The 57,671-nt window shown below is 39.2% G+C and carries 53 protein-coding genes (1 of these 53 running past the window's edge); 18 read left to right on the top strand and 35 right to left on the bottom strand.

Going from position 1 to position 57,671, the window contains the following annotated elements; translation table 11 throughout:
• Nucleotides 1-434 precede the first annotated feature (434 nt).
• Nucleotides 435-1,127 (top strand): hypothetical protein, encoded by a 693-nt coding sequence (locus JZO85_RS15735; RefSeq protein WP_207109474.1) that lies wholly within the window; start codon nucleotides 435-437, stop codon nucleotides 1,125-1,127.
• 246 nt (nucleotides 1,128-1,373) lie between these two features.
• On the opposite strand, the gene JZO85_RS15740 is transcribed toward JZO85_RS15735, so the two are convergent.
• From JZO85_RS15740 to JZO85_RS15755, 4 genes are all read right to left on the bottom strand, one after another.
• Nucleotides 1,374-2,507: a glycerate kinase gene (locus JZO85_RS15740; RefSeq protein WP_207109475.1), complete on the bottom strand. Its 1,134-nt coding sequence runs from the start codon at nucleotides 2,505-2,507 to the stop codon at nucleotides 1,374-1,376.
• Between the two features lie 58 nt (nucleotides 2,508-2,565).
• On the bottom strand, nucleotides 2,566-5,157 hold the full coding sequence (mngB, locus tag JZO85_RS15745) for a mannosylglycerate hydrolase (protein WP_207109476.1): 2,592 nt from the start codon (nucleotides 5,155-5,157) through the stop codon (nucleotides 2,566-2,568).
• A 19-nt stretch (nucleotides 5,158-5,176) separates the two neighbouring features.
• Complete coding sequence (gene mngA / locus JZO85_RS15750) at nucleotides 5,177-7,090, bottom strand: PTS 2-O-a-mannosyl-D-glycerate transporter subunit IIABC (protein ID WP_207109477.1); 1,914 nt, start codon at nucleotides 7,088-7,090, stop codon at nucleotides 5,177-5,179.
• Nucleotides 7,091-7,215: 125 nt separating this feature from the next.
• On the bottom strand, nucleotides 7,216-7,935 hold the full coding sequence (locus JZO85_RS15755) for a MurR/RpiR family transcriptional regulator (protein ID WP_207109478.1): 720 nt from the start codon (nucleotides 7,933-7,935) through the stop codon (nucleotides 7,216-7,218).
• Nucleotides 7,936-8,340: 405 nt separating this feature from the next.
• Between JZO85_RS15755 and JZO85_RS15760 the strand changes: the two genes are divergently transcribed.
• From JZO85_RS15760 to JZO85_RS15775, 4 genes are all read left to right on the top strand, one after another.
• Nucleotides 8,341-8,547 carry a hypothetical protein gene (locus JZO85_RS15760; RefSeq protein ID WP_207109525.1) on the top strand — a complete coding sequence of 69 codons (207 nt, stop codon included), beginning with the start codon at nucleotides 8,341-8,343 and terminating at the stop codon, nucleotides 8,545-8,547.
• Nucleotides 8,548-8,647: 100 nt separating this feature from the next.
• A complete protein-coding gene (locus JZO85_RS23345; protein WP_347401803.1) occupies nucleotides 8,648-8,857 on the top strand; it encodes a DUF2922 domain-containing protein in 210 nt (69 codons plus the stop codon).
• 123 nt (nucleotides 8,858-8,980) lie between these two features.
• Nucleotides 8,981-9,373, top strand: a complete 393-nt coding sequence (locus JZO85_RS15770; protein ID WP_207109479.1) for a hypothetical protein — start codon at nucleotides 8,981-8,983, stop codon at nucleotides 9,371-9,373.
• A 24-nt stretch (nucleotides 9,374-9,397) separates the two neighbouring features.
• Nucleotides 9,398-9,988 (top strand): DUF2922 domain-containing protein, encoded by a 591-nt coding sequence (locus JZO85_RS15775; protein WP_207109480.1) that lies wholly within the window; start codon nucleotides 9,398-9,400, stop codon nucleotides 9,986-9,988.
• A gap of 189 nt (nucleotides 9,989-10,177) precedes the next feature.
• Here JZO85_RS15775 and JZO85_RS15780 read toward each other — a convergent pair whose 3' ends face one another.
• The 7 genes from JZO85_RS15780 to JZO85_RS15810 form a co-directional block, all read right to left on the bottom strand.
• Nucleotides 10,178-10,594: a PTS sugar transporter subunit IIA gene (locus tag JZO85_RS15780; RefSeq protein ID WP_207109481.1), complete on the bottom strand. Its 417-nt coding sequence runs from the start codon at nucleotides 10,592-10,594 to the stop codon at nucleotides 10,178-10,180.
• Between the two features lie 21 nt (nucleotides 10,595-10,615).
• The gene (locus JZO85_RS15785; protein ID WP_207109482.1) at nucleotides 10,616-11,440 is read right to left on the bottom strand and encodes a PTS system mannose/fructose/sorbose family transporter subunit IID; all 825 of its coding nucleotides are present in this window, start codon (nucleotides 11,438-11,440) and stop codon (nucleotides 10,616-10,618) included.
• Complete coding sequence (locus tag JZO85_RS15790; protein ID WP_207109483.1) at nucleotides 11,433-12,203, bottom strand: PTS mannose/fructose/sorbose/N-acetylgalactosamine transporter subunit IIC; 771 nt, start codon at nucleotides 12,201-12,203, stop codon at nucleotides 11,433-11,435. The genes JZO85_RS15785 and JZO85_RS15790 overlap by 8 nt, the downstream gene beginning before the upstream one ends.
• A gap of 21 nt (nucleotides 12,204-12,224) precedes the next feature.
• Nucleotides 12,225-12,677: a PTS sugar transporter subunit IIB gene (locus tag JZO85_RS15795; RefSeq protein ID WP_207109484.1), complete on the bottom strand. Its 453-nt coding sequence runs from the start codon at nucleotides 12,675-12,677 to the stop codon at nucleotides 12,225-12,227.
• Nucleotides 12,678-12,796: 119 nt separating this feature from the next.
• On the bottom strand, nucleotides 12,797-15,082 hold the full coding sequence (locus JZO85_RS15800; protein ID WP_207109485.1) for a pyruvate formate lyase family protein: 2,286 nt from the start codon (nucleotides 15,080-15,082) through the stop codon (nucleotides 12,797-12,799).
• Nucleotide 15,083: 1 nt separating this feature from the next.
• On the bottom strand, nucleotides 15,084-15,833 hold the full coding sequence (locus JZO85_RS15805) for an N-acetylmannosamine-6-phosphate 2-epimerase (RefSeq protein WP_207109486.1): 750 nt from the start codon (nucleotides 15,831-15,833) through the stop codon (nucleotides 15,084-15,086).
• A gap of 12 nt (nucleotides 15,834-15,845) precedes the next feature.
• Nucleotides 15,846-16,604 carry a DeoR family transcriptional regulator gene (locus tag JZO85_RS15810; protein ID WP_207109487.1) on the bottom strand — a complete coding sequence of 253 codons (759 nt, stop codon included), beginning with the start codon at nucleotides 16,602-16,604 and terminating at the stop codon, nucleotides 15,846-15,848.
• Nucleotides 16,605-16,903: 299 nt separating this feature from the next.
• On the opposite strand from JZO85_RS15810, the gene JZO85_RS15815 reads away from it, so the two are divergent.
• Nucleotides 16,904-17,683 carry a glycyl-radical enzyme activating protein gene (locus JZO85_RS15815; RefSeq protein WP_207109488.1) on the top strand — a complete coding sequence of 260 codons (780 nt, stop codon included), beginning with the start codon at nucleotides 16,904-16,906 and terminating at the stop codon, nucleotides 17,681-17,683.
• Between the two features lie 139 nt (nucleotides 17,684-17,822).
• Here JZO85_RS15815 and treC read toward each other — a convergent pair whose 3' ends face one another.
• Nucleotides 17,823-19,445 carry an alpha,alpha-phosphotrehalase gene (gene treC / locus JZO85_RS15820; protein WP_207109489.1) on the bottom strand — a complete coding sequence of 541 codons (1,623 nt, stop codon included), beginning with the start codon at nucleotides 19,443-19,445 and terminating at the stop codon, nucleotides 17,823-17,825.
• Between the two features lie 15 nt (nucleotides 19,446-19,460).
• Nucleotides 19,461-21,410, bottom strand: a complete 1,950-nt coding sequence (gene treP / locus JZO85_RS15825) for a PTS system trehalose-specific EIIBC component (RefSeq protein WP_207109490.1) — start codon at nucleotides 21,408-21,410, stop codon at nucleotides 19,461-19,463.
• A 327-nt stretch (nucleotides 21,411-21,737) separates the two neighbouring features.
• Between treP and treR the strand changes: the two genes are divergently transcribed.
• The gene (treR, locus tag JZO85_RS15830) at nucleotides 21,738-22,460 is read left to right on the top strand and encodes a trehalose operon repressor (RefSeq protein WP_207109491.1); all 723 of its coding nucleotides are present in this window, start codon (nucleotides 21,738-21,740) and stop codon (nucleotides 22,458-22,460) included.
• A 256-nt stretch (nucleotides 22,461-22,716) separates the two neighbouring features.
• Here the strand turns inward: treR and JZO85_RS15835 are convergent, their stop codons facing one another.
• On the bottom strand, nucleotides 22,717-24,204 hold the full coding sequence (locus JZO85_RS15835) for a hypothetical protein (protein WP_207109492.1): 1,488 nt from the start codon (nucleotides 24,202-24,204) through the stop codon (nucleotides 22,717-22,719).
• Nucleotides 24,188-24,772, bottom strand: a complete 585-nt coding sequence (locus tag JZO85_RS15840; RefSeq protein WP_207109493.1) for an RNA polymerase sigma factor — start codon at nucleotides 24,770-24,772, stop codon at nucleotides 24,188-24,190. The genes JZO85_RS15835 and JZO85_RS15840 overlap by 17 nt, the downstream gene beginning before the upstream one ends.
• A 1,292-nt stretch (nucleotides 24,773-26,064) precedes the next feature.
• On the opposite strand from JZO85_RS15840, the gene JZO85_RS15845 reads away from it, so the two are divergent.
• The 7 genes from JZO85_RS15845 to JZO85_RS15875 all read left to right on the top strand — a co-directional run bounded on the left by JZO85_RS15845 (nucleotide 26,065) and on the right by JZO85_RS15875 (nucleotide 29,704).
• Entirely contained in the window at nucleotides 26,065-26,424 is a 360-nt protein-coding gene (locus tag JZO85_RS15845) for a YxeA family protein (RefSeq protein ID WP_207109494.1), read from the top strand.
• 141 nt (nucleotides 26,425-26,565) lie between these two features.
• Nucleotides 26,566-26,907, top strand: coding sequence for a hypothetical protein (locus JZO85_RS15850; RefSeq protein ID WP_207109495.1), 342 nt, complete (start codon nucleotides 26,566-26,568; stop codon nucleotides 26,905-26,907).
• 96 nt (nucleotides 26,908-27,003) lie between these two features.
• The gene (locus JZO85_RS15855) at nucleotides 27,004-27,177 is read left to right on the top strand and encodes a hypothetical protein (RefSeq protein WP_207109496.1); all 174 of its coding nucleotides are present in this window, start codon (nucleotides 27,004-27,006) and stop codon (nucleotides 27,175-27,177) included.
• Nucleotides 27,178-27,303: 126 nt separating this feature from the next.
• Nucleotides 27,304-27,522 carry a hypothetical protein gene (locus tag JZO85_RS15860; protein WP_207109497.1) on the top strand — a complete coding sequence of 73 codons (219 nt, stop codon included), beginning with the start codon at nucleotides 27,304-27,306 and terminating at the stop codon, nucleotides 27,520-27,522.
• A gap of 194 nt (nucleotides 27,523-27,716) precedes the next feature.
• On the top strand, nucleotides 27,717-27,974 hold the full coding sequence (locus JZO85_RS15865) for a hypothetical protein (RefSeq protein ID WP_207109498.1): 258 nt from the start codon (nucleotides 27,717-27,719) through the stop codon (nucleotides 27,972-27,974).
• Nucleotides 27,975-28,076: 102 nt separating this feature from the next.
• Nucleotides 28,077-28,382: a hypothetical protein gene (locus tag JZO85_RS15870; RefSeq protein ID WP_207109499.1), complete on the top strand. Its 306-nt coding sequence runs from the start codon at nucleotides 28,077-28,079 to the stop codon at nucleotides 28,380-28,382.
• A 746-nt stretch (nucleotides 28,383-29,128) separates the two neighbouring features.
• Entirely contained in the window at nucleotides 29,129-29,704 is a 576-nt protein-coding gene (locus JZO85_RS15875; protein WP_207109500.1) for a LysM peptidoglycan-binding domain-containing protein, read from the top strand.
• Nucleotides 29,705-29,890: 186 nt separating this feature from the next.
• On the opposite strand, the gene JZO85_RS15880 is transcribed toward JZO85_RS15875, so the two are convergent.
• The 7 genes from JZO85_RS15880 to JZO85_RS15910 form a co-directional block, all read right to left on the bottom strand.
• Complete coding sequence (locus JZO85_RS15880; protein WP_207109501.1) at nucleotides 29,891-30,670, bottom strand: histidine phosphatase family protein; 780 nt, start codon at nucleotides 30,668-30,670, stop codon at nucleotides 29,891-29,893.
• Nucleotides 30,671-30,672: 2 nt separating this feature from the next.
• Nucleotides 30,673-32,097 (bottom strand): family 1 glycosylhydrolase, encoded by a 1,425-nt coding sequence (locus tag JZO85_RS15885; protein ID WP_207109502.1) that lies wholly within the window; start codon nucleotides 32,095-32,097, stop codon nucleotides 30,673-30,675.
• 12 nt (nucleotides 32,098-32,109) lie between these two features.
• Nucleotides 32,110-33,969, bottom strand: a complete 1,860-nt coding sequence (locus JZO85_RS15890; protein ID WP_207109503.1) for a beta-glucoside-specific PTS transporter subunit IIABC — start codon at nucleotides 33,967-33,969, stop codon at nucleotides 32,110-32,112.
• Complete coding sequence (locus JZO85_RS15895; RefSeq protein ID WP_207109504.1) at nucleotides 33,966-34,817, bottom strand: PRD domain-containing protein; 852 nt, start codon at nucleotides 34,815-34,817, stop codon at nucleotides 33,966-33,968. The genes JZO85_RS15890 and JZO85_RS15895 overlap by 4 nt, the downstream gene beginning before the upstream one ends.
• Nucleotides 34,818-35,627: 810 nt before the next feature.
• Nucleotides 35,628-36,971, bottom strand: coding sequence for a C39 family peptidase (locus tag JZO85_RS15900; protein WP_207109505.1), 1,344 nt, complete (start codon nucleotides 36,969-36,971; stop codon nucleotides 35,628-35,630).
• 22 nt (nucleotides 36,972-36,993) lie between these two features.
• Nucleotides 36,994-37,218 (bottom strand): hypothetical protein, encoded by a 225-nt coding sequence (locus JZO85_RS15905; protein ID WP_207109506.1) that lies wholly within the window; start codon nucleotides 37,216-37,218, stop codon nucleotides 36,994-36,996.
• Between the two features lie 220 nt (nucleotides 37,219-37,438).
• Entirely contained in the window at nucleotides 37,439-37,747 is a 309-nt protein-coding gene (locus JZO85_RS15910) for a hypothetical protein (RefSeq protein WP_207109507.1), read from the bottom strand.
• A gap of 382 nt (nucleotides 37,748-38,129) precedes the next feature.
• On the opposite strand from JZO85_RS15910, the gene JZO85_RS15915 reads away from it, so the two are divergent.
• Entirely contained in the window at nucleotides 38,130-38,426 is a 297-nt protein-coding gene (locus JZO85_RS15915) for a hypothetical protein (protein WP_207109508.1), read from the top strand.
• Nucleotides 38,427-39,024: 598 nt separating this feature from the next.
• Here JZO85_RS15915 and JZO85_RS15920 read toward each other — a convergent pair.
• From JZO85_RS15920 to JZO85_RS15955, 8 genes are all read right to left on the bottom strand, one after another.
• The gene (locus JZO85_RS15920; protein ID WP_207109509.1) at nucleotides 39,025-39,684 is read right to left on the bottom strand and encodes a helix-turn-helix domain-containing protein; all 660 of its coding nucleotides are present in this window, start codon (nucleotides 39,682-39,684) and stop codon (nucleotides 39,025-39,027) included.
• Nucleotides 39,685-40,169: 485 nt separating this feature from the next.
• Nucleotides 40,170-40,946, bottom strand: a complete 777-nt coding sequence (locus tag JZO85_RS15925) for a histidine phosphatase family protein (RefSeq protein WP_207109510.1) — start codon at nucleotides 40,944-40,946, stop codon at nucleotides 40,170-40,172.
• Nucleotides 40,947-40,949: 3 nt separating this feature from the next.
• On the bottom strand, nucleotides 40,950-42,377 hold the full coding sequence (locus tag JZO85_RS15930) for a glycoside hydrolase family 1 protein (protein ID WP_207109511.1): 1,428 nt from the start codon (nucleotides 42,375-42,377) through the stop codon (nucleotides 40,950-40,952).
• An 11-nt stretch (nucleotides 42,378-42,388) separates the two neighbouring features.
• Nucleotides 42,389-44,227 (bottom strand): beta-glucoside-specific PTS transporter subunit IIABC, encoded by a 1,839-nt coding sequence (locus JZO85_RS15935; protein WP_207109512.1) that lies wholly within the window; start codon nucleotides 44,225-44,227, stop codon nucleotides 42,389-42,391.
• Nucleotides 44,228-44,232: 5 nt separating this feature from the next.
• Nucleotides 44,233-45,081, bottom strand: coding sequence for a PRD domain-containing protein (locus JZO85_RS15940; RefSeq protein ID WP_242550388.1), 849 nt, complete (start codon nucleotides 45,079-45,081; stop codon nucleotides 44,233-44,235).
• 216 nt (nucleotides 45,082-45,297) lie between these two features.
• A complete protein-coding gene (locus tag JZO85_RS15945) occupies nucleotides 45,298-45,657 on the bottom strand; it encodes an MmcQ/YjbR family DNA-binding protein (RefSeq protein ID WP_207109513.1) in 360 nt (119 codons plus the stop codon).
• 43 nt (nucleotides 45,658-45,700) lie between these two features.
• A complete protein-coding gene (locus tag JZO85_RS15950; RefSeq protein ID WP_207109514.1) occupies nucleotides 45,701-46,543 on the bottom strand; it encodes a PhzF family phenazine biosynthesis protein in 843 nt (280 codons plus the stop codon).
• Between the two features lie 27 nt (nucleotides 46,544-46,570).
• Nucleotides 46,571-47,356, bottom strand: coding sequence for a LysR family transcriptional regulator (locus JZO85_RS15955; protein WP_207109515.1), 786 nt, complete (start codon nucleotides 47,354-47,356; stop codon nucleotides 46,571-46,573).
• Nucleotides 47,357-47,477: 121 nt separating this feature from the next.
• Here JZO85_RS15955 and JZO85_RS15960 point away from each other — a divergent pair, with 121 nt between their 5' ends.
• Entirely contained in the window at nucleotides 47,478-47,984 is a 507-nt protein-coding gene (locus JZO85_RS15960; RefSeq protein ID WP_242550391.1) for a DUF4865 family protein, read from the top strand.
• 155 nt (nucleotides 47,985-48,139) lie between these two features.
• On the opposite strand, the gene JZO85_RS15965 is transcribed toward JZO85_RS15960, so the two are convergent.
• Genes JZO85_RS15965 through JZO85_RS15975 form a run of 3 tightly spaced genes read right to left on the bottom strand, consistent with a single transcriptional unit; the run spans nucleotide 48,140 to nucleotide 52,928 of the window.
• Complete coding sequence (locus JZO85_RS15965; RefSeq protein ID WP_207109517.1) at nucleotides 48,140-49,606, bottom strand: glycoside hydrolase family 1 protein; 1,467 nt, start codon at nucleotides 49,604-49,606, stop codon at nucleotides 48,140-48,142.
• Nucleotides 49,606-51,054, bottom strand: coding sequence for a glycoside hydrolase family 1 protein (locus tag JZO85_RS15970; RefSeq protein ID WP_207109518.1), 1,449 nt, complete (start codon nucleotides 51,052-51,054; stop codon nucleotides 49,606-49,608). Before JZO85_RS15970 ends, JZO85_RS15965 begins: the two co-directional genes overlap by 1 nt.
• A 5-nt stretch (nucleotides 51,055-51,059) precedes the next feature.
• Entirely contained in the window at nucleotides 51,060-52,928 is a 1,869-nt protein-coding gene (locus JZO85_RS15975; RefSeq protein WP_207109519.1) for a beta-glucoside-specific PTS transporter subunit IIABC, read from the bottom strand.
• A gap of 120 nt (nucleotides 52,929-53,048) precedes the next feature.
• On the opposite strand from JZO85_RS15975, the gene JZO85_RS15980 reads away from it, so the two are divergent.
• Nucleotides 53,049-53,867, top strand: coding sequence for a MurR/RpiR family transcriptional regulator (locus JZO85_RS15980; protein ID WP_207109520.1), 819 nt, complete (start codon nucleotides 53,049-53,051; stop codon nucleotides 53,865-53,867).
• 252 nt (nucleotides 53,868-54,119) lie between these two features.
• Here the strand turns inward: JZO85_RS15980 and JZO85_RS15985 are convergent, their stop codons facing one another.
• Complete coding sequence (locus JZO85_RS15985) at nucleotides 54,120-56,561, bottom strand: glycyl radical protein (protein ID WP_207109521.1); 2,442 nt, start codon at nucleotides 56,559-56,561, stop codon at nucleotides 54,120-54,122.
• Nucleotides 56,562-56,701: 140 nt separating this feature from the next.
• Nucleotides 56,702-57,445, bottom strand: a complete 744-nt coding sequence (locus tag JZO85_RS15990) for a DeoR/GlpR family DNA-binding transcription regulator (RefSeq protein ID WP_207109522.1) — start codon at nucleotides 57,443-57,445, stop codon at nucleotides 56,702-56,704.
• 145 nt (nucleotides 57,446-57,590) lie between these two features.
• On the opposite strand from JZO85_RS15990, the gene JZO85_RS15995 reads away from it, so the two are divergent.
• Nucleotides 57,591-57,671, top strand: the start of a protein-coding gene (locus tag JZO85_RS15995) for a glycyl-radical enzyme activating protein (protein ID WP_207109528.1). Its footprint extends 696 nt past the window's final position; 81 of the gene's 777 nt are visible here — the first part of the coding sequence; its start codon is at nucleotides 57,591-57,593; its stop codon lies off the right edge, out of view.

Below are 57,671 nucleotides of genomic sequence, written 5' to 3' on the forward strand. Positions count from 1 at the left end.
CTTATTTTTAAATAAAACAGGAGAAATGAATATTTCTTATTTCTCAGAAAACACCTTATATTTTTCACATATGTATGGATATTCATTTTTATAACTTTCAAACACCAAAGGATGTTGATTCCTCTGGTTTTTTTTGATTTAAACAACAGATATACGTCGATTTACACTCTCGTAATCCATCGGAATTTGTATTTTTTGCTCTGTTAAAAATAAAACCATATTTATCTATCAATAACAACGCCCTATACCCATAGAGCTGATGCGAACACTTTAAACAGCACTAATAAAACGGCGTGAAATCTACATTTCTTCTTTTTTCTCATGGTTAATTCAGTAATAACCCAATTTTTTAATGTTTTTTTATTAATTTTTATAAAGAATATGGGTTTTTGTTTTCTGTATACTGAAGGTATCAAGTTAAAGGAGTGTTGCACATGTCAAATGAAGCGGTAAATGGGAGATTGTTGTATAACAAAAAAATGTCTGAGGAGTGGTTAATTTTATTAGAGGATGCGCCTAATTTTAATCGTTATGATCTTAAAAAGCTTACTATCTTATTAGCAGCGCCTTGTGAGTTGGGAACGGTGATCTATCGGGACGAGCAACGGTCTTATTCCCCACATAGTCCTTTAAAAACACTGGAAAATTTCTTTCGGACGCATCGGTTTTTCGATTACTCATTGACGCGTCGTTGTTTTGCGGCGATCGATGGTTTTTCTTCTTATAAAGTCCCTTTTCTGAACTGGCACTATGTTTTATTGCCGCTGGAGCAGCCGGAATCTTGTACGTGGCTGAATCCATTGGATATTTACAAATTGAGTACGATTCGTGGGGTTTGTTTCGCGGAAATGACTAACGGCTTAGTCATAGAGATTCCTTCTCAGATGCGCAGCTTGGTCAGTCAAGCGGAGAAAGCTGTCTATGCGCTTTGCTACTTGCGTCGTGATTACTCGCTAACCTCGAATTATAACGGCGTCCCGCTGGATTATATTCAGCTGCCGAATACCCCTTTCGCCCAAAATTTGCGTAATCGTTCCCTGCTTCAGCATTGGGCTTCGGAGCGTGGTATGTTTCAACAGCGTTATTTCCACGAAGCATTATTGAGGTCTCAAGAGAATCTTATGTAGCAGAAGAATGTTAGCGCTTTAAAAGCAATGGCATAAAGTATTGCTGCATATTCCAAACGCTAGTCACACGAAAGCCCTGCTCGGTCATAAGCAGGGCTTTTCTTATCGCTAGATGCAGCAACTACTTCGCATGTATTCCTGTTTAAGCAGTTACAACTTTATGCTTCATTTAACTGAAAAAACTTGGATCGGGAGTCTTCACCGGTCCAAGTTCAATTGACCTGTCCTCAACAGACAAGAACTATACTATTCTTCCTTGTTTTTCTGCAAGAGAAAGAGCAGTTGTTTCGCTCTCATTGACGCTAGTTCAAGATTCTGCTTGGCGTTTGCCAACGCTTCTTTTAAAGTGGATAGTTGAGCAACGATCGGGATGATTACCGAAAGCCCTACTTTTTCAAACTCAAGCGGCTCTCCGCTGACTTCACCAACAAACGCAATAACGGGAACACCATGCTGCTTGGCTAATTTTGCTATGCCGACAGGGACTTTTCCTTGTAAGCTTTGGGCGTCCATGCGCCCTTCTCCGGTGATTACAAGATCGGATTGCTTTATTCTTTTCTCCAGATCAGTGTATTGAATAAGCAAATCTATCCCAGAAACGATTTGCGCGTCGAATATCGTTCTTAAGGCTAAGGCGATTCCGCCAGCGGCACCATCTCCGGGTTGTGATTCTGAGTTGGCTAACAATAATTGACTAAATTTATGAATGTCTCTCTCGAATTCTACTAATTCATCTGCACGTAACCCCTTTTGCTCACCAAACATATACACTGCACCTGTTTCACCAGTGATTACGCTTTGAACATCTGAGGCGATAATGATTTCCAATTCATTCAGTTCGTTTGGCAGGTGATCCGTTGAAATCCTAGCTATTTGTTGAAAATTTTCTGGGATTGGAGATACAGGTTGCTCTTCGTTGTCAAAAAATTCCACACCCAAACCTGCTAGCATGCCTATTCCACAATCGATTGTACCCGTGCCCCCTAAGCCGACAATCACACGTCTGGCGCCTTGTTTACAAGCCGTTATTAGTTGTTCGCCTAGTCCAAAAGAGCTGGTCTTTCTTGGATGTGAGGAGATCGTTCCGTCCAAGAACTGGATACCGCACGTTTGCGCAGATTCGATGATCACGGTCTTTTCATCTGCTAGCCAGCCGTATTGAGCGTCTATTTCTGCTCCTTTAAGGTCATGGCACAGCGCACTTTTGATCTGCCCATTTCTACTTGAGACGAAGGCTTCAACCGTTCCTTCCCCGCCGTCTGCGATCGCGATCGGTTCTACGGAAATTTTCTCATCTTCAAAGGTATTTTTTATAATCTGATTCGCTTCCTTACTAGTTAACGAACCCTTCATTGAGTCGATAGCTGAAATAATTTTCATTTTTTCACCTTTATCTATAAAGAATCTGGGCAGCTGAATCATCGCCCAGATTCCCTTTTTATTGTTCTAAATCAATAGTTATGACTTCATTTGCTGACAATTCATTTTTATCGCTGTGTATTGGCTCTTCCTTCAAATCATAGAAACTGCTGGACTTCGCACCTTCTAATTGCAACACTTCATTACCTTCAAGCGGATTAAAGAATCGGCCTAATATCTTTTCACTATTTTCCGCTTTTTTCACTGTGCTCAAAATGAGATGCTCATTTTTCTGTGTGAATAAAGAGTAACGGTTAGGCGAAGCTACCTCTGCTTTGTTCAGCTTCATTGCGTTATAGCCCATTTGATTATACGCTACGAAGGGCGTCAGATATTCCTTCGCATGTTTAGCAGGATTGCCTTGAGCTATCGGGCCATTGGAAATGACTAACCCAAATTCTAGTTGGATCTCTCTCAACATTTGTGAGTCTGGTGTTGGAAGCTTAATTCCGGAAGGTCTGCCTGGTCGACGGACCAAGTTCTCTTTCCCTAAGACACCAATGCTTCTAAACAATGTAATAGCGATACAATCATTTTTTTCTCCAATGATCTCATATTCTCTGGAGCTGTTCGTTAAAATAGCGGCTGTTCGTTGTTTATTTGAGAGTGAGACATTCGTTAGAAATGGGAAGATCGTATCTGGTCGCTCATCCCAGTCTTCTTTCTCCCAAACGTCCATCGCTTGGTCATGTACACCCCGACGAATGGTTCCAAATTGATTATCGGCAAAGGAAAATTGAGATTCTATCCCTGTCGGAAAAATTAGCCGGGTTCGATGATCCTTACATTGATTATCTACTCGTAAAGTAAGGCGAATACTATCGCTTGCTTTTGGCAGCTCTACCTCTAGATTGACGCTTACTTTTCCAGTGCTCTTTCCTTGTTTTCGTTCTTCCAAATGCTTTGGCAAACACCATTCATAAGCTATGTTTACTGTTCCTGCGTAGTTGTTTTGACTATGTTCAACCGTTGCCTTCACTTCATCTTTTGACAAAATTGGCCGATCATTTTCTAATGGTGAAAAATCATACTCATCTCCATCATCTGCCACATCCTCTAAATAGAGTATCTCAGAAAATTCTTCATTGGAGTCTTTATCCAATAACGTGATCGTGCCATTTGGATTGCCCCACAGCTTGAATCGATCATTTTCGATACAAGCGCTGGATACTGCTTTTTTCATCGAAGCTGACTCAGCACATTGCTCAATATACAGGGTCTCATACCCCATTGCTGGCAATTCCTTCTCGAAGGAAATCGTAAACTTCACAAAGGGCTCATAGTTCCCATAGTGTACTATTTGACGGTCAATCAAGCCGGGATCTATGATTTCTTCATTGAGAATATCAAAATCCACTGATTTCCCATCAGAATCAAGCAAATGGAAGGACGCTTTTTTTGTAATGATCGTTGTCGTTAGGGTCTCTTTTCTCTCATAAGGCAATAGATTAAAGACTACTAGCTTCTCCGTACCTTCTTTATCAGGCGTTCCCTCTGATAGTTTGCGTTGATAAAATTCAATCAACCGATCTGTTCGTTCTTCTGCGTTTACAAATCTAGCCAATATTTCAAAATGCGCTTTATCCGAGCAGCAGCAGCCGATACTATCATGAGCATGATTCTTCATGATTTCCTTCCAGATACCTTCGATTAAACCATGATGGTATTCATGACCAAGCGAGTAGGCGATCGATGCCAGTGGTTCTAAAATATTCGTGAGCTTATTTTCGATTCTCGCATTCGCTGCTTTAATATCCATTCTTGTAGAAAAAATACTGCGATGAACACGGCTATACTTGCCGTCGATAAATTCACCCTTGATTCGCGGTAAATCCAGCTTTTTCTCTAAAATATCAAAGACGTTCTCATAACGGCTCAAGAAAAATTTGCGCTCAGGATACAGCTCCTCTAAACTTTCGATTACTTGAAAGATATTTTTCTGGATAGGCATTTGATCGTGCCCGTTAGGAATAATTTCTTCATCCGTAGTGGCTCCGCGGTCTAAAACACCAAAGTATTTATCCATTCGTTCTTTTAATGGTTCTTTTTCTGTAGGAAGGTATTTCCCAATAGCATAACCAAGGGGAAATAATTGAGTGAGTACTTTTGATCCAGCGCTTCCTTCCCAATAAAATTCTGTTCGATCTGTTCCATGACGTTCCGAAACTCCTCGCCAAAAAATCACTCGTTCAATATCAAATCCATTTAAGATTTGCGGCATTTGGGCACTTTGTCCAAAGGAATCCGGCAAATAACCGATCATCATAGGATTCCCTAGTTTCCTGCTATCTTTCAAGCCGTACAGCAGATTTCTGACGATCGATTCGCCTCCCACGACCAGCTCATCGGTTTGTGAATACCAAGGTCCCACGATTAATCGACCTTCTTGAACAAGTCTTTTGACCCGCTCTTCCTTCTCTGGGCAGACTGCGAAGTAATCTTCTAGTAATGCCGTCTGTCCATCTAAAACATAATAAGGATAGTCAGGATTGTTCTCTAGCATATCTAAAATCTCGGACATGTTATTTACTAATAAAATCCTTGATTCTTCTGTTGTAAAATACCACTCACGATCCCAATGCATATGAGGTACGATGTGTACGTTTTTCATAAAATCTGTCAGCCTCTTCCTACTCGCTTACCGTTGCTTTGCGTAATTTTTGTTGTCTTGTTGCAATCAATAAAATTGTTGAGATAGCCGCTCCGATGATCGCAGCCCCAAACCAAATGAGTGCGCCTGTCACACCACTGTAGCTTCCTTCCAATAGAAACATGGAGAAAATACCTGCTCCAGGAACATTTAATCCAAGTCCGGTATAGGCAACGATAGCCCCAGTGACGATTGAGCCGCCAATGAATGAACCGATCACTCGAATTGGATCGCCCATAGCAAAAGGAATCGCACCTTCCGTAATGCCAGCTAATCCTAGCAGCCATGTTTGGTTTCCAATTTCTCTCTCTTGTTCGGTAAACAGGTTTTTCTTCAGCAAACACGCTGCTGAAAGTGAAAACGCAGAGACCATTTTTACTGATGCAAAGGTACAATAAGGAATGAAGTTTCCATTAGACATAGCCGCTATACAAAACGCGTAAGCTGCTTTGTTGACTGGTCCGCCTAAATCAAATGACACCATCGCACCCAGCACTGCACCTAATAGCAACGCGTTGCTTCCTTGCAAGGTATCCAACCAGCCGATCAGACCATCATTTAGCGCCGCGACTGGCTTTCCGATTAGAAACAGCATCACTACTCCTACAACTAGTGAACCGACTACAGGATAGATCCAGAATGTTACAAATCCGGAGAAAACACCGTTGGCATTGATATTCTTCTTCATCCAATTCATCAAGAAACCCGCGAATAGACCGGCCAACATTCCTCCGAGGAATCCGCTGTTGATCGTCATAGCAGCCAAGCCGCCAGCAAACCCTGGCGTAAGACCGGGCTTATCCGCGATTGAGTAGGCCATATAGCCGGACAATACCGGAATCATCAAACTTCCTAGTAGTCCACCGCCTAGGCCTTTTAATAGAAACAACCAACTGCCTTCTACTGCTGCCAAATCCTGCAGGCCGAATAGTTGAGTAATCAATACCGCAACCGTTGAGATCATCCCGCCGGCAATAATAATCGGGATAATATATGAAATACCTGTAAGGATGGAATCCTTGATCTGCTGCTTGATCGATTTCGCAGATTCATCTACCTCTGTGAAATCTTCCCCCTGCTCCGAGCTAGGCATAAAATTCTCCGCCTTTTTCAGCAGGCGATTGATGATTTCTTCAGGATGCTTGATTGGTTCTGCGACAGTCGTGTCGATTTTAGGAATATTGGCAAACCGTTCCATCCCCTTTAGAGAGACATCGTGAGCCAGAATTATCCCGACTGCTTCATTCACCTCTTTGGGTGTGATTCGATCTTCAATTCCTTTTGCGCCCTGCTTTTCGATTCGTGCTTTATAGCCCAGCTGGTTTGCTGTTTTAGTAATCGACTCCGCTGCCATATAGGTATGAGCAATTCCCGCAGCGCATGCGGTGATTCCAAGAATCAATCCTTTTTCTGCTTCAATTGACGGACTTTGCTCTTCTTTTTCATCTAATAGCGCGATTATTTCCGCTCTTTCCCCGGCGTTCTTAAAACGTTCCAAGTATGCACTATCTGATAATCGACCAGCCAATTTCGCCAGAATGTCCAGATGAGTACTCCCAGCCTCAGATTCGGGAATTGCTAACATGAAGATCAATGACACTTGGTTGTTTGGGTCTAAGCTCGGATAATCCTTCAACGGTTTTCTCAATCTGACAACCGCAAAAGAGGCTTCTAGTACAGCAGAAGATTTTCCGTGGGGAATAGCCAATCCATTTTCAAATCCGGTAACTGAGATTTTTTCCCGATCATAAATAGCCGCTAAAAACGACTTGAGATCAGAGACCTTTCCCTGTTCATACAGCTTTTGTGTCATAAATTCAAAAACTTCTTCACGCGTCTCAAAGTTTTGATCTAAAAAAATAAGTGCTTGTGATGTGGCGTTTGCTAAGTTCATTTGAATTCCTCCTTTTCTTATTAGAAATCTAGCATATTCCCAAAACCTGGTTCGCATTTCTAATAAAAATAAACCCCTTTCATAACTTTGATAGAGGTCTTTGTGTAATATTACACGGATTAGTTCTAAATTTCGGCATACGCCTCCATGAGACTGTTCATAATAACTAGTATCGGCGTCTTATCCGTAATGTTGTAATGATTTCTAAATACTTCAGGAGAATAGCAAAACAAACTAATATCAGCCAATTTCGCAAGGGAATTCGCGCTTAATCCCGTTAAGGAAACGATTGGATGTCCATGCTCCTTGGCAAGCTTGGCTAATTCTAATATTTGATCTTTTTCACCTGACAGGCTGATAAAGAAGAAGATTTCATTCGTCGAGTGCTCAATTTTATGCCGCAGCTCATTTGCGTAGGTATAAAAAAAGGCCTTATCTTCTATCGCATAAAAATTGTCGACAACGATTTTTGTGGCATAGGCTGTCTGACCGATCGCAAAGAAATTAATGCGGCTTGCGCTGCTGAATAACTGAGCAACCTGTCTCTCACGTTCTGAATCAATCAATTCAAAATTTCTTAACAGCAGCTCTTTTTGCTGGTGGACAATTTCAATTGGTTCGTTGATTTCATGCTTTAGCTCATTTTTTAGTTCTGAATATCCTGAATATCCTAGTTTGTGACACAATCGGGTGATCGTATTTGGCGCTGTGAAAAATTTTGAAGCCAAATCAACAATTTTCATTTTAGAAACCACCGATTTATGCTCGCCAATATACCGAACGATCTCATCCTCCAAATCTGTAAAACGATATTCTTGATTAATTACTCGTTGCTGAAACTCCATAGCTTACCCCATCCTCGATTTTTTCCTATTGCACAAGCCCTAACTAGGGTCTTTAACGCGACTGTAAAATTGATATTTTAAGTGTAACACATAACGTTTGCTCATAATAAAACTAAAAAAAAGCAACGCTTTGATGAAAAATACAAAACGATCATTGCTTATCCTTTCCCTATAAATACCTTCTCACTCTCACCACATGAATATTACATTTCCATCTGAAATTTGCAGTCGTTTCTTCTGCTTCACTTTTCAAAAGCCTATTCTAGCAGGATTTCGTCAAAAATAATCCTGTAAAAAGCCGCAAATTTGGCGGTCAAATGCAAATTTCAGGGGTTTGACCAAGTTTTGGTTTCTGGCTTATCGTTAAGTCACCGGCCGGTACGATAATGAAAGTGGAGGCAAATGATGATTCAAAAAATCGGGACAAAATTAAAGGTTCAGATCCATACGGCGAATGATGAGAAATTACAGAACATTCATTTCCAGCATGTCGTCGATGCACCAGCCGAAAGTGCTGTGCTGACCTTAGGCGAGATCGTGACCGCCTTATCCTCAGAAGGCAGCACTTTGGATGGTGTCGTGTTAACTAGTCAATCACGTGTTACAAAGTAATTCTTGAGGACTGTCCAACGAGTGGGGAAAAATCAACACTCTTAGTCTCTCTCACCTGCATCGTTGGATCGTCCCTTCAAAAAAAGGAGGCGTACAGATAGTGAAGCTAGTCGCAAATTTTACATCTAATGGGGGAAGCAGCCAAACCTTGACGCTTGCCGACCCAAATAGGAGCTATACACCTGCTCAGCTCAAAGGGCTCTTGGAACAAATCGGACCCTTAGATCTCTTCAGCAAAGATGGAAATACTCTCTACGACACAGTGGAAAGTGCCATGTTTGTAGAAACCAAAGAAACAATCCTTTTCTAATCATTGAATTCTGAGGCGGTAGTCATCTGCCGTCTCAGGCAGTACATAGATTTAGCCTTCAGAGGAGATGCGCACTCCTCTGGAACAGCTTTGATTTATAAAAAAATTTAGGAGGAAACATCCATGAACGAACGACCATTTACATCAAAACAGCTATTCAGTCTGAAAAAGAACACCCTTGAAAAACGCATCAAATCCTATTACAAACTTTCTGGAGATACTGACAGCACCGTCCAATATCTGATGGCACTGCAGGTCCGCGATCGCTTAGGCGACAGCGAGTTTCACCTGATCTTAAAGGAAGTCGTACAGCACCTGTTTTCACAGCGAAAAGTGACCAAGATCATGAAAAAATTCTTTTTCCACTTCAAGCACTACTTCTTATCAAAGGAATGGAAATACTTAAATCTGCGGGTCTTCCCTGTCCGTCAATACGCCGAAAAAGCGATCACCGCCGTACGTAATCGCTTATCCGTCAGCCCGCTGTTTGGCAGCCAAGAAGTCCAATTCGAGTAATCAATAATGAAAGGAGCTCACACCATGAAAATTATTACAACCAAAAAACTGGTTTCCACCTTTAAAAAAAGCGATGGCAAAAAGCAACATCTGACCATCAAAGACCCTGCCGTCGATAAATCCGCCGCCGAAGTCCGCGAAGCTTTGGAGCTGCTGACGACATTGGATATTTTTGAAGAAGAAAACGGCGTTAAACCATTCGCGGAGGTCGATACCTGTAAATACGTAGAGACCATTAAATACATTCAATTTGATAAGGACAACCCCGTCGAAGCGGTAGAACCGACGACTCTGTCTAAGCCAATCAAAGTCCCTGCACCTGTCACCCGCCCAAAACCGAATTACGAAAAATTCGTTGATTTAGTATGCCCTGCAGCCTTGGAGAACCTGTCGGACATCCATTTTACCGTAGAAAAAGAAGCCGCCGAAGCGACTCCTGAGCCTGTTGTTCTTCAAAACATTGATCGTCTTGACTCAAATGCGCCCACTATGCGCCAACCAATCGAGACATCACCTGCAGCAGCTCCAGAAGTGCCGCCAATTTTCGAAAAACCGAAAAGGAAAAAGCGGCTGATTCATAAAATGAAGGAGCTGTTGTTGGGCGGATTTCCCTGAATAAGTGGTTGATAGAACTGTACATGGGGTTCATGATTTAGTTAGTACTTTTACGGAGCTGATTCAGTGTACCGTCTTTTAAGCCTGCACAAAATAACTGCCTATTGCTCAGCAATAGACAGTCATAAAATTCTTCATTCATTGGTTCGTTGCTGGAAGGTAAGTCCTATTTCTGATTGATCATGGGTCCTACTCTTCCGTAAACTTCTTGACAATATTGATAACGCCTTCACTTCCCGCTATAACTCCCTGTGAGACTAAGTTTTCAAGCGGGAAAATGGCTCTGCCGGTTAGAACCTCTAGCAGCATCGGCAGATTTACGCCTGAGATGGCTTGGACATCATACCCTTCTGCAAGCAATAGCGCGACTGCGTTTGAAGGGGAGCCGCCGAATAAATCAACAAATACCAATGTTGGGTGATCATTGTCAAATTTTCTCAGTTTCTGCTTGAGTGCACTGACCAAGGCGTCTAATGACATTTCAGGGGTAAAAACTAAAGTTTCAAAATTTTCTTGTTCACCAATGATCATCTCGGCAGATTTTTTGATTCCTGTCGCGAATTCACCGTGGGTCATAACTAGAACATTGCTCATATTGGTTTCCATAAAAATCTCCCTTTTTTCAGTCTAAAAGATATGCAGCAGTGAGCCAGCAGCACCTAGTACAATCAAAATAAGCAATAGCTTGATCACTGATACATTCTTTTTGTCGTGCAGATACCATATGACCATCACCAATATGAATGGCAGCAGGCCTGGCATTAAACCATCTACAATATCCTGTAATTTAGTGACGGCTCCACCGCTTCCCCACTTGATCGGGGTACTCAATGAAACGAACTGAGCCGATAATCCGCCGACGACTGTTAGACCGAGGATGGACAAGAAGCCAGTAACCTTTTCGATCATAGCTGGAGAGAAAATCTCAGAGTCCATGATTTTCATTCCTTCTCTAAATCCAAACTGAACACCCCAAAGTCCGAAGCCTAAGGTAATTGCAGTCCAGCCAACCAAGAAGATGATCGGGCCTAAAATATTCCCGTCAAGAGCCAATCCCATACCAAAGCTAAGCAGCAGCGCATTTCCGGTACTTGCAAATAATGAGTCTCCTAATGCGGCCATAGGTCCCATCAAGCCAGATTTGATGGCATTAAAGACATCATCAGGAATATCTTCACCCTGCGCTTTTGAAACCTCCATCGCACAAACTGCTCCGATCAGCGGCAGTCCAATGGTTGGTTCAGTATTGAAAAAGGCCATGTGTCTTGTTAATGCTTGCCCCATCTCGTCTTTATCACCATTCGTCACCTTCTTCAAAACTGGAACGATACTCCAGGCAAAGGCCACATTCTGCATTCGTTCCCAGTTCCAAGCTGACGTATTGGACATAATCCAACGAAAGCCAACCTTATAGATATCCTTTTTCGTCACTTCTTGAGCTGTATTAGGCATGTTCATGTCCTCCCGCATTTTCTTGATTTAAGTAACTGATCATCGCTAATGCGATCCCTATTAGAGCAACAGTAAAAATCGGCAGTTCCAATGCTGTCACAACAATAAATCCAAGGATAAAATAGCCCATCAGGCTTGGTTTAGTAAGCAGCATTTTCAACAGTACCGCCATCCCTAAAGCAGGCAGCATCCCTCCAATAACGGTAATGATTGCTGTTAACCATTCTGGGATGATTTTAACGATATCCTGCGCCGCTGAAGCGCCAAAATAGAGAACTAAAAAGGCTGGAACAAAACGGAAAACAAAGGCGATGATCTGGGGTAAGCCAATTGTCATGAAGGTCAGCTTTCTAAGATTTCCCTCAGCGGCATACTCATCTGTTTTATGAACCAAAAAGGAATTAATCGTCGCAAATAATTGCCAAACAAATGTACCGATCAGCCCTAAAGGAACTGCAATAGATACAGCTATTTCAGCTGAGACCCCTGTCGAAAGTGCTAATGCCGTTCCGACATAGCCGGCGATTCCTATATCTGATGCCATCGCCCCGCCTGGGGTAACAGCGCCGATATATAATGCATTGATCGTAGCCCCAATGATCACACCATTTTTTACATCCCCCATAATGATCCCAACGATCAGCCCTGCAACTAAGGGTTTGCCAAAAACATGATACGCAATTCCTTGCCCACCAAGCCATGGTGTCGCAATCCAAGCTAAATAAGTGAAAAGTGAAATTAATACCGCTTGTAATAAGTTCATTTGTTTACTCCTCCCAATCTATTAAAACGTTGAAACAGGCTGCCCCGGCACTGTTTGCATAAATACTTCTACGCAGTCTTTACACTTTAATGTATCGATTGCTTGATAATTTTCCTCGTCTAGGTGAACTGTTTGTGCATATTTTTTTCGCCCTGGTGCCATTCCGATATTTCCGACATTCAGCTTCCAATCATACTGATTGTTGGCTTCAATTACTTGCTTGGCACTTACTGGTGCCTTCGTAATGAACAGCGTGTCATTTTCTGAGTAATCATTTACACATTGCACTGCTTCATCCACTTTTTTGATTACCAGCTCCACATGCTTTGGCGTCGCCATTGTCAGCGCTTTCGAAATAATCGGATTGCTAGCTGCGAGGTCATCAATAACCACGATTCTTTTTGCCCCTAATTGTTTGATCCAAGCAGTCACTACTTGTCCATGTACTAATCTGTCATCGATTCTAAAAAACATATCCATTCTCCTTTTTGCCAACGGCTTTATTTTTTTGTCAATTTTTTAGCTTGGGTATTCATTCACATGTTCTGGTGATAGATAAGAGATAGCAGCGCTATCTCTTATCCTGTTAGTTCTCATTCATCATAAAGGGTTCTGCTTAGCAGCTCATCTTGCACGTCTTTATCTAAATTTACAAAGATGGCACTGAAGCCACTGACTCGGACAATTAGATTCGGGTATTTTTCTGGATGCTTTTGGGCATCTTCCAAAATTCCATGGTCAACGATGGTCACCATCAAGTGGCAGCCGCCTTTTTTAAAATAGGTATTGAATAGATAGTTGATCTTCGTTCGATTCTTGTTGAACATACTAGGTGTAAACTTAATATTCTGGACTGACCCGCCATGATACTTCGCATCAAAGGTGGCCAATGAATTTAGTACGGCTGTTGGTCCGCTTTGTGCCGCTCCGCCTTGAGGGTTATTTGCGGGATTCATGAACTGTCCGGCGTATCTGCCATCCAATGATGCAGAAGTCTCGCGTCCCCATTCCGTATTTGTCTGGTTATTAGAGATGACAATCAGGTAGTATTGCATCCCCTTTGTAATTCCTCTTTCACGGATACCTTTTGCGACAAACTCATAAAAATCATTCGCTAACTCGTCAACCTCAGCGATATCATTTCCATACTTGCCCTGTTCCCAAAGCTCTTCACGAATCGTTTCATAGCCGGAAAAATTATGCTTAGCCGCTTCTACCAACTCTTTAAGCGAATATTTCTTCTCATCATAAACAAGTTTCTTGATTGCATATAAAGCATCGCTGCTATTGATGTTTCCATATGTTTCATTGGTTCCGCCGAGATAACGAATCCCACCATCTAAGATCGCCTTGCCTCTTGAAAGACAGTCATCCATCAAAATACTCGCAAACATGAAGGAAACTTCTCGGTTCATCAATTCATAGCTATAATATTGCGCGTCAGCGGATAGATCGAAGTAATAATCCAACAGGTCTTTGTAGTTGGCATATAAATCGTCAAAAGATTCAAAATTTTCAATCTTTTTAATGTGTACAGGTCCTGATTTTTTGATGCCGTCCATCGGATCGACACCTTCGTTTAGCGTGATAGTCAATAGCTTCAAAAGATTCAATAACGTATTTGGTGTTCCGACACTTTGACCTTGAATCACGAATTCCCCGCAGCCAAACGGTACATATTGCTCCGCGGTTTTACGATCTACACGCATTCCATGCATCACTGCCGGCACGTTCACCTCATCGTTATAAAGCGTTGGGTAGGTTGCCCCTGCACCGATACAGTCATAGGCCAGATCCATGATTTCCTCTGGAGTATCTTTATTAAATCGTAGAGTAAATTGCGGTTCAACATACTTGCAATCTTTCGTGACTTTGATGGCGATTTTGGCAAAAATGTCTGCTGCTTCGGGGTTCTTGCGACCGTAGCCACCAACAATAATCCGACCATTCACTGTGGTACGACGATTTTCAATCAATGTCCATAAGGATTTCAAATACTCATAGGCATCCTCCTCAGTGATGACCCCATTCTCCAAATCATGCTTTAAATAAGGACCTAAATAATCATCTAATCGACCATAATTTATACAACCAGCTAATAAGGCGTATAGCCATAACATTTGAAGCGCTTGATGGAAGGTTTGCGGTTTTTGATACGTAATTACCTTTAAGTCGTTTTCCATCATTTCTAATTGTTTGATTCTTTTTTCTGTCGTTGCCTCAGTTTTAGCCTCATTGACTAATTCTCTTAAATGATCACACACCGTTTGGTAGATGTTGAGGGCATCGATTGAGGCCTGGAGAAACTCAGTAGAGCCCAGCTCTTTTTGCTTTTCGAGAACAAGCTCCTTTAATCCTTCGATGCCGTTATCAAGAAGCTTAGGATAATCCAGCATCATTCCGCTCAAACGCGCTGTTGCCATCAATGGCGCTGTTCCATCAATAAATCGACTAATGATGTTTTCCTGAAGCGCGTCTGCGCAGTACAAAGCCTTTACATCGTGGTTCTCCCAATAGTCATACATGGCGTCCACTCTGGCTTTCTCTTCTTCAGACGCAAGTTCATTTTTGAATTTAGCCAATTTATCAAAAACACAATAGTGACCAACACCACCCAAAGATGTCACACAACCAAACCCAATTGGTAAGAAATCAAGACGACCAGCCACTAAATCCGTGGCTTCAATGCTTCGGAAAAGGGTCGGGTAAATTACCTTTAAGCAGTTGATTTCCCGAACTTCTTTGGAGAGTCCCTCAGAATCTTTATGAGCCTTCGTATAGGCCTCCATGATTTCCAGCTGCTCGACGGGTGTTTTTTCGCTTGGCAATTTGATACTGACTTCAACGTTTTGAACTCCAGCAATGCTTGCCTTTTTCATTTTAATGTTTACTCCTTTCCGCTTCTCGCCAATTATTTTGGTAACCGCTTAATAGATCAGTGAACCGTTTGGTAATATAGTGAGGACGTGTGATGGCGCTGCCTACGACAACTGAATGGGCGCCTAAATATAATACTTTCATTGCATCCTCCGGAGTATAAATGTGCCCTTCCATCATGACAAACGCCTCATCCTTAAAGTCGCGGCACATTTTGGCAAATTCACGGAAATCGGGTCCTTCAATATGCTTCGTCTCTTCTGTGTAGCCATATAAAGTTGGCGCTACGATATCCGCACCGTTATCAATCGCCCAACGAGCTTCATCATAGTTAGAAACATCTGCGAAAATGATCGCTTCGGGAATTTCCTTTTTCACGATCGGCAGCAGATCTCTTGCGATGGTTCCCTCATGTGTGGTCTGAGTTGTACAATCTAGCGCGATGATCTCCGCTCCCGCATCCCAAATCGCCTTGCAAGCTTCTAAAGTTGGTGTAATGAAAACATCCGTATCCTCATGCCAGATTTTCCAAAGACCGATTACTGGAAGATCCACATTATCCTTAATCATTTTGATTTGCTCAGGCATGTTGGCACGTATCGCAACTGCCCCGCCCCATTTTGCGCATTCAGCCATTTTAATCGACATGTCATCCGTGTAAATGGGTTCATCTTTCTGAGTCTGACAAGAGACAATCAGCCCATTTTTTAACGATTCAAGCAATTCACGCTTTTTTGGATCATTTGTTTTCATTACACATTCTCCTTACTCTATCGAGATAATATTTTTATATTTTTTTCCACCTTCAGGCATTTTGTTGGTGATCACTTTTTCAAAGTCATCAAAACTTCCGAAGGTGCTTAAAGCCGTTAAATGAAACTTGGAATCGTCAACTAGTAAATACGCGTGCTTGCTTCTTTTGATAACTGCCTTCTTGATACTGCCAATTTCCATTTCGCTCGTATACACTTCACCAAAATCAATATCGGCTCCATTCGCTCCAATAAAGGATCGATCAAATCGAAACTCCTGCATCTGTTCAATCGTCGATGGCCCATAGCAAATCTCATGTTTTTTACTGTATCGTCCGCCAAGCATATATACTTCTGCATCTAGCTGGTTCAAACGGCTCAACACAAAATAGCTGTTGGTTACGATTTTTATCTTCTTATTGCGCAGAAAAGGAATCATTTGCATGGGGGTCGTCCCGGAATCTAAAAAGATAAGATCTCCGTCCTTAACCTCATTCGCCGCTAGTTCAGCGATCTGCTTCTTTTCTTCTTGATGAACGTTCACTTTTTCAAGTACAGGTCCTTCCGTCAAATCACTGATCGTTTCTTCTAAACCAACTTGAACGACCCCGCCACGTTCACGATCGACCTTTCCTTGCTCTTCTAGAAGCTTCAGATCCCGCTGCACCGTTGATTTTGAAACATTCATTTCCTTGCATAGATCGCTGATGCTGATCATTGGCTGAGATTTCAAGCGTGATAAGATATAGATTTGACGTTCCTTTGCTAACATAAAAAACTCTCCTTTTTTGTCTTTTCTTTCCATTATACAAATCAGCATGAGAGTTTGAAAGCTCAAAGAGTTATTTTGATTCATTTTAAATCATAATACTTCATCCCGAGCTATCCGAAAGAAGTTCTATTGGAACAACTGTTTATTTATCACACCTGTAGTGTAACACCTCACAAACACCATATCAAGTCTTTTTTAATCTTTTTGATTCATTTTGAGTCATTTCGATTCAAAACGTCTTTATTTTTGGATTTGATTCACGTATACTAAGGATAGGTTTAAATGAGGAGGTAGAAATAATGCCGGAGCTACAAGGCTGTATTTTTAATATTCAACGATTTAGTATTCACGACGGTCCTGGTATTCGAACAACGGTCTTTTTTAAAGGATGTCCACTACGCTGCACTTGGTGTTCAAACCCTGAGTCGCAAAACAGATTGCCTGAACCCATTTGGGATAATCAAAAGAAGAGAGAAATCATTACTGGTACATACTATACGGTCGAAGAGGTTATGGCAGTCATACGTAAAGATTTGGACTATTATGAGGAATCTGATGGCGGGGTTACTGTGACTGGCGGCGAAGTCCTAGCTCAAAAAGCATTCGTCCTTGAACTCCTGAAAAAATGCCAAGAAGAAGGGATCCATACTGCCTGCGAGACTGCCGCTTACTCATCAAGCACAGATTTTAAGGAATTAATTGATTGTGTTGATTTATTGATCATGGATATAAAGCATTATTCCGAGGAGCCTCATAAAGCCAAAACAAACGTTTCACTAAAGCCTATCCTAAAAAATTTGGACCAGGCCATTAGCGAGCAAAAGAATATGCTTTTGAGAATCCCGATTATCCCTGCCTATAATGATTCCCTTGAGGATGCCGAAGCTTTTGGGAAGCTTTTACAACTTCATAAGGTTCAAAATGTTGAACTCTTACCCTTTCATCAATTTGGCAAAAGCAAGTATAGATACTTAAATCGAGATTACGAATACGATGGTGTTCCTCAGCTACGGAGGTCAGATCTTATTTCGTTTGCCAGAATCTTAGAAACGTTCGATATTGAATGCTCGATAGCTTAGAATTTTTAATAAACAATCTATTCATTTCCATGGGACTCATTTTGAATCACAATGAGTCCCATGGTCTTTTTTTCATAAAAAAAACTGTGGACACCATCCGTTAAGGATACTGTCCACAGCATTTTCTATAAAGCCTCTTTTAAATATAGATCGCGATCGATTGATACGGCTGAAGCTCGAATCTTTCAACCAGTTTTTCCGTTTCGTAATTGTTGATCAGCACTTCTCCTGACAAAAATTCCTCCGGCAAATCAAGGGTTGCTTTTTGTGAGAAAAAGTTATTAAGAACAAGGAGCGAATGGTTTCCGCAACGTCGAATGTAGCCATAGACCTGTGGATGCTCGGGCAGAAAGGCTTCATAGCTGCCCTCTGAGATTACAGAATACTCTTTTCTTAATCGGATCAAACGTTGGTAATAATTAAAAATCGTTCCCTCTTTTAGTTCTCTTGCCACGTTCAACTCTTTTGCTGATTTCCCTACTGACATCCAAGGGGCAACGTTTGAAAAGCCGCTGAATTCTAAATGATCCCACTGCATCGGTATGCGGGAATTATCACGAGCCTTTGTTTTGATGATCTCGAATGCTTCCTCTTCAGACATTCCTGCTTCAAGCAATTCTTCATAAGCATTCAATGTCTCCACATCAACATATTGATCAATCGATTCAAAGGCCGGATCAAGCATTCCGATTTCTTCTCCCATATAGATGTACGGCGTCCCACGATTCAGATGAATTGCACTTGCTAACATTTTAGCACCAGCCACTCGATAATTTTCGGCATCGATAAAGCGATTCAATGCACGAGGCTGGTCATGATTATTCCAAAAAAGCGCGTTCCAGCCATTTTCTTGACTCATTTTTGTCCCAAAATTGTGGAAGTTTTCTTTTAGCTTGGCAAAATCAAAGGGCATTTTTGTCCATTTTTTCCCATCCATATAATCCACCTTCAGATGATGAAAGTTAAAAGTCATGGTCAGCTCTTCTCGCTCAGGATTCGTATACAGAATGCAATTTTCTGGTGTCGTCGAACTCATTTCACCAACCGTAACGATCTCTTCATCCTCTCCAAATGATGCTTGATTCATCATCCTGATATATTCATGAACGATTGGCTGATCTGTATAAGCTGGCTTTCCATCATTTTCCGCACAATCTTGAAGGACTTCATCCTTGCCAATCAAATTGATCACATCGAAACGAAAGCCTTTGACTCCTTTGCTCATCCAAAAACGTAAAACCTCGAATAGTTCTTCACGTACCGCAGGATTGCGCCAATTCAAATCCGCCTGCGATTGCTCAAAGAGATGTAAATAGTATCTGCCAGTCTCGCCAAAAGGAGCCCAAGCATTCCCACCAAATTTGGATACCCAATCCGTCGGCTCATCCCGCAAAATAAAGTAATCCTGGAATTTCTTTTCTCCAGCCAAAGCCCTTTTGAACCATTCATGCTCGGTAGAAACATGATTGAAGACCATATCTAGCATGATTTCGATTCCGTTGGCTTTCGCTGTTGTCGTCAGCTCTTCGAAATCCTTCATTGTTCCGAACATCGGATGAATCGCCAGATAGTCAGCGACATCATAGCCATTATCTTTTTGCGGGCTTGGATAGATGGGATTTAACCAAATCATATCCACTCCTAGTTGCTTTAGATATGGAATTTTTCTTTTGATTCCCTGCAGGTCTCCTATGCCATCTTGGTTCGTATCCAAAAAGGATTTTGGATAGATCTGATAGATTACTTTCTCTTTAACACTCATTTTGCTCCTCCAACTTTACAATTCTGTTGCTAATAAAATTTTTTCTTCATTTGTTACTTTCGAAGCCGCTTCAATCAATGAATCTACGTGAAACTGTGTCGAGTTTGTCACGATGACCGGCGTTTGAACTTCATAGCCCGCGGCTTTAATAGCTTCCATATCAAATTCCATTAAAATCTGACCTTTTTTCACACTGTCGCCTTGCTTTACATGGCTCGTAAAATGGTTGCCATCTAATTGAACTGTATCGATGCCAATATGAATTAGGACCTCGATTCCTCCCGGACTGACCAGACCTAGCGCATGCTTCGTTGGAAACAGCAGACTAACCTGGCCATCAAATGGAGCCACTACTTTTCCTTCACTAGGCTCGATTACCACCCCTTGCCCCATCATTCCTTCGGAAAAAACAGGATCTTTTGAACTGCTCAATGGGTGTATAACACCTGGGATTGGTGAAAATAATTCTACGATTGTGTCAGTCTTTTCTGACTGATCCCCGCCCAATGTTGGAACAATTTCTTCTTCAATGCGATCAATTTTATTAAAGACACCTGCTCGTCTAAACATTAACGTTAAGAAAAATGGAACCACTATTGCAATAACCATCCCGATTAAAAAGATCAAATAATCCTGAGGACGAATCGATAAAATTCCCGGCAGACCACCGACACCTATTGATAAAGCTCGAACCTTAAATAGTGTGACAAAAAGTCCAGCGATCCCGCTGCCGATCATAGCGGCAATAAACGGATAGGTGTATTTTAAGTTTATTCCAAACATCGCAGGTTCAGTAACACCCAGCCATGCTGAAATAGTCGAAGGAATCGAGACCTGCTCTTCCTTCTTATTCCCGCGGTGAGCAAATACGACAGCTAATACTGAAGCTCCTTGCGCGATGTTTGATAGACAAAGGATTGGCCACAAGTTCGTTGAACCAAAGTCAGCGATCAATTGTGAATCAATTGCTAAGGTTGTATGGTGCAAACCAGTAATCACTAACGGCGAGGTCAACGCTCCTAATACACCGCCAAACAGCCAGCTAAAGCTAGAGGTCAAGCCTGCATTTACCACTGAAGAAATAATGGTGCCTATTTTCCAACCAACTGGTCCTAACACAATATGTGCAGCCAAAATAGTTGGAAGTAAAGAGAAAAATGGCACAAAGATCATCGATACCGCTTCAGGAATATGCTTGCGGAAGAAACGCTCCAAATACACAAACAGAAAGCCTGCTAACATCGCTGGAATCACCTGCGCTTGATAACCGATCTTATCAACGGTGAAAAAGCCAAAGTCCCAAGTCCAGTTCTTCGCAATCTCTGCAGCAGCCGTACTATTTACCGCATAGGCATTCAGTAGCTGCGGCGAAACTAGCGTGATCCCTAATACAATCCCTAAAATTTCAGTTGCTCCCATCTTACGAGCAATACTCCAAGTAATACCTACAGGTAAAAAGTGAAAGATCGCTTCTCCTGGCAGCCATAAAAAGCCATTTACACCATTCCAAAAGGTTGAAGCTTCAACAATTGTTTGTCCATTGAGCCAGCCCATTGGCACAGCTTCCAAAATATTGCGAAACCCTAAAATCAGCCCCCCAACAATAATTGCTGGTAATATCGGAGTAAAAATTTCTGCCAGCATAGTGATCGCCCGTTGAAGTGGATTCTGATTTTGCTTAGCAGCAGCCTTTGCCGCATCCTTGGAAACACCCTTGATTCCTGAAGCAGCCACAAAATCATTGTAAAAAACTGCTACGTCATTTCCGATAATTACCTGAAACTGCCCTGCGTTCGTAAACATTCCTTTGACACTGGGAATATTTTCGATTCGCTTTTCATCTACCTTTTCAGACTCATTCAAAACAAAGCGCATACGTGTTAAGCAGTGTGTGACGGCAGAAATATTTGCCTTACCGCCAACAGCCTCTAATAACTCCCTTGTGTCTTTATCGTACTTCCCCATTGCTTTTCCTCCCAGTATTTTTTCTTGTATAAATAAGTTCATCTGTTGGCATAACTATAAGTTCAACGTCACACAATGTAAACCGCTTACTTTTTTTCGTTTGTTCATAAAATTAGAGCACTTTAATTTATCGATCGTTCTTGGTGATGAAATAGAAAAAACTAGTATGAATCGTCAACACAGGTCTGTGCCTACACATACAGGCTTAGATGAAAATAAGATTTCTCTCATTTTAGTTTTAATGATTCCGTCGAAGGGCACTTTACTTCCAACCTTGTTCCTTTATAATGAATGTACTTAAATGAATATTCAGCGAGGAAAAATGTGATGAGAGTTTATGAGATGATCTACCAATCGATCGAACGAGGAATTTTAAAAGGCGTGTATGAAGCGGGAACCTTCCTGCCCAGTGAAAACAAATTGCAGGAAATTTATCATGCTTCTCGTGATACGATTCGAAAAGCTTTGTCACTTTTGATGGCCAACGGCTATATTCAAAAAATTCAGGGAAAAGGCTCTTTAGTACTGAAACGAGAGCAATTACGATTTCCACTTTCTGGTCTAACAAGCTACAAAGAATTACACAATTCCTACGGCTATAATAGCCATACTGAGGTCATCAGTCTGAAAAAAATTACCATTGATGATAGCCTGTCTCTTGAAACAGGCTTTGAAAAAGGCAATGTTTGTTGGGAACTGCTGCGCGTTCGCGCCATCGACCAAAAAAAAGTTATTTTAGACAAGGATTTGATCCTGACTTCAATCGTCACTGAACTTGATACAGAGATCGCCAAAGATTCTCTCTACAACTATTTTGAAAGCCAATTAGGATTAAATATCGCCTTTGCTGAAAAAGAAATCACTATTGACGCGCTGACTGATGAAGATCACGAGCTTTTAGATCTCAATCAACATGATATCAATATCGTTTCTGTGAAAAGTCGTATCTTTACTAAAAGCGCCTGCCAATTTCAATTTACAGAAAGCCGACATCAAGTAGATAAATTCCGCTTTTTTGACTTTGCGAGACGCCATCACTCAACTATATAGAATTTTTAAAATGAATACATCTGTTTTTTCTTATCCTTAGTTATTTCCTCACTCTGTAAGTTATTTGTAGCTTATAGAGTGAGTTTTTTATGTCTAAAAAAGATAAAATAGGGACCGGCTTTATGCTCCGATCCCTATGAATTGATCGTATTTGAACCATTGGATGGCTGCGTGCAATGCCCACTTGAAGTCATTCTAATAGCTATCTATACGAATCGTAACCACCAAGAAACTGTAGGCTACTTGAAAATTCCAATTACTGAGTCAACTGAACATACCGATTCCCTGGACTAACCGCATTTAAGTTGAAAAATAAGCTGCTATAATCTTCATACGCTACAAGATAACTCGTAGTGAACGTAGCCGTTTCCCCAGGAGCGATTGATTGAGAACTCTCTTCTTCTTCGAATGTATCACCGACGATCTTCCCAACTCCAGTTGGCAATGAATGAGCGGGTGTATTTAACTTGCGATAATTTTCAAATGGGTCTGATGGTACATGATGAATTAGTTCAGTTTCTGTAGGAAGATTTGTAAAATAATTTCCTTGCTTAACTAAACACTCTACTTGGATGGAAGGTGAGTAGTTAATTGTCTCATCAGTAATATTTTTAACCGCCAATTCAACTTCTAGATACTTGGGCTTAATCTCAACATTTCGGATTTTCTTGCTCAAAGTAGTCCTTCCATCCCCAAGAGTATATTCTGTCGCTATGATTGGCAAGAGCTTGCCCTTTTTATCCCATTTTTCTCCAAAAACTCGAGCATATATTCCCATCTTCAATCGCTTATTTAAGATCGACAGCGTTTTTGGCGCAATCGTATCGCTGAGTGTTGCTTTTAATACCGTTATTTCCTCGACAGGCGCATCATAGATATCAATCGTATTGATAGGCTCGTTAAGCTGGACTAGCTCGCTTTTGTTATTGATATCCAACATCAAAGGTTCGATCCCCTCTGAAATTCCTGCAATCCTCTCTTGCTTATCATCTGGGGTCATGTATTCAATGGCGAGTGATGCCTCTTCCTCAGTAGTTACATTTTTTAGGAACAGATGCTCAAGAATCTTTTTAGTATCTTTTTCTGGAATATCGCCGAAGCAGGTCATTTCAACAAACTTATTTTGCTTTTCGAAAAATTTCCTAAAGACTGTTTCTTGAGCTTCACCAAAGTCATCCAGTTTTTCGATCATATAGGCCGAAGAATCTTTTAGCGGAATCTCCTTGAATTCTTTTACATAATCATCAATTACGGTATCCTTTTGATTCAATTCATAAAGGGTGAAGGTTATCCCTCGAGCCTTGATAAAAGCTTCGAGATCTTCTTCTGTTTCAGTAGGCAGATCTTCATAAAAGGACAATTCTTGCAAACTATCATAGCTAGTAAAATACTTTGGCACATAATCGGCCACTAAACGATAATGACCCGTATCCGGCTGCTGAGAGGTTGCCTTGTCGATTTTTGTTGTGAGCTGATAATCTTGCTTTTCAACAGTAAGCGCTCGAAACTTTACTGCGAGGTAGGAACCCACAGGGAAAAAGATCAGTAGAAGCACTGCAATCAGCAGCAGCTTGCGCTTAGAGAAGGCGGCCAAAATAACGGGTTCCTTCTTTTTCATTTGTGTCTTGCGGATCACATTCTCTTTGTTTTCAGCGGAATAGCTGCTGCCGTAGAGTTCTAAAATTTGATCTAGCTCTTCATCGGAAAGCTTGCCTAATGGATGTTCATCATATTTTTTTGCCATTTCTATCCGCTCCTTTATTTAATAAAAACAAAAATTCTGTATCCTGTTCAGCAAAAGCCTGCTGCAGCATTCTCTTTCCGCGATATAGATAATTATTCACTGTCTTTTGCGGAATGCTTAGATCGCTGCTGATCATCGCCGGCGTATTTTCAAAAATATAGCGCTGTAGACAAATCTCCCGCATTGGGTCATTTAAGCTGTTGATCACGTCAAACATCTCATGGATAAACTCGCGATTCTCTTCTGCCATCGGGATATTTTCAAGGGTGAAAGGATCATTCAGCTGATAATCCTTCTGACTTCGCCGAAGCTTGTTAATACTGAGACTCCTTGTGATCAATATTAGATAATTCTTAAATGAACCGCGTTTTGGCTGATACTTCGTCGGTGCCTTCCATATCCGCAAAAAAGCGTCGCTAACAATCTCTTCAATGTCCTGTGGATCATGGTTCTTCCCTAGAATCGATAAGGAAACCACCCAAAGCAGCTTTGAATATCTGTCCATCAATATTTCCAAAGCTTCTTCGTCATGCTGCTCAATTCTTTGCAGCAATTCCAAGTCTTCCAAAAGATCCCTCCTCTTCATTCTTTTTCTCTCACCTATATATACATAGCAAAATGGAAGATATACTAGAAATTTCGTAAAATAATTTTTTACGATACAAACTGCTCTCCAAATCAGTATGACATAGTTGGCTAAACGAAAGGATATTCTTTAAAACTTTCGGGTAGAGCATTCGGTTTCTTTTTAGCGGAAATTGCAGGATAAAAATTAGGTATCATTTGGTTTTGGAGTTCTCCTGCTCTTCGCTAAAATCAAAAAACACCCAAAACTCTTATCCTGAGTTTTGGGTGCGGCTTCTCCAAGTAAATAAAACGACTCGTGAACGTCAGTATTTTTCTTAATGTACAAAATTTTGCAGTTAGGTTCGTTTCGATTGATTCAAGCTGCTTCATAAATTTGATATAGCTCTTTAACCAGATATCGAATAATTGTAAAATAGAATAGAAGATGCAAATTGAAACGGGGCGTGGTTTATGAATAGAGATAAAACTATAGGTATTTCACTGATAACTTTGGTTTTGATCATATGCTTACTATTTTTTAAAGATAGAAATTTATGGCTCTTTCCATTCATTATATGTGTTGTTGCTCCGCTATGTTTTCTATTCTACGACAGATTTATCTGTTCGAAAAAACGGCTTAGCAATTACTTTTACGCACTACCTAGCTTGATTTACTTATGGATTACTTACCAAAATAATATGATCTCCCTTATACCTTGCTTAATTTTGACTTTTCTCTTTTTGATTGCTTTTTTTACAGGAATCAAAGAGTCAGTGAATCAGGCGAAAAAGATGTAGTAGCTGTATTTATTTCGGAAATCATGCACATCGACTTCATAAAAAATTAAAGTAATTTTTCAAACATTTTGAGAAGTGATAACAGCATCCTTTTTTTAATCAAGTAAATTCTCCTCTCTTATTGACACGATAAAACGACATTTTACCCGTTCTAATCCCCTGCTGCTTTTGGTATAATAAAGAGAGAAGGATGTGAGGAACGATGATTAAAAATTATCATGCTTTTTTCAAGTTCTCAGTTATTTTAACCCTATTCTTTTTTACGATTGCAAGTTTTCAAAATAATTCTTTTTTAGAATTTGCTAAAGGTTTGTCCGTAGGTCTCTTGATCGTCAGCGCCTTTTTCAAAAACCGAAATGAACGAATGGATTCCAACACGAACTAGCTCGGCTAGTTCGTTTTTTTGTTCTTACAAAAGCGGTAGCTGGAGTTCATACTTTATGATTTTTCAATCTCAATTATTTTGTATCCTTTTATTCGAAAGGATTGATTGATTTGAAGCAAATACTTAATTTAGTTATCCCTATCTTTTTCTTAATTGGCGGCAGTTGGTTTTGGTACCAAAATAACTACGGAACATCTGACTATTACACGCAAATCACTACTGATGGAAATAGAACAAACATAGGGAGCGGCGGTGGAAGGGACGCTCATTTTCGCTACGAGTACAAGCTAAAAGCATATAACGAAAACGGAGATTCAAAAAACATCGAATTTCATTCCATGAGCGACCGACCTCTAAAAAAACAAGCGTATCTTGTTACTCACGTAAATAATAAAAAAGGCGTAATGGGCTGGGAGGAAGTAAAGTCCGCTGACATTCCTTCGAACGCATTAAAACCATTGGCTCATTGACTTCACTGATTGCTCACTCCTTTTGATTGAACAATCATCAAAAGGAGCTGAGTCACATCTGCTTATTGGCTTTTTTCTTTCATCTTGAGAAATCATCGCTTTTCTATATATGGTATATTGGGATAAAAAAGGAGCATGATAATGGCCTTAACACATGAATTCGGCATCATAGATCATCTTGAAACTTCATATGACGATTACACACCCGAAAAGTATCACTGCATTTCAGTTAATGATGCTAGTATTCAAGCTTTGTTGCCTTCACTGTCTCTAATAAAAACCTATTTTTCCTCTTTAGAACAACCAGACCTTGGCTTAGCCTATTATGGCGTAACCATTATTCCTGTCGACTCTTTATCGGCATTTTTAGATAGTGTTTTGTCTGCTAAAGGCTTGAAACAGGAGAACGATGTGACTGAACTATGTAAACTAATTATTCAAGCCAAAAAAGAGAATAAATGTATGATACATTACGGAATCTAATATTTTGCCGGTGCTTGCGTTACCCCAAACTAACAGCAAATATACTATTTACAATGCCCCGTGTTTTCTTATATAGTAAAGAAAAGGAGGCACATCATGACGATTATTATTAAACCCAATACGCTTTTTTATATCGGAATAATCATTATTGTGCTCAACGCACTCTTTTTTGATTTCAACATCTTTATCAATATCCTGTCATTTGCTCTAATTTTATTTTCTGAGAGCATTTTAAAAGTAATTAACAGCAAGCTTCAAAGCAGTCATTAGCTGATTGCCTTGAAGCTTGCTGTGTAGTATCGGCTGTTATAGTATGAATATCTTCTATTTAGCCAAAAATTTTTCCAGTTACGAAATCAAAAACTTATACCATTAATACCTATAAGGAGGATCAAAATGTTTGATGAAAAGAAAGTGTTATTGCAGTTAAATACTGCTTTTGGTTTGATTGCTGGTATATTAATGATGAACACTATCGCATTAATCGGCTCACTTTTTTTTAATGCTTTCGGAGAATTAAGCTTTTTTATGTGGGCTTTTGTTACTTTCATGGGGTGGGTTGTTACAATAATCCAATTTAAGAAAGCTGATATACAAGTCAAGTGGAAAAAATAAATCAGAGTCATTTACGTAATGGGGCCTGCCTAAGCAGGCTCCGCTTTTTTTTTACCTAACAACCTATATAATAACTCAGCTTCATGATCTGTGAAAGTTCGTCCACCCACTAACCTCTTTTAAGCTACGCTACATTAACAAATCAATTTACTAATCATGTGAAACAATATACAATTTAGGTAGGGGTGGTAAACATGATAACCAAAGACGTTGTTGCTTTTATTATCTGTGCACTTTTCGGTATCTTAGGTGCTTTTAAACTTGCATTATTTGACAAAAGACCTTCCTTACCAGACATGTTAACTGTACTAGCTTTTTCTGGTGGATCACTAGTCTTTTTCTACTACTATTTTGAAGGATTTGAATCCCCATTTGTCCAAGTCGCTTATTTCACAATCATTATTGGAACTGCAATTTTGATGTCAAAATTTAAAACCAAATGGACGAATTAGTCATCCTTTTAGGGTGGCTTTTCTACGCGACAGTCCATCTATTCTGCATTTACAAAGTTATTCCTTAGATTTATCATTAGTTATAAATAGGAGGAATGCATCATGAAGAAAATATGCTTTGTACTAACCGTCAGCTCTGGGATCAACTATATCTCAATATTTGCCGGACCACTTTTCAGAGACAACGATGATTTTAAAGAGTATTTCTCCAAGTATTATGATGTTTCTACTAACTATATTCGAGATAAAGATGCCGTGGACTATTTGGTAGTCCCTAAACCGTTTCCGCCTTTTGTTAATGAAAATCATCTCCCAATAATCGAAGTACCCGCACTCTTATTTATGCAAAAAGATTTTGAAAAAATAAAGACGTATATAGACGATTATTTTTCTAATATCCAAAACTGATAAAGGAGTTCTCATTTTGCCTATACTAATATTCATGGTTTCCTTTTGTATAATCCCATTACACTATTTACTTTATAGATTTGTTTTTAACAGGTTTCATAAAATGAACTTCTTTCTCAAACTAAATTTATCTGCAATCCTCAGCAGCGTTCTTTTCGTAGTGTTTTTAAATTTAGTTTTCGTTTTACCTATAAGTTTGCGAGGCGGCTTTGATTCAGCAGGTGGAGACTTAACGATCCTCCCAGTACTAATAATTTGTATTGATTCGGTCATTTTTCTGCTCTTGTACCTACTGCTGCTTAATGTTGTTATGGCAATTAAAAAAAAATCGTGAAAATTTAAAAGCCTAACTTATCTAAATTATCGATTAATAGAGCATTGCTCTGAATAGTCAAACAAGATTAAATTTTCATGTTCCACTATTACATTCAACTCTAATCTCTGACATTTGCTTTTACATTGCTCCCTCCTTGCCACCGTTCGCGTTTGAAAAGGGTAATATCATCTTGCTACAACGAACTTGTCTAACTAAATAGACAGTGGGCTTAGTAACTAACTGACAAATTAGCTTGCCCACTAGCCTTTGGCCTGCTATTTTACGCAGCGGCAGTCTTTCGAATCTAACAACTCCATTTTGATTAAAAATAATTATATAAAATGGTCATTTTAAGACGCTGATTCTGTTAGAATAGAAGCAAATAATATACTACGTCATATTATTTTGACTAACAAATGGAGGTATGAAAATGAAAAAGCAAAAAGGGTTTCTGTTTGGTATTTTACTTTTAGGTTTATTAACTTTGGGGACTTTTTATGATGCAAACGAAGTTGATGCCTCATCTTGGCAACCGCGTTCAGTTGAACAAATCAAAAATGACATAGACGGGGCCGATCAATATACTGTTCGTGAAGGTGACACTTTATCTGCTATTGCGGAAGCTTTAGGTTTAGATATAAATCAGCTTGCATCCGCTAACAACATTCAAGATATCAACGTTGTAAAGGTTGGTGATATTTTAACTACAAAGATTACTTATGTAGTTAATCAAACGCCTATTTCTGTAAATTCATATGCTGATACGTCAGCTGGTAACTCGAATCAAGAATACTATTATACCGATCCAAATCCAGATATTCATTATGAAACTCCTGCTGTTGAAGGAAACGGTGAGCCAACGGATCCGATTGATGTAGCCTTTGATGACGTTACACCTATTCCATTACCAGAGCCGGTATTCGAAGGGAATAATGATGAGGCCCCTATTGAAGATCCAAATGAATCTGTAGTACATGACCTTCCTCCAGTTGATAAAACCGAATAATAGAAGTATTTATTTTGTACCCACTTAAAATGGTGGGTACATTTTTGTTTAGACTCTATTTGCCAATTGAAAGTGAATTTATCTCAATCATACTTTTCAACTTCCACAATAAATACCCCTAACCAGGACTCGATTCTTTCTTTGTCCTGACTAGGGGTATATTCGTTTTTATGATCGATGATCGTTTTACTCTAAGTATTGTGTATCGTTAATCTTGTCTACTGAATACTTATTGCCTTTATACTTAAGTGTAGTTACACTACAATTGTCGATAGCTTCGCCTTGATATTCACCAGGTACCAGCATTTCCAACAGGGTCGGAATCATACTGCCGGAAGAGACAATTAGAACGCTTTTCGCGTTTTTCTTTTTCGCGTCAGCGATCACTTTATCCATCGCTGCTTGACCTCTTTTAGTGATCTGTTCATATGTTTCAGCTACTTTTAATGAGTCTGCTTCTGCAATGGCATCAGCTACGCCCTCATCGCCTAATTTATTTACCAGCTTGTCATAGTCCGTCCAGTCTTCGTCAAACTTCAAGTCATTTGCTTCAAAAATTGGTGTCCACATTTCCGCGTTTGTCTTTCCTTCAAAGCCGCCATAATTCCACTCTTTGAAGCCATCATGCTCAGAAAGCTTAGGCTTTTTGTTTTCATTTTGAGCCAATATTTGTTTCGCTGTATTGCGTTGACGTCCTAAATCACTAGAATAGGCTAAATCAAATTTGATATTTTTCAAGCCTTTACCAACCTGCTTCGCCTGTTCAATCCCTTTATCCGTTAATGGCGAGTCCGCAAAGCCTTGGACCTGACCTGTTGTATTGAAGAAGGTTTTTCCATGACGAACAAGATAGATTGTTACCTCATCCTTTTTATCAGAGGCTTTTTCTTTTGCTTGAGTCGAGATCCCGCCGCTTAAGCTAAGACCTAATAGCGCTACAACAACTAATCCCCAAATCTTTTTCATTTTTATAGTTCCTCCCCGTTACTTTTAATTACTTTTTGATACCAAGCAAATGAATCCTTTTTCGAACGCTGCAGACTGCCTTTGCCTTCATTGTCTAGATCAACATAGATAAAGCCATAACGTTTGCTCATTTCACCTGTTGAGGCACTAACCAAATCAATCGGCCCCCAAGTTAAATACCCAAAACACTCAACGTAATCCTCTTCCACTGCTTGTTTAACTGCCTTGATATGCTTCTGTAAATAATCAATGCGGTAATCGTCATGAACGGTGCCTTCTTCCAGTTGATCAACCGCACCTAAGCCATTTTCAGTAATCATGATCGGCAACTCGTATTTACGGTACAAATAGTTCATTACAAATCGAATACCGGTTTGATCAATGCCCCAGCCCCATTTCGATTGCTCCAGGTGAGGGTTTTGAATGCCGCCGAATAATGCGGTTTCTGCTTCGACAGGCGTGTTTGGTTCAGAAATACTCGACATATAATAATTCAAACCAATAAAATCAATAGTCCCTTTAGCAAAATCTTCAACATCGCTCGGTTGATTTTCTAAATCGATTTTTAGCGCTTCGTATTGCTTCATTTTGTATTTCGGAAACTTGCCTTTACACATCGCATCCACTTGGTAATAGTCCTTATCATTGTCTAAAAAGGCTTTTAACACATTATCTGGCTGGCAATCGTACGAATAGATTGGGTTCAGACCAAAGACGCAGCCAATGACATTATATGGATTGATCTCACGTCCCAAACGAGCAGCCTTAATTCCAGCTAACGTCATGTTGTAGCCAATTCGCGCCAAGTCTTCTGTCGGATTTTCCATCTCGCTATATTTCAAGCCGGCAATCAAATAGGTGAAAATATCTGACTGCTCGGATTGTGGATCAAGATGATTCATCTCATTAAAGGTGACCCAGTATTTTACCTTGCCATCATAAGCTCGCATAACTGTTTCACAATAATGGAGATAAAAGTCGATCACCTGCCGATTTTTCCATGATCCATACTCACGAACTAGGTGAATCGGCAGCTCAAAATGGTAAAGCGTCACAATTGGTTCGATATTGTTTGCTAGTAATTCATTGATCACTTGCTCATAAAAATCAAGGCCTGCTTGATTGGGCGTTTGTTCATCCCCTTTAGGAAAAATACGCGACCAATCAATCGAGATACGCAAGGCGTTGAAGCCCATCTCTTTAAATAATTGGATATCTTCCTTGTAATGATGGTAAAAGTCAATCCCCAGATGAGAAGGGTAATCTAGCTTGGGATCGATCGTTTCTGTAATCGTCCGCGGTTCTTTATTTGAGCCCTTCGTGACAAAATCCATAATTGCCGGCCCTTTGCCCGCTTCTTGCCACGCACCTTCGCATTGATGGGCGGCGATGCTGCCGCCCCATAAAAAGTCTTTCTTAAACGTCATTGTCTGCTCCTTTTATAAAATTACTGTCAGCAATTCTTCATCCTGCTCGTTGCTTGCTGAAATGACATCGAGGTAGTCATTTGAATTTGTTACAACTACAATAATCACTGGATCAAAACCGGCTTCTTCGACCTTATCTGCTTGATACTTCGCTAAAACATCGCCTTTTTTGACTTCTTGCCCCTGCTCCACAAATCCTTCAAAATACTTTCCTTCCAGATTCACCGTATCAACACCGATATGAATCAGCAGCTCTACGCCATTTTTGGTTTTGATACCATACGCATGCTTGGTTGGAAAGGCTACAGTAACAGTTCCTTCAACTGGAGAAACAATCGTCTCTTCTGCTTTTGAAGGTAAGATCCCGACGCCTTTTCCTAAAGCACCAGAGGCAAAGGCCTTGTCGCTGATTTCACTTAAAGGAATTACGGTACCTTCTGCAATTTTACCGATACATACTTGTTTTAAGCCTTGATTGCTTTCTAATGCAGCGACTAAATCCTTTTCTTCCAGTTCTTCTTCAGATTCTTCTTTTGGAATACCAACACCGTAAGCTACAGCCGCTGCTCCAACAAAACCAACGATGACGCTGATCAGCATCCAAATGAAATTACTCGTACCGCCCGCCAAGTAAGTTGGCAAAGCTGCTAAGCCCCAAACAAAGCCCATTGTTTTTACCCCAGTCAACCCAGCGATCAATCCCCCAAGGCCACCACCGATAATAACTGCTAAGAACGGTCGACGATATTTGACAAAGACTCCAAAAACAGCCGGTTCTGTTATTCCCATCAAGGCACTAAAGCTGACCGTACCGAACATTTGTCGTTGATGTCCTTTTTTCGCACGTAAGAAATAACCAAACATGGCACCACAGACTGCAATATCAGAAATGGTCGCCGCATGGTTAATGATTGGGTCATAGCCTAGAGTTCCCAGGAAGTTCAACACGATAGGATAGGTAAAGTTGGCTGCTCCTAATACGATTAAGAATGGTTGGAAAGCCGCGTAAAGCATTACGACGATCCAGTTACCGATCGTATTCATCAATAGATTAAAGAATGCACTGATACCATCGCCGATCAGTGTTCCGATTGGACCAAAAAATACAAGGATAACCGGAAACGTCAATACTAGAGATAAGGCTGGTACTAAGAAATATTGCAATCCGCTTGGAATGATTTTCTTTAAATATTTTGTCACGATGCTTAAGAACCAAACACCCAGTAAAATCGGAATAAACGTGTTTGCGTAGCCGATCGTCGGTAGATTATAGCCAAATAATTCGAGTCCTTTGGCGCCATCAATGTTGGTCGAAAGCAAAGCAACCGCTAATGCCATCGCCACATATTCATTCAGCTTCATCCGCTTAGCTGCTGAGGCCGCAATAAAGATCGGTAAGAAGTGGAACACACCGCCGCGCAAGGTATCAAAAATCATATAAGTCGAACTATCTTTTGACACTAGCCCTGTTAAAGAAATAATTGCCATGATCCCAGCGATCATACCGGCTGCTAATAGAACTTCGATGATAGAGGTCATCGTTTCTGAAATCATAACTAAGATCGAAGATGCGATCCCTTTGATTCCTTTTGCTCGCGGTTTTTCAGCTTCTGCTCCATCTGCTTTTAAACCAAGCATCGCCATAAACTCATTGTAGACATCGGTTACATGTGTACCCACAATGATCTGATAGGCAACCTCATTTGAAACAACATCAATTACACCATCTAAATTTTTGATTTCTTCTGTTTTTGCTAAGCTTCGGTCATTTAATGTTAAACGTAAACGTGTTACGCAATGAGCGACTGCTTTGATGTTTTCTTTTCCGCCGACCAATTCAATCAGCTGCTTGTTTAGTTTTTCATAGCTCATTTTTTATCCTCCATCCTTTCTGTCACACGGTTGATGTGCAGCATCAAATAGGTTTCTTCATTGATTGATATTTCTAAATTGAACTGTGTCTGCACATAGATTTTCATTTTTTGAACGGCTTTAAACGATTCTGGATACAACTGACAAACCTGCTTGTACAGCTCCAAGGTTTCCGAGCCGTCATTAAAAATCTCGCCGGCAATAATTCGTTGTACAAAATATTGCAGATGAGTCGTGAAGCGCATATAATTCGTTGATTCTTCATCTAGATTCACATTGAAATGATGCTCTACGATTGAGACCAAATCGCCTAATGTACGCATCTCCAATATATGATCTTTGCGGCTTTCGCGACTTTCCTCCATATTGACAAAATGCAGGCATAACGATACCGCTTCGTCTTCTGGCAGCTGCAGCCCTTTTTGCTCTTCGATCATTTTTAGTGCTTTGAGCCCCACTTTGAAATGATCAGGATAAAAACGTTTCGTATCCCAAATCAATGGACTCTTAATAAACTGCTGCTTTTCCACTCGTTTTAACAAGAACTCCAAGTGATCAAGAAGAGCCAAACTCAAATAATCACTTGCTTTGATGCCAAGCTGCTTTTCTCCATAGGAAATAATGTTACTCACCAAAAGAATGTCATTGGGATCAGAATGAGAAAGCAGATAGCTAAAATGATCCAGCATGTCAAAGGAATCGAGAATATACATTTTTTCGACTTCCTCTTCCATAATCTCTTGCCCCTTTTTCTTTTTGAAACCAATCCCCTTTGAAACGACGAAGACCTCATTTCCTCCACGCTTCACCAATGCAACGTTATTATTTAAAATTTGGCTGATCTTCATTTTTTCCTCCTTTCCAGAAAAAAAACCCAAGAAAAGATACAGTGAGACCTTAGTCTACTGTGATCCTTCCTTGAGTTCTGCCTGATTATATTCAGTAACATACTCACAATCATGACTCCGGCGCCATGATCGGTCTTTTTTCTAATGTATTTCACAAACTCATTCTAAGTGATATGAATTTAAATGTCAACGCTTTCTTATTAGAGATCTTTTTGATGCTTTCCATATGCTTTGTTATTGAAAATTAATTTCGCTATTCTGTCTTCGTCATTTTTTGTTATTCGTAAAGGAAAACAAGAGTAATACTCGTGAAGAAATATAGTATTTCTGGTTCGTTTTTCACTGCTAGTATTTTTTTATTTGTACCTGCATTATTTTGCAGTCCACTCGGGTACTTATTGCTTATACTCTCATTTATTACTGCAATATAAAATTTTACTAAGCATAAAATATTCTAAATAATTAATCTATCCCAAACCCTATTAGAATATTGTTTATTTCATCTGAAGCTTTACCAATTGGGAAAGACAAGCACAAAAACCTAGCTTTAATACTGAATACAGAGAATCCTAAACAGCCATTAAAACTAAATATCCGCGTCAATCTCTGACTCATCTAACAACATGAAATGACGCTAACTTAAACGATGTTGACTCACAGCAAAAAAAGTCCAAAGAAATCTGTAAATCAGATTTCTTTGGACTTCTTAATTGCTCAAGGTAGCCTTCTGTTCTTCCTCTTCGCTATCGGAGTTCTTTAAACAGTCTACCTTATAATCCATGGAAAACCACATTCTAAATTTGGGTCTTGCTACTGAATAGTAATAGCGCGGCCATCTTTTTCAGCATTGTATTGCCCAACAGTAATCCAAGCTTTAGCTCCATGATCATATAACATGTTCTTTCCACCACTGCCTGGTCCGGCGTTGGCAGAATAGTACAACGGATCATACACTAAGAATTTCCCACCGTTATACCCTGCAATCACTTTACAATGATTTCGATTTTTATCTGCATTATTTTGGTACGAAGAATAACCGTAATAAAGAACTGGCTGACCATTTAAGACACGATTGATAATTTGAACGGTATTTGAACCAGAAATATCCACCGTATTTCCACCATAAGTTTTACCATACGCAGCTAAGGCATTAGGTTTAATTACCCATCCGAACCCGGCACCAGTGTAAACATTTCCTTTTTGACCATTCGGATTCGCTGGATACATTGGCAATTTATCCTGCATCGTTTTTAAGCTGGGTTTGATATTCTTTGATCCTAAAATCATTGCTAATGAAGCGGAAGCACAACCCCAAGGGGCTTTTACAGGGGTATATTGGCTTACATATGGGACGCTTTTTATAAGATTGGTTGATTTAGCTGTTACTGAACCACCCGTTACAGACCATGAAACCCCTTCATATCTCCAACCAATTTTTACAAGGGAATTTTTTTCAGATTCCAATAATGTATAATGATGACTTCCTGCGTCGCGCGCATTCGGATTGAATAGGCGATAGACTTTTTTTCCGCTATTTGGTACTTTCCAAGCTACACCTTCATAACGCCACCCAGCACGCTTGATTTTATTGATTTCATTGTAATCTTTGGTGTAAAAATGCTCACCAGAATTAGGATTGTAGGCGCGGTATAAATTGCTGCCGCTGCCGTCAATTTGCATACTAATTCCTTCGTATACCCAACCAATTGACATCAATGAATCTTTTTCACCAGCATTTAGCGTGTGTAAGTGTTCACCAGAATTAGGGTTGTATACACGATAGATCGGTTTCAATCCATTGTTTGCATAGACTTCAGGCGCTAAAGGGGCACTTGCTGCTTCTGCAGCTTGAACCTCGGCTGTCTCAGGATCGGGAGCAGGCGTTTCTTGTTCAGGTGTTGCTCTTTTTGCTCTTGTTAGATCCGTTTCATCCGCACTAGCTTCTTGCTCTACTTCCGCTTCGTCCACAGGTTTAGCTGTTTCTTCACTACTAGAAGTCTCTTCTACTGGTGTCACCCTTGCAGTAATACTGGAACTAGTTTCTGCTGTAGCAGCACTACTGCTTGTCTGTTCCTCTGCTTGGGTAACACTCCCCGCCCCAATAGAGAGCATCAGCATTGTTAATGTAATTAGTGACCAATTCTTCTTTTTCATCTTTTCCTCCCATTATCTGAAATTATTTATTCTTATTTGCAATCCAAAGTATATTTAAAATAATACTTCCGAAAGCAGCAATACCCAAACAAACAAATGACTCTATGATGCATGTATTTATTAAATGAGTGATTCCAACAATAATTATGCTAAGAAGAAGTAATAAATTAACACGCTTCATATCTTTTCTAAGATCATCCTGCATATATCTTTTAGATTGCTTCCTAGTTTTGACATGATGACTCATAGTTTTTACTCCTTTGGTAGATTCCGTTTATTCCAACTAATTTTATTTCTAAAAAACCAAAATATCTTTTTTCATTATTATACATTACTTTTTTATATTATTATGAAGAAAAAGAAAAAAATCTTTCTTTCTGTTACATTTTGTTAGACTCTAGCAATCGATAGGAGAACTGCTCCCTAGGTATCCGTCTATCGTTCATTCATGCATCTATTTGGATCATTTAATCTTTATTACCAATATAAGAAAATAACTCAAGAAACTCGCTTGATGAAAAAAGCAGGATTCGCTTATTTCCTAGTCGAACAAGCACGGTCCCGTAGTTGAACGCTTCATTTCCAGAAGGGAGATCGATTACTGCCCGGCCTTTTCGAATACCCATTTTCGATTTTTCAATTGAGAAGGGGGCACAAAATTCCTTCACTGCCTCCCAATTCGTCTTCATGTAAAAAATATAGTCCAACTCATCGTTTAGTTTACACGTTCCACGCGGGTTGGCTAACAACCCTGCTTCTCCATTATTTAGCTGCATACCCTCTACACCCTTTCGTGTCAATCATATACTGAATAGTTTATATACTCATCATATCAGCAAACACGCTCAAATAGAATCATCAGATTAAAAGAAAATAGCGTACAGTGAATGTCCGCCCGCCATTCGTCTCCTCTCTGCAGCAATTTTAATTGGGAGAATCTTTCTTTTCATGCTGGCTCGTAGTAACATTAATTAAAAAGGGGAACATTTATAATTAAGATACGTTTTATCTTAACCGTCAGTACTTAATTGAACTATAAGTTCACTATTTTTTCTAAGTATCATGAGGTTTCGGTTAATTGTCTTTTGGATAAAGACTCTGTTGATTATTTTGTTGTGAAATATCCTAAAAGCTGAAAAATTACAGGAGGTCATTGGTGTGGCTAAAAACAAGATAGTTGGGATTACCGTTGGCATTTTTGCTTTACTTCTGATTATTCTTTATGTTTTAAAAAGTACTTTGCTAGCAAATATGCGCATAAACTACATTGGTGCGATCATAGCTTTAGTTCTTGTCATGAACGCAACACTTGTTCTGATACTAAATCCAAAAGAACAGAATAAGCTGCTCGCGCCTAGACCAATAGGCTACGGTTCAACTATCAACCCGAGAAATCTAGTGGGGCTGCTTATTTATGCTTTTTTGATTCTTCTCTCTTTTTTGATAACAGCTTAGATGTTGATTGCCATTGAAAAATTCAGGCGGCTAAGAAATTTTGATGAACCAGAGGCATCGAACTTTTCGACAAAAATTGTGGAATGATTACTTACAATTTTTGTCGAAAAATTATTGCTCTTACAACACATTATCCATACTTAAAACTACTGATTCCCTCCTAATAAAAAATGAATTCCTATTCTCAGAAGCACCACTAATATAAGAATAAACAATGCGGGATACCATTCCTTTAGTTTACTATTCATTGTTCTTAACCTCGCTATTCATCAATTCTGGCGGACTTGGTAAAGCCATAAGTATAAAGATTGAACAGAATATTGTTGCTATAAGAAGTAACAGTGTTTCATTTGGAACCTTATCTAAGCCAGAGTTTGACCCTAAATGGAGTACGACTGCTATTAGTACTAATTGTGCAGTATAATTAAACGCACGTTTCTTTTCTATTACATACTTTTTTCCAGAAAACAGTATGAAGAAGAATGTCAAACTGCAAAATACCAAGAGTCCCCTAAACAAAATAGTCATATTCAAATACACCTCATTTCATATTTCGAAAAACGTTTGCTTTCTCTACCTGTGATCATGGAGTTTTAACTTAATAAAGGACCTCTCCATTTCTTATTAGCTTTAGGAATTGCTGGTTAACTTTATAACCGTTTCCCCAACAAGTTTCGATCACTTTAAAATCCACGATCTTTTGTTCGTCATTTTTTTGCCGGACCCTTTTGATTATATTGGAAAGTGCGGCTTGTCTAGAGGTGTTCATCCCTTTTTTCCAGATTGCATGGCTAAGTTTCTCTGGTGTCAACGGTTGCCCTGATGAGCTTACTAATGCACTCAAAACCGCTTTTTCATTTTTTGATAATTTGAGATATCTAGGAGACGCAGCCTTATTTTTAGTAGAAGGACCAAATGCATCGCGAATAAACTCCAATGAACTATTATTGCTTATCCAACCTGTCACTTGAGGAAACTGATTTATCAGCTGTTCTGACGGCTGTTCGTCATATTTCACAAAAATGTATAATGTTGCCTTTGTTAATATAGGTAACAGCTCCCTAAGCTCTTCTATAGAGATCGTCTCACTTATAATGATCCTTTCAAAATTCAATAAGAAGTCTGCTGAGATTCTCTCTCCTTTGATTGAATCAATCACCCTCGCCGACACAAAAACTTCATGATTCAATACCTGCAGCTTTCTCTGAAAGGTTTCTTCTGCTAATAAATTCTTAGTTAAAATCAAGTTTCTATTCATAAACATTCCTCCCCAAAACAATTCTTTTAGTTTATAATACATTATTTTGGCTTTGGATATCAGATAAAATTACATATTTTAGATATTTTTCCAATAAAAAGGCTAGAAAATGAATGGATGATTAGCTGAACGAGTTACTTTTGATTTATTTGTATCGAAATAGACTGAACCAAGAAGCTCTGTACTTCTCTTTATAAAGAGAAGTACAGAGCTTTTAAATGGTATGCTATTTTTCATTTGTTGGTTAAAACTGGAAAATCGCAATTAATGCTGAAAGTAAGAATACAACAATTGTACCTGCAAGGAATTGTTAAGGGGAAAGCTGAATAAAGACGATCATTTTACTCAAAGCACGATGATTACGATAACAAATCCCTGTGTGTAATTAAACTTCAAGTGTCCAACTCAAAAACAGTAAAAAAGCCTCAAACTAATGAACATGATTAGTTTGGGGCTTTCACTATAATTAGAAATACTAGTATTTCCTATTCAACATATTGCATATCACCGATTTTTTTAACGCTGTATTTCCCTGCCTTATATTTCAACGTCGTCACACTGCAGTTATCTATCGTCTCCCCATCGTATTCCCCTGGAGCAATTAATTCTAGTAAAGTCGGAATCATGCTTCCAGAAGAGACGATCATCACATTTTTTGCTTTCTGTTTCTTTGCATCTTTGATGACCTTATTCATCGCAGCTTGTCCTCGAGTCGTGATTTCATCATACGTTTCGGCAGCTTTTAAAGGATCATTTTCAGCAATCGAATTAGCAATCCCCTCATCACCGATTTTCTCGACTAACTTACCATAATCCGACCACTCTTCATCCATTTTAAATCCATTCTTCTCAAAGACTGGCGTCCACATTTCTTCATTGGTTTTTCCTTCATAGCCACCGTAATTCCATTCTTTAAAACCGTCGTGCTCCAGCAATTCTGTTTTTGCGTTGCCGCTCTTCGCCAGAATCAGCTTCGCTGTATTGCGCTGACGTCCCAAATCACTTGAGTAGGCTAAGTCAAATTTGATGTTTTTCAACCCTGTTCCAAGTTTTTTTGCTTGGCTAATTCCTTTATCTGTCAAAGGCGAGTCCGCAAATCCTTGAACTTGCCCCGTAGTGTTAAAAAACGTTTTTCCATGACGGACTAAATAAATGGTGATTTCATCGTTTTTCTTAGCAGCTTCCACTTCATCTATGTTCCACCCACCTAGGACAGTGATTCCAACGACACATGCCAGCAATACACCCACTATTTTTTTCATTTTCTATAGTTCCTCCCCATTCGTTTCGATCAGCTTTTGATACCAATAATATGAGGCTTTGCGGCTTCTAGATAAATCGCCAGAGCCATCATCCTGTTTATCTACATAAATGAAACCATAACGTTTTTTCATTTCACCAGTTGAAGCACTAACTAAATCAATCGGTCCCCACATCAAATAGCCAAAACACTCGACGCCATCTTCAAGGACAGCTTTTTTCAGTTGCGACAAATGCTGCTGTAAATAGTCAATTCGATACGTATCTTGGACTTCACCATTTTCTGCTACCTGATCCACAGCGCCTAAGCCATTTTCACAAATAATAATCGGCTTTTGATATTTGCGATAGACAAAGTTTAGCAGATAACGTAATCCAATCGGGTCGACCGTCCATCCCCAATCCGATTTTTCTAAATACGGATTGACTTCACCGCCGAACAGCGCTTCCTGAGCTTTCGCCTCAGCTTCCGTCGAACTTACTGCACTCATATAATAATTCAATCCAATGAAATCTAGAATCCCTTCTTTAAAGGTTGCTTGGTCCTCTTCTGTAATTTCTAATTCAATCCCATTTTTCTTAAATTCAAATAATTTGTATTTGGGAAACTCGCCCAGCATCATCGCGTCGATTTGATAAAAGTCTCGAATCGTATCCTGAAAAGACAATAGTACATCCTCAGGCTTACAGGTTTTAGGATAAGAAGGTGCCAATCCAAAAACGCACCCTGCTTGATTTTTCGGATCGATTTCTCGAATGATTTTGACCGCTTTAACAGAAGCTAAAGTCATATTGTAGCCCAGTGTCGCTAATGTTTGCTTTTTATCCGTCATCTTGGAATATTCCAAGCCTGCTAATATATACGTAAAAATATCAGAGGCCTCGGTTTGCGGATCGATGTGATTCATTTCGTTGAAGGTGATCCATTTCGTTACTTTTCCTTTGTATTCACTGACAACTGTTTTTACAAATTTAAGATAGAGTTCGATCGTCTCTCTGGATAACCAGGAATTGTAGTTTTTAACGATCGCTACTGGGAGTTCAAAGTGGAAAAGGGTCACAATTGGCTCAATACCTTTTTCTATCAGCTTATCCAGAACTTTATGATAATACTCAAGCCCTTCCTTATTTGGCTCCGGATCATCCCCATTAGGAAAGATACGTGACCAATCAATCGAGATTCTTAGCGCTCGAAATCCCATCTCTGCAAATAGCTCAATGTCCTCTTCATAACGATGATAGAAATCGATCGCGGTATGCGATGGATACAGCTGGTCATCTTGAAGCGTCTCCGTAATTTTTCGTGGCGTTTCATAGCTGCCGCTCGTAAAAAGGTCCATCGTATTGAGCCCTTTTCCCCCTTCGTTGTAGGCCCCTTCAAGCTGATGCGCAGCAATGCTTCCGCCCCATAAAAAATCTTTGCTTAATTTCATTGTTTGTCCTCCTACATAATTACTGTAATTAAATCATTATTCAATGAATTGTCTTCATCCAGATTTGGTAAGACTTCTAAATAGTCCTGTGTGTTCGTTATGATCATAATTACTGTCGGGTCATACCCAGCTGCTTTGACCTGTTCAAAATCAACTTCGATTAGAGGAGAACCCAAATCGACTTCAGCCCCTTGTTCAACGAGCGCTTCAAAATACTGTCCCTTCAAATCGACAGTATCAATCCCAATATGAATCAGAACTTCGACCCCTTCTTCACTGACAACACCGATTGCGTGATTGGTTGGGAACAAGCTAGCGACTTTCCCTTTGATTGGTGATTTAATCAGATTATCTGTTGGTACAATCCCCACACCCGTTCCTAGCGCACCAGAAGAAAAAGCATCATCCTTAACTTCTGCTAACGATTTAACTTCACCTGAAACAGGTGTAGCAATTGGAACTGTATTAAGCGTTGATTTAGATTCGACTTGATCAATTACCGTTTCAGCCTCAATCTCATTTTTAGGCAGCCATAACAGATACCCTGCAGCCAGTGATACCACAAAGCCGATGACTAAAGCAATTATCATAAAATAGAAATTATTGTGATCTTTATTTCCAATAAAACTTACAAGCCCAAAAAGATTTGTCATTGCATAGGCTTTAACGTGCATCAGTCCTGCAAATAAACCTCCCAGGCCACCGCCAATCATAACTGCAATAAACGGGCGACGGTATTTTACAAAGGCACCAAATACTGCTGGTTCTGTGATTCCCATAAATGCACTAAAGGCAACACTGCCAAAAAATTGTTTTTGTTCCTTGTTTTTGGATCGAATGAAATAGCCTAACATTGCCCCGCTTACAGCTAGATCTGAAATAATGAATGCAGGGATGAAAATTTCTTCATATCCTTGAGAAGCAAAGGCGGCAAGCACAAGGGGTACGATAAAGTTTCCTGCTCCCATCATGATTAGGAGAGGTTGACATGCGGCGTATAAAGCTAAGACAATCCACGTTCCAAATGTTCCCGTTAAAAACTCCACACCGATAGTCAAACCATCACTGATCCATGTTCCAATTGGGCCAAATAGAAATAATGTAACCGGCAATGTGATTGCGATTAATAGTAATGGTGAGAAAAAGTATTCAAGCGACTTAGGAATAATCTTTACTAAGACTTTATTCACTCTTCCCATAAACCATAGTCCCAACAATATAGGAATAAAGGTATTTGAATAGGTAATCGTTTGTAGTGGCAAGCCAAATAATGACAAGCCCTCTACCCCGTTTAACGATGTAGTCAGCAATGTACCAGCCAGTAAGATTCCTAAATACATTGGTGCGCCCAATCTTTTAGAAGCGGATACGGCCATAAATATTGGTAAAAAGTAAAACAATCCATCTTTGATCGAGTTGAAAATGATATAGGTTGGACTCGTGTCCTTTAATACCCCTGCAGCAACAAATATAGCCAAAACACCTGCCATTAAACCCACTGCCATCATAGCTGGTATGATTGGAGAAATAGATTCGGACATCACATCTAAGATTGCTTTAAAAATATTCTTTTTGACTTTCGGCTCTTCAGATTCCTTCATTCCTAAAAGTGTTAACAACTCTGGATGAATTTGGTTCACTTCAGTCCCAATAATGATCTGAAAGGATACTTTATTGGATACAACATCGATCACTTCTGGAATCGCCTTTAGTGCGTCTTTATTGGCGTTTGCCAATTCTTGATCCTTTAGTGTAAAACGCAGTCTGGTCATACAATGGACAACCGCTTCGATGTTTTCTTTTCCGCCGACTAATTCGATAATCTGTTTACACAGTTTTTCATATTTCATAGTTTTTACTCCTCGCTTTCTTTTCTTTGAGCTACACGACTAATGTGCAGCATTAGATAGGTTTCTTCATCCTTGGTCAATTCTTTTTGGAATTGTTGATACAAGTACTTGCTGATCTTTTGAACACATAGAAAGGCTTGTGGATACATCATTCGAACTTGTTTATTTATTTCAGTTTCTTGACTACTATAGATTTCACCAGCGGCGACACGTTGCGCAAAATAGCGTAAGTGCGTCACTAGCCGGTTATAATTCATTGATCCCTCATCCAATTGAATTTGATAATGCATTTTGATAATGGTTAAAATATCGCCCACCAGCCTCATCTCTTTCATCGTATCTTCAATGGATACCTTCGTTTCCTGTAAATTAATCAAATGAAGTGCAATAGAGACCGCTTCACTTTCTGGAAAATCCACCTTTGTTTCTTCGAAAATGATGGTTAATGCCTGCTTACTGAGCTCATACTGCTTGGGATAGAACTTTCTTACCTCCCATGCCAGCGGACTAACAATATACTGACCCTTTTCTGCACGTTTTAATGAATAATCAACATGATCAAGCAAGGTCAAATATAAATAATCATTGACTGCTTCCCCAAGCTCTTCTTCAACCAAACGAACGATTCGGGTGGTCGCTTTCAGAATTTCTTGATTCACATTGCTTAAAAGATAGCTGTAATTTTCTAAAACATCATTTGAATCCGGTACAAAAACTTTATCAACTTCATCGGCTGAGATAGAATCACCAACTTTTTTTCTAAACGATAGACCATTCGAAAGAACGATGAGATCTAGTTCACCTCTTTGCACAAGCGCAACATTATTATTTAATATTTGACGAATTTTCATCATCTATCCTCCTTTCAGACAAAAAGAAAACTCAAACCATGCTAAATAAGACTTTTAGCGTGGTTTGAGTCTGCCTGCATTCAGTAACATACTCACTCTTTCCTTCTGTGGCGAAAGAAAGGGTTTTCTTTTTTCATTTTCATTCTATCATCTATCGATTGGTTGTCAAGATAAAAATTATAAAAAACATTAGTAATAAATTTTTATTGTTTATTCTGACTACTTTACAGTAAGCTGATAGCTGTCTTCAATCAGCCCTGCTATCTGTTCAAAATGCTCGACTTGCGAAAGGTCGACCGTGATCCAATGATCTTTATTCATATGATACGCTGGATAAATAAATGGGCTGTTTCGTATGATATCGCCTAGTACAGGATCGATTTTTACATCGATAATCTCGATCATTTCATTATTCTCTCCATAGAGCTTATTTTGAGGAACTGTCATAATCAGGCAAAACCATTTCTTTCCCCTCGTATGTCGGAATACACAGTAATTTGGGAATTTTTCAAAAATATACTCTGGTAAGCTATTGTATTTTTCCTCAATATACTTCATTATTTCTTTTTTCGTAATCATTTTCGTCCGCCCTTATTCCTAAAATTCTGCACAAGCCCTTCATCTATGCGTATTTTTTTGTCTCGCAATAGTAGCCCTTCCCGCCAACACAAACTTTTTCTATTTCATTTTTATCGTTGGTTGTTAATCTGACTACTATTTCTGAAGGGGAGTTTAATGAATACCCCTGTTCAAATACATAACGTTCTTTTTTTAAATAATTTTGTTCGTAAAGAAAGCAGGCTAATGCGGCATTGGATGTTCCTGTCGCAGATTCTTCATTGATATCATAACGCGGGGCAAAATTTCGGCAAATAATTCGGTCGCCGTTAAAAGCAAACAGATGAGTACCAACCACGTCATATTTCCTACTAATTTCTTCTATTCCTTTAAAATTTGGCCGCAGGTTATGCAATTCTGTTTCGCTTTTTATAGGTATCAAAATATCTTTTAATCCCGTCGAGACTATTTGAATTGGACAGTTGTCATCTACAGTATGACTATCGAAGCAATCGACAAGTTCCTGCGGAGATAAACGATCATGGAACACTGGTCTATTTTGCTCCATAAAGATGGTGTCCCCTTCTATCTCAATAGCCAGTATCCCGCTATTAGTTTCGATCGTGTATTGATTCTTAGAGAGTTTATTTTGATGCATTAAAATCACAAAAGCGCCAATTGTAGCATGACCGCATAAATCAACTTCTTCTTTGGGAGTAAAATAGGCAAATTTATAATCAGCAACGTGTGATTCTGAAACAAATGCTGTCTCAGCATAACCTAGCTGTTTAGCTATTTCTTTTTTGTTAGTAGTCGTCAAATCTTTCTCAAACAATACGACCCCAGCCTTATTACCGCCTTTATGATCCTTACTAAATGCACTTGCAACATAAACTGTTAGTTCCATCTATCATCCTCCTTGTCTGCTTCTGCTCTATCTCTCCAATGTTAAATTAATTTCACTACTCTTGAGCTGATAGGAATAGATTTTAACCGGTGGTAATAAGCTGGTTTCAAAAATTTTCAAAGAGGCATTTAATCGAACAGTCTCTTTTGGAAGAATGGCGATTGCGTCATGTTCTTGCAGCATGTCTAAAAGTACATCCAACGTATCCACCTCAATAATAGGCATATCTGTTAAGTGATGCTCTTCTAAATAGGCAAGTGTCGCCTTTCGATATGGACACTCTTTATCTCGATTGATTAGCACTGTTTGCTGGTGAAAAGATGGCTGGATCTCCTTCGAATAGAGCCAAAAGATCGATTCTTCCGTAAATTCCGTTTCTTTTAATTCAGTATCGGCGATTTTTTTATTTAAAAGGACCATGTCCAATTTCTGTGATTTCAATTGTTCTAGCAAATTCATTGCTGTATCAGTAAAAATGAGCCACTCATTGTTAAAAAAATACTGCCGCAAATAGTTTTTAGTGATTGTTTGAGTCGCTCCAAGTCTTATTTTGCTCTTATTGCCTAAAAAATTGGTTTCCATATCGGAAATGGTTGCTAAAAGAGTGTCCACATACCTTAAAAACTGCTCCCCATCCTCCGTTAATACCATTCCTTTATTCGTACGATAAAAGAGTGTTTTCCCAAGCTCCTCTTCCAGTTTAGTCAACCGCTTGCTGATATTTGATTGAACATAACCCAGACTATCAGCGGCTTTGATGGTTGAATTAAAACGAACGATTGATTCAAATATTTTTAAATCATTGATTTCCATGAAATCCTCCCTTCGCTATTCCAACAGAGCATAGCTAGTATGAATTTAAACCATTATACAGTCGTTTTTGGGCCTTGTATAATAAAAATGATTAAGAAAGGAAATGATAGTTGTGAACGTCATGCAATACAAGGTCCTCTTGCCAATGGATTACGACATGGAGATCATCCGACAACGAGTGAAAACTAACGGCTTTAAAACAGACGGCTTTCAAGATTTACTGCTGAAAAGCTATTTAATGATTGATAGTGAAACTAGAAAAGAATATTCACCTTTATATCTTTGGAATAATGAAGCTGGAATGAACAAGTTTATATTTGAAGGCTTTTATGACAATATCCTGACCTCCTTCGGCTGGCAAACGATCACTAGTGCCATTCCCCTTCAAGTTGAATTAGGTGACTCCATTAAAGAATCCGCCTATGTTTTAGAAATCGAACACGATATTTTGCCAACGACAAAGATGGTCCTTCCTGAGTTTTCCTTGGAAAAATCAACGGAAACAGGACGTGTGCTGATCTATAATCCCGCTAAGTGGAAATACGTTGAGTTCTATTTCTTCATTGAAAAACCGACTCAGCGAAAAACGTCAGATACAGTTTACGAGATTCTCCATCTTTCTATGTAAAAGTATCGATTGCTGCTTTATGCGATGGATTGTTTTTTTTAAATGAAAAGCGTTCAAAGGACTGTTACATCAATCCTTTGAACGCGTATTCTTTAATGCATTGCATTCGCCTGTCTTTTATTGTGATTATTAATTGAAAATCTTAAAAAATCAAGCTAATTTAAATACAGGGATCTACCATTGGTTTCAATCACTTTTTTATACCAATGAAATGAATCTTTCTTATATCGATCATAACTACCATTTCCCAAATCATCAGCATCTACATATATAAAACCATACCGTTTACTCATTTGAGAAGTCGAGGCACTTACTATATCAATGATTCCCCACGAGGTATAACCTATGACCTCCACTCCTTCTGAAATCGCCCGATCTATCTCCTTGAAATGCTGTTTAAAATAATCAATCCGATAATCATCATGGACCGTTCCATCAACAAACTCGTCAATTGAGCCAATGCCATTCTCTACGATGAACAAAGGCAGATGATAGCGATCATATAGATCAATCAAACTTATCCTTAATCCTACAGGGTCTACTTGCCAGCCCCAAGCACTTGTTTCCAAATACGGATTTTTCACGCTTGTGATCAAATTGCCACCAACTTTTTCCATGTCCTTCTCATTTACAGTCTTTATCATGGACATGTAATAACTAAAAGAAACAAAATCAACAGTATGTTGCTTTAAAATTTCCTCGTCACCAGATAATTGCTTGATCTCAATCTTTTCATCCTCAAAATACTTCTTCATAAATTGTGGATATTCTCCAAATACTTGAACATCGGAATAAAAGTAATTTTCTCGATTATGCCTTTGAGCTAAAGCAACATCCTCTGGATTGGAATTTAGTGGATAGGCTAACGTTCGGGTCAGCATTGCTCCCACCTTAGCATTTGGCAGTGTTTCATGAATATATTTTGTTGCTAAGCTACTCGCAATAAATTGATGATGCAAGGCTTGATAGATTGCTGCTTCAGCCTCTTTTTTACTTTCATACTTTTCCTCAACAACGCCGACAGTTGTAAATGGATGTCTAAAGACACTGTCTATTTCGTTAAAAGTCAGCCAATAGTTAATATACTGACCAAAATTATCTACACAAACTTTTACAAATCTCTCAAACATGCTGATTACATCTCTCGACACCCAACCATCGTAGTGATTAACTAAATATAACGGCATTTCATAATGAGAAAGAGTTACCACAGGTTCAATCTCATTACGTTCCATTTCTTTAAACAAGTTCACGTAAAAGTTGATACCTTCAGTATTTGGTTCCTCCTCAATTCCATTTGGAAAGATTCTTGTCCAGGCAATTGACGTTCTTAAGCATTTAATTCCCAATTCTTTGAAAAGAGTGAGGTCTTCTTTATATCGGTGATAAAAATCAATTCCGCGTCTTTTAGGCCAATACACAACATCCTCTGTCTGCATTCCTTCTTTAATTTGCTCTGGAGTTACATGCCATTGACTGACATAGTCTTTGACGTCTAATTCAGGACGATATTTTGCTACGTCTGCAACTGATAGACCTTTCCCTCCTATATTCCAAGCACCTTCTGCTTGATTCGCAGCGATTGCGCCGCCCCATAGAAAGTCTTTAGGAAAATTGCTCATTATTGTATCACTGCTCCTTGTTTACTATACGATGAATAGTCCAAGTTATCGCCATTTGTTTCAATCACTTGTTTGTAGTATTCAAAACTGGCCTTCTTCTTTCGTTCTAATGTACCAGTACCATCGTTCATTTTATCAACATAGATAAATCCGTACCGTTTCTCCATTTCTCCTGTTCCTGCAGACACAATATCAATCGGTCCCCACCAGGTATAGCCAATTATATTCGCACCATCAGCGATGGCTTGATCCATCGCTTGAACATGTTCATCTAAATAGCTCATTCGCTCAAGATCATAAATATTGCCATCATCAGCCACTACATCTCTTAGACCAATACCATTTTCTACAATAAATAGGGGTTTCTGATAGCGATCCGTTAATTCATTACATACGTATCGTAAAGCCAGAGGATCAATTGGCCAGCCCCATTCGGTTTCCTTTAAGTAAGGATTTTTCTTACCGAGTAAGCCTCCAGTGTTTCCTAATATTTTCATTCCCGCTTCATGAAGAGAACTTCGATAAAAGCTAAACCCTAAATAATCACACGTGCCTTTTTTTATAATATCTAAATCATCCGCTCCAATTTCTAATTTCAACTTATTTTCTTTTTTTATTCTTTCAAAATATGATGGATATACGCCTCTCAATTGAACATCACTGTAAAACAATGATCGTTGTCTTAATTGATAAGATTCAAATACATCTTTCGGATCACAGGAAGCTGGATAAATCGGACTTAATGAAAGCATGCAGCCAATTTGGTTAGCGGGATTGATTTTTTTCCCTAAGATTACAGCCTGTGCACTTGCTACAAACATATTGTGACTAGCTTGATACATGTCATTCAATTTCTCTTGCTCGTCATCATTCTGAATAGTTAATCCTGCGGCTAATAACGGTAACGTATGTGTGTGGTTAATCTCATTGAAGGTCATCCAATAACGTACTTGGTCTTTATATCTTTCAAAAATTATTTGACAAAAATTCTCAAAAAATCCGATCAGTTTGCGGTTCTTCCAACCTCCATATTTAGTAACTAAATTTAATGGCGTTTCAAAATGTGAGATTGTCACTACAGGTTCTATCCCGTACTTTAACAATTCATTGAACACCTTATCGTAAAACGCCAACCCTTTTTCATTTGGCTTCTTTTCATCACCATTAGGATATACTCGGCTCCATGCAATTGAGAGCCTAAAACATTTCATACCTAATTCAGCGAAAAGTGCAATATCCTCTTTATAATGGTGATAAAAATCAATTGCTTCATGACTAGGATAATACTTTTTCTTATCAATCTCGGTCGATAAATCGCTAAAGCGCTCCGGCCCTACTGGTAAAATATCCGCTATACTGGCCCCTTTGCCGTCAACATTCCATGCTCCTTCAGCCTGATTGGCAGCTATGGCTCCGCCCCATAAAAAACCTTCTTGAAAGTGGCTCATTGTTCTTAAACAGCTCCCTCTACTAATAAAATTTCAGTCAATTGTGTAATATCAGAGTTATTACTATCGAGTATTTTCAACCGTTTCTCTTTCACATCATTCGTGAAAATCACCATCGTAGTTGGATCAAACCCAGCTTCCTCAATAGCTTGTAGATTCACTGTGCCGATTTTCTGACCTCTTGTAACTTGATCGCCGGCTTTTATTTTCATATCAAAAATACCTTTTTCTAGATCCACCGTGTTTAAGCCGATATGAATTAATACTTCAGTTCCTGCAGCGGTTTTTATTCCAAAGGCATGTCCAGTCGGAAAAATAGTCACTACTTCCCCTGAAATTGGAGACTTCACCTCATTGTTAGTAGGGTATACCGCTAACCCATTTCCCATTGCTCTTGAAGAGAAAACCTCGTCGTTCACATCATCTAAAGTAATTGCTTCCCCATCAAAAGGTAGGCTGACGGTCAACTCGTCACGATCATCACTCACACTATCTTCGAGTTTTCCAGCTTCGCCCAGACCTAAAATGTATGTCAGCACTGCCGAACCAAAAAAGGCAAGACTGATTCCAATAACGTAGTAAATGAATGTATCGCCAAAAAAGGCCGGCAAGGTTGTTAATGCTGGGAAAACATATACTATCGCTTTGGTTTTCATCGCTCCCATGAAAGCACCTGTGATACCACCAACAATAGTTTGGGCAATGAGCGGCTTTTTATATTTGACAGAAAGTCCATAAACTATTGGCTCTGTGATTCCGCCTAACAGCGCCGGTAGAATGGAAGATAAGGCTAACCCTTTAGTATTTTTATTTTTACTTCTTAAAAACACTCCCAAAGCAACGCCTGCACTAGCAAAAGTGGCTGCCGCAATCATTGGTCGTAAAGTATCGTATCCATAAGTAGCCAAGTTGTTGACCATTATTGGAACAACACCCCAATGAATCCCGATCATTACTAAGAAGGTCCAGCCTCCCCCAATTAACAATCCTGCTAATAATCCACTCTTATCGCTCACAAAATTCATGATATTTCCTAGACCATCACCTAACATGACTCCAACCGGGCCTATAACTAAAACTGTCAAAGGAACCATGATTAGCAAAGCCACCATCGAAAGTGCAAATATTTCCATACTCTTTGGAATTATTTTTTTCAGTAGTTTTTCTACGTGTGAATAGACATATATAGAAACGATTGCCGGAATGACTGTTCCCGAATAGCCCATCAGTACAGCAGGAATCCCGAAAAAATCAACGGTAATACCATTTTCAGTAACTAGGGATGTAAAATTAGGCTCTAGTAGCGCTCCTACAATTGCTAATGAAATGAACATATTCACTTTAAAAATCCTAGCTGCACTGATTGCTAAAAATAGTGGCAGAAAGTAGAAGACACTATTACCAGCAGCTGACAAAATTTTATACGTACTCTCTTCAGCGCTTAATAAATTATAGGTAGACAGTACAACAAGCAAAGCCTTCAACATTCCTGCTCCAGCTAAAGCAATAATGATTGGATTAAAAATTGCGGATAATACATTGAAGAACCGAATAATAACATTTCCAGATTTTTCCTCTTCTGTATCCTCTCCTCCATCATTTTCAATTGCATTCACAATTGAATAGTTATTCATGATTGTTTTAAAGACATCACTAACATGATTTCCAATAACAATTTGAAATTGACCATTGCCTTCAATCACAGATAATACCCCATCAAGATTTTGAATTTTCTCTTTATTTTCTCGTGCGATATCGACATTTTTCAGTTTAAATCTCAGCCTTGTAATGCAATGATACAAACTAGTCACATTTTGTTCGCCACCTACGTATGCTATAATGTCACTAGTAAGTTTGCTATAATCTTTTTTCATAAAATTACTCCTTTTCTAGTTTCGTAAAAGCGCTTTACACTGCATACTATAACAGGATTTTTCCTCTTTACTGCAAAGTTCGAAATTTGGAAACCTAATTTAATTTGAAAGGATTTTCTCATGAATTTATTGATCGTTCGTCTAATCACTTTCTTGAATGGACAAACTACAGAAACAACCAATTACCATATTGCAGTTACCATGCTGAATCATTATGATAATATTTGTTCAATGAGTATTGGTGAAATTGCTAAGTTATGTGATGTCTCAAAATCAACAGTTTCAAAATTTGCGCGAACACTTGGATTTGATGACTATATTGACTTAAAGGACAATGCCGTTTTTATCGAAAATCGTTTCAACAACCCCTTAAATTACGTCTCTAATATTATTACATCAATAGAAAACGAAGGATACAATGAATACTTTGATGCGATTATCAAGGACATCGACTTTTTCAAATCTCACTTTGATTTGTCTATCTTTGATCGAGTGGCAAAAGAAATATATACCCATGACAAGGTAATGGCGTTTGGATTGATTTTTTCTGAATCGGCTGCAATTGATTTGCAATATAAGCTTGCTTATAACGGAAAATTTATTCATACTTTTCAAGATGATTTGGTTCAAGAAAATTTCTTAAGAACTGCAAAAGAGGATACTCTTATCTTAATATTTACAAATTCAGGTAACTATCTTACTAAGCAGCAAATACGTGCGGGTACTCCGAAAAAATCCTTTTTTTCTCAAACAAAGGCTAAAATTATTGTCATCTCTTCTAATCCTAAAGTACTTGACTTCCCTTTTGTTGAGGATGCAATTATCTTCCCTCATCAGACCAATTATCAAACACACACTTTTATGTACCATTTAATTACAGATCTCATCGTTGCAAGGTATCGAAAAATCAAAAATAATGAAGTTCCATATGACCGCTAACATTATTTGAAGGCGCGAGTCATCATCGTGCCTCATGTTCAGCTTAAGAGGCTAAGTTTAAAGAAAATTAGTTGTTTAAAAGGGATCAATACCGGAATCCAAATCAGATAAAAATGGAACATATCGATAGAGAAGACCTGTCGATATGTTCCATTTTATATTTATAAGTTTATACTTCTTGTTACAATAACTTTTCTAAAGAGGATAAAAATCGATGCCCGAGAGCAGCAAAGCTCTCAGACATCTCATTCACTATATTACGTGTTCCGTTCTTTCGATAATGTCATCTTGTGTAGCTTTTGATAAAACATTGAAGAACGCAGAGTAGCCTGCCACTCGAACGATTAGATCACGATGTTTTTCAGGATGCGTTTGAGCATCGATAAGCGTCTCGCGGGACACTACATTATATTGAATATGATACCCATGCAATTTATTGAAGAACGCACGCAACAGCATAATCAATTTTTGTTTGTCTTCTTCTTTAGCCAGCGTCTGAGGATTTACTTTTTGGTTCAGTAATACGCCACCGATGATTTCTTCTGTTCTCAATTTAGAAACCGATTTTAAAACAGAAGTCGGCCCGTTCTTATCCATATTATGCGATGGCGAACAGCCTTCTGCTAATGGCACCCAAGCATTCCGTCCATCTGGGGTCGCCATTGTTCCTTTGCCCTGTCCAACATTTGCTGAAATTGATGAAGTCCCTGAATATCTTGTGCCCCCGATTGGCCCTCTGCCAAAGCGCGTACTAGGATATTTTTTTACTTCTTCAATATAACTATCATAGGCTTCACGTACCAATTGATCTGTGTAATCATCATCGTTGCCATATTTTGGGACATCCTCTAGGATCATCTTTTGAATCTCTCTACCCTTTTCAGTAGAGTAATCGGTCATCAAAGCATCCCACAGCTCACTTTGAGTGAATCTTTCTTCTTCAAATACCAGCATCTTGATTGCCGCTAATGAATCGGCCAAGTTCGCAATTCCGACTTGAAGCCCAGAAATGAAATCGTAAACGGCTCCGCCTTCCTTCAATGTTTTCCCGCGTCCGATACAGTCTTCCGTCAATGCAGAGCACAAGATATCTGGGACATCACGCTCAAGGCCTAAGTCAATGGCATTTTCTACGATGACACTCATTCGAGTTAATTCACGTACCGTTTTATCCCATGCATCTTGCAGCTCTTCAAAAGAGTTCATCTCTTTAAAATGACCGTAGCCTTTGACAAAGCGTTTACCAGATACTGGGTCAATACCATCATTCATTGCGATCATTAAGATTTTAGGGAAATTCATATAGCTCATTCCCGTACAACGATATCCCCATTTCCCTGGTACTGCCGTCTCTACACAGCCGATTGCACTATAATCATAGGCATCTTCTTCTGTGACGCCAATATTGATAAATGATGGAATGATGATCTCATCATTATTGAATGCCGGCATCCCAAAACCAATCTTCATTACTTCGATACACTCATTCATAAACTGGTTGTCTAATCCAGAGTGATAACGAACTGTTAAGTTCGGTTGAGGTAATTTTGTTTGAGCAACACTCCGCAAGACTAGATAAGAAAGTGGATTAACTGCATCTTTTTTCTCTCTTGTTTGTCCACCAATGGTCACATTTTGATACAATGGAGAACCTGCACTGCTAAAGGTATGCGCTTGACTACGAACTTTGTTGACAGTAAGTGTCTTTATCCAAAGGTTGGTAAGTAGCTCGACGGCTTTATCCTCGGTAATAGTCCCTTTTTCCAAATCGGCCTCTAAGTAGGGATACATGTACTGATCGAAACGACCGTAGGATAAGGAATGACCATTCGATTCTATTTGTAATAGTAATTGAATGAACCACACGGATTGTACAGCTTCAAGGAAAGTTTCAGCTGGCTGGTTAGGGACCTTGGCACAGACCCGACTGATTTCCAACAATTCCGCTTTTCTTTCTGGCGCAGCTGTTTCAGCCATTTCCTTAGCTAACTTTGAGTAACGCTCAGCAAATGTTTGAACAGCATCTAAGACGATTAAAATTGAATTGTAGAAATGGTATTTATCGATACTTTCAGGAATAGTCAAATCCAAATTAGCTTTTTCTTTCAGCGTTCTTTGGCGATAGCCCTCAAGACCAACTTCCAATACTTGACGATAGTCTACGGCCAAGTGAGCATCGCCAGAATTCATCTTACCTTCCATTCCAAAGAATCCCGTTTCCATAAAGACGGATACCTCATCAGGTAGTAAAGCTCCGGCTTTCGCGCGCAAGTTGTTGTTTTCCCAGAAAGAGGCGATTGATCGCAAATCTTCTTTCGTTTCTTCTGTAATGTAGAAAACATCACCATCGCGTTTTTCAAATAAATCTAACTCGTTAAGGACAAATTCCATTGTGTATTCTGGAAAAATCGGAGCATCTTTATTTGATGCTGCTTGGTTACCAACAATCATCGTTTCATCTTCAATATAGATCGACATTTTCTCTAAAATATTTTTCAGCATCAAGGCCCGCTTCATTACGCTTGGCTGACTTTGATGCTCTTTATAGGCCTCAGTTGCTAACAATGCGCGCTCAGCACAAATATAGGGTTTCTTGTTTAACACGGATTCACGGTAATCATTCATCCGTTTGGTTAAGTTGCCAAAATATGGCTGATTCTCAGCACTTTCTCTTTCTTTGATTTGAATACTCATTATTACCCCTCCTGTTTTACGTTCGAAACTAAAACTATCTTCTTTCGAATTAATAATAGCATTTTTTAGCAACCTTGGTCAATATTCTTTGTACTCCTTCGAAACTAAAAAAAAATTGCACATATGTGCAATTTTCATACTTAAACAGTGACCACATCAATATTCTTTTTGTTCAAAAACGTCAATGTTTCCTCTTTAATATTTGAGTCCGTATATACCTTACTGATTTCATCAAAACCAAATTCAGATACTACACCGTTTTGGGTAAACTTGCTTGAATCAGTAAGGACAATCGTTTGATTAGCGGCGGTTGATAAGGTCCGAGTCGTGTCACATCTCGTTATATCACTGCCGGTAAACCCTCTGCTTTGATCAAAGCCGTCAATACCAACAAATAGCTTATCTACAAAGAATTCACTAATGACTTGTTTGACCAGCGGACCAACATTGACCTGAGAGTCCTTTTGGTATTCGCCGCCGATCAAAATAACTTTTACGGAGTCCGCTTTTCTTATATAGGAAGCAATGAAACAAGAATTCGTAATGATGGTAATATCATTGCGATTAAATGCCAGCTCTTCTGCCAATAACGCACACGTTGAGCCTGATTCGATCATGATCACTTCACCGTCATTGACAAGCTTGCTTGCCTCCAGAGCGATTTTCATTTTTAAGTCGTAATTTTGGGCGAGCCGATAATTAATATCATCCATATTGTTTAATAGAGCAAAGCCATGTTGTCTGTGCAGCAATCCTCTTGACTCGAGTTTATCTAAATCCTTTCTAATTGTTACCTTTGAAACGTTCAACAATTCCGAAAGTTCGTTCACTTCAATTTTTTTCTTTTTACTTACTATTGAAATAATCTCTTCTTCTCTAGACATGCGTATCCTCCCTATCACTACAAGATTAACATATATCTGTTTAACCAACAATAAAACAAACATTATGATTACGTTCGTAACTAATTATATTTACGAATGATCCAACCTCTGGTATGATAAGCATGAGAATAAAAGGGGGATTATGATGACTACAGAAGCCTGCATCTTTAATATTCAAAAATTTAGTATTCACGACGGACCAGGAATTAGAACCGTTGTTTTTTTC

The sequence above is a fragment of the Candidatus Enterococcus murrayae genome, assembly GCF_017315985.1.
In the GTDB taxonomy this organism is placed as follows: domain Bacteria; phylum Bacillota; class Bacilli; order Lactobacillales; family Enterococcaceae; genus Enterococcus_A; species Enterococcus_A murrayae.

Bases quoted from the DNA above. Each gene is read 5' to 3' on its own strand.
- JZO85_RS15945 (WP_207109513.1), bottom strand. From the start codon at position 45,657: ATGATTACGAAAAAAGAAATAATGAAGTATATTGAGGAAAAATACAAT.
- JZO85_RS15910 (WP_207109507.1), bottom strand. From the start codon at position 37,747: ATGCAGCTAAATAATGGAGAAGCAGGGTTGTTAGCCAACCCGCGTGGA.
- JZO85_RS15895 (WP_207109504.1), bottom strand. From the start codon at position 34,817: ATGAAGATCAGCCAAATTTTAAATAATAACGTTGCATTGGTGAAGCGT.
- JZO85_RS15760 (WP_207109525.1), top strand. From the start codon at position 8,341: ATGATTCAAAAAATCGGGACAAAATTAAAGGTTCAGATCCATACGGCG.
- JZO85_RS15890 (WP_207109503.1), bottom strand. From the start codon at position 33,969: ATGAGCTATGAAAAACTAAACAAGCAGCTGATTGAATTGGTCGGCGGA.
- JZO85_RS15970 (WP_207109518.1), bottom strand. From the start codon at position 51,054: ATGAGCCACTTTCAAGAAGGTTTTTTATGGGGCGGAGCCATAGCTGCC.
- JZO85_RS15880 (WP_207109501.1), bottom strand. From the start codon at position 30,670: ATGAAAAAGATTTGGGGATTAGTTGTTGTAGCGCTATTAGGTCTTAGC.
- JZO85_RS15780 (WP_207109481.1), bottom strand. From the start codon at position 10,594: ATGGAAACCAATATGAGCAATGTTCTAGTTATGACCCACGGTGAATTC.
- JZO85_RS15735 (WP_207109474.1), top strand. From the start codon at position 435: ATGTCAAATGAAGCGGTAAATGGGAGATTGTTGTATAACAAAAAAATG.
- JZO85_RS15775 (WP_207109480.1), top strand. From the start codon at position 9,398: ATGAAAATTATTACAACCAAAAAACTGGTTTCCACCTTTAAAAAAAGC.
- JZO85_RS15850 (WP_207109495.1), top strand. From the start codon at position 26,566: ATGGCCTTAACACATGAATTCGGCATCATAGATCATCTTGAAACTTCA.
- JZO85_RS15900 (WP_207109505.1), bottom strand. From the start codon at position 36,971: ATGAAAAAGAAGAATTGGTCACTAATTACATTAACAATGCTGATGCTC.
- JZO85_RS15960 (WP_242550391.1), top strand. From the start codon at position 47,478: ATGCAATACAAGGTCCTCTTGCCAATGGATTACGACATGGAGATCATC.
- JZO85_RS15790 (WP_207109483.1), bottom strand. From the start codon at position 12,203: ATGAACTTATTACAAGCGGTATTAATTTCACTTTTCACTTATTTAGCT.
- JZO85_RS15965 (WP_207109517.1), bottom strand. From the start codon at position 49,606: ATGAGCAATTTTCCTAAAGACTTTCTATGGGGCGGCGCAATCGCTGCG.
- JZO85_RS15940 (WP_242550388.1), bottom strand. From the start codon at position 45,081: ATGATGAAAATTCGTCAAATATTAAATAATAATGTTGCGCTTGTGCAA.
- JZO85_RS15755 (WP_207109478.1), bottom strand. From the start codon at position 7,935: ATGGAGTTTCAGCAACGAGTAATTAATCAAGAATATCGTTTTACAGAT.
- treR (WP_207109491.1), top strand. From the start codon at position 21,738: ATGAGAGTTTATGAGATGATCTACCAATCGATCGAACGAGGAATTTTA.
- JZO85_RS15865 (WP_207109498.1), top strand. From the start codon at position 27,717: ATGATAACCAAAGACGTTGTTGCTTTTATTATCTGTGCACTTTTCGGT.
- JZO85_RS15785 (WP_207109482.1), bottom strand. From the start codon at position 11,440: ATGCCTAATACAGCTCAAGAAGTGACGAAAAAGGATATCTATAAGGTT.
- JZO85_RS15855 (WP_207109496.1), top strand. From the start codon at position 27,004: ATGACGATTATTATTAAACCCAATACGCTTTTTTATATCGGAATAATC.
- mngA (WP_207109477.1), bottom strand. From the start codon at position 7,090: ATGAACTTAGCAAACGCCACATCACAAGCACTTATTTTTTTAGATCAA.
- JZO85_RS15795 (WP_207109484.1), bottom strand. From the start codon at position 12,677: ATGTTTTTTAGAATCGATGACAGATTAGTACATGGACAAGTAGTGACT.
- treC (WP_207109489.1), bottom strand. From the start codon at position 19,445: ATGAGTGTTAAAGAGAAAGTAATCTATCAGATCTATCCAAAATCCTTT.
- treP (WP_207109490.1), bottom strand. From the start codon at position 21,410: ATGGGGAAGTACGATAAAGACACAAGGGAGTTATTAGAGGCTGTTGGC.
- JZO85_RS15930 (WP_207109511.1), bottom strand. From the start codon at position 42,377: ATGAAATTAAGCAAAGATTTTTTATGGGGCGGAAGCATTGCTGCGCAT.
- mngB (WP_207109476.1), bottom strand. From the start codon at position 5,157: ATGAAAAACGTACACATCGTACCTCATATGCATTGGGATCGTGAGTGG.
- JZO85_RS15985 (WP_207109521.1), bottom strand. From the start codon at position 56,561: ATGAGTATTCAAATCAAAGAAAGAGAAAGTGCTGAGAATCAGCCATAT.
- JZO85_RS15815 (WP_207109488.1), top strand. From the start codon at position 16,904: ATGCCGGAGCTACAAGGCTGTATTTTTAATATTCAACGATTTAGTATT.
- JZO85_RS15885 (WP_207109502.1), bottom strand. From the start codon at position 32,097: ATGACGTTTAAGAAAGACTTTTTATGGGGCGGCAGCATCGCCGCCCAT.
- JZO85_RS15875 (WP_207109500.1), top strand. From the start codon at position 29,129: ATGAAAAAGCAAAAAGGGTTTCTGTTTGGTATTTTACTTTTAGGTTTA.
- JZO85_RS15975 (WP_207109519.1), bottom strand. From the start codon at position 52,928: ATGAAAAAAGATTATAGCAAACTTACTAGTGACATTATAGCATACGTA.
- JZO85_RS15810 (WP_207109487.1), bottom strand. From the start codon at position 16,604: ATGTTAGCAAAGGAACGTCAAATCTATATCTTATCACGCTTGAAATCT.
- JZO85_RS15955 (WP_207109515.1), bottom strand. From the start codon at position 47,356: ATGGAAATCAATGATTTAAAAATATTTGAATCAATCGTTCGTTTTAAT.
- JZO85_RS15925 (WP_207109510.1), bottom strand. From the start codon at position 40,946: ATGAAAAAAATAGTGGGTGTATTGCTGGCATGTGTCGTTGGAATCACT.
- JZO85_RS15805 (WP_207109486.1), bottom strand. From the start codon at position 15,833: ATGAAAACAAATGATCCAAAAAAGCGTGAATTGCTTGAATCGTTAAAA.
- JZO85_RS15905 (WP_207109506.1), bottom strand. From the start codon at position 37,218: ATGAGTCATCATGTCAAAACTAGGAAGCAATCTAAAAGATATATGCAG.
- JZO85_RS15740 (WP_207109475.1), bottom strand. From the start codon at position 2,507: ATGAAAATTATTTCAGCTATCGACTCAATGAAGGGTTCGTTAACTAGT.
- JZO85_RS15860 (WP_207109497.1), top strand. From the start codon at position 27,304: ATGTTTGATGAAAAGAAAGTGTTATTGCAGTTAAATACTGCTTTTGGT.
- JZO85_RS15990 (WP_207109522.1), bottom strand. From the start codon at position 57,445: ATGTCTAGAGAAGAAGAGATTATTTCAATAGTAAGTAAAAAGAAAAAA.
- JZO85_RS15980 (WP_207109520.1), top strand. From the start codon at position 53,049: ATGAATTTATTGATCGTTCGTCTAATCACTTTCTTGAATGGACAAACT.
- JZO85_RS15920 (WP_207109509.1), bottom strand. From the start codon at position 39,684: ATGAATAGAAACTTGATTTTAACTAAGAATTTATTAGCAGAAGAAACC.
- JZO85_RS15800 (WP_207109485.1), bottom strand. From the start codon at position 15,082: ATGAAAAAGGCAAGCATTGCTGGAGTTCAAAACGTTGAAGTCAGTATC.
- JZO85_RS15770 (WP_207109479.1), top strand. From the start codon at position 8,981: ATGAACGAACGACCATTTACATCAAAACAGCTATTCAGTCTGAAAAAG.
- JZO85_RS15835 (WP_207109492.1), bottom strand. From the start codon at position 24,204: ATGGCAAAAAAATATGATGAACATCCATTAGGCAAGCTTTCCGATGAA.
- JZO85_RS15935 (WP_207109512.1), bottom strand. From the start codon at position 44,227: ATGAAATATGAAAAACTGTGTAAACAGATTATCGAATTAGTCGGCGGA.
- JZO85_RS15870 (WP_207109499.1), top strand. From the start codon at position 28,077: ATGAAGAAAATATGCTTTGTACTAACCGTCAGCTCTGGGATCAACTAT.
- JZO85_RS15950 (WP_207109514.1), bottom strand. From the start codon at position 46,543: ATGGAACTAACAGTTTATGTTGCAAGTGCATTTAGTAAGGATCATAAA.